The organism is Streptomyces sp. NPDC042371 (assembly GCF_056437465.1).
This window is the reverse complement of the sequence record NZ_JBWKAP010000003.1, coordinates 287305-344975: the sequence shown is the minus strand read 5'-3', so window position 1 is coordinate 344975 and position 57671 is coordinate 287305. Positions and strand designations below refer to the sequence as shown.

Sequence of the window (57671 nt, the reverse complement as noted above, 5' to 3'; positions counted from 1 at the left end):
CCGTCGACAAGGACACCCCCAGCGCGTCCCGCACCAAGCGGGCGCTGCCCTTCAAGCACGAGAAGGAGACGGCGCGCCCGCACTACTACGGCGTGACGTTCGAGAACGGCCTCAAGGCCGAGATGGCGCCGACCGACCACGCGGCGATGATGAAGTTCACCTATCCCGGTGACGACGCGAGCGTCATCTTCGACAACGTCTCGGACAAGGGCGGCCTGACCCTCGACAAGGAGAACGGCATCGTCTCCGGCTTCTCGGACGTCAAGTCCGGTCTGTCGGCCGGTGCCACGCGCCTCTTCGTCTACGGCACCTTCGACACCCCCACCACCGCGGGCGGCAAGCTGGACGGCGGCGGTGGCGGCGACGTGACGGGCTACCTGCGCTTCAAGCCCGGCAAGGACCGCACCGTCAACCTCCGCCTCGCCACGTCCCTCATCAGCCTGGACCAGGCGAAGGCGAACCTCGCCGACGAGATACCGGCGGGCACCTCCTTCGACCGCGTCAAGAACCGCGCCCAGCAGCAGTGGGACGACATCCTCGGCAAGGTCGAGGTGGAGGGCGCGAGCGAGGGCCAGCGCACGAGTCTCTACTCCAGCCTGTACCGCCTCTACCTGTACCCCAACTCCGGCTTCGAGAAGGTCGGGGCGAAGGGCGGCAAGGCGACGTACAAGTACGCCTCCCCGTTCTCGCCGCAGACCGGGCCCGACACCCCGACCCACACCGGCGCGAAGATCGTCGAGGGCAAGCCGTACGTCAACAACGGCTTCTGGGACACGTACCGCACGACGTGGCCCGCCTACTCGCTGCTCACTCCGAAGAAGGCGGGTGAGCTGGTCGACGGCTTCGTGCAGCACTACAAGGACGGCGGCTGGACCTCGCGCTGGTCGTCGCCCGGTGCCGCGGACCTGATGACGGGCACGTCGTCCGACGTGGCGTTCGCCGACGCGTACACCAAGGGCGTGAAGTTCGACGCGGAGGCCGCGTACGACGCCGCCCTGAAGAACGCGTCCGTGGTCCCGCCGACCTCGGGCGTCGGCCGCAAGGGCATGAAGACGTCGCCGTTCCTCGGCTACACGCCCAGCGAGACGCACGAGGGCCTGTCGTGGGCCCTGGAGGGTTACGTCAATGACTACGGGATCTCCCGGATGGGAGCGGCCCTCTACAAGAAGACGGGTAAGAAGCACTACAAGGAGGAGTCCGAGTACTTCCTCAACCGTGCCCGTGACTACGTGAACCTCTTCGACGGCAAGGCGGCGGGCGCGGGCACCGATCCCGGCTTCTTCCAGGGCAAGGACGGCAAGGGCGTGTGGCGCGTCCCCTCGGAGAAGTTCGACCCTCGCGTGTGGGGCCACGACTACACCGAGACCAACGCCTGGGGTTACGCCTTCACCGCCCCGCAGGACTCGCGCGGTCTGGCGAACCTGTACGGCGGCCGCAAGGGCCTCGGGGAGAAGCTCGACACGTACTTCGCCACTCCGGAGACCGGCTCCGCGGAGTTCGCGGGCTCCTACGGAGGCGTCATCCACGAGATGACGGAGGCGCGTGACGTACGCATGGGGATGTACGGCCACTCCAACCAGGTCGCCCACCACGCCGCGTACATGTACGACGCGGCCGGGCAGCCGTATAAGACGCAGGAGAAGGTCCGCGAGGTCCTCTCCCGTCTCTACACGGGCAGCGAGATCGGCCAGGGCTACCACGGCGACGAGGACAACGGCGAGCAGTCCGGCTGGTACCTCTTCTCCTCGCTGGGCTTCTACCCCCTGGTCATGGGCAGCGGTGAGTACGCCATCGGGTCGCCGCAGTTCACGAAGATGACCCTGCACCTCGACAACGGCCGCGACCTGGTCGTGAAGGCGCCGAAGAACAGCGCGAAGAACGTGTACGTGCAGGGCCTGAAGGTCAACGGCAAGGCGTGGAAGTCGACCGCGCTCCCGCACGACGTCGTCGCCCGCGGCGGGGTCCTGGAGTTCGACATGGGCCCGAAGCCGTCGGCCTGGGGCAGCGGCAAGAACGCCCAGCCCGCGTCGATCACCAAGGACGACAAGGTCCCGTCGCCGAGGACGGACGCCCTCAAGGGTGAGGGTGCGCTCTTCGACAACTCGTCGGCGACCGAGGCCACGTCCGACGCGGCGATCGAGCTGCCGGTCGGCAAGGAGACGAAGGCGGTCCAGTACACGCTGACGTCACCCGCCGACAAGGCGAAGGCGCCGCGCGACTGGGTGCTGCAGGGCTCCTCGGACGGCGAGAAGTGGAAGGACCTGGACAAGCGCTCGGGCGAATCCTTCGCCTGGGACCAGCAGACCCGGGCCTTCACGATCGACCGCCCGGGGACGTACGGCCACTACCGGCTGGTCCCGAAGGGCGGGGCGGCGACGCTCGCGGAGGTGGAGCTGCTCGGCTGATCCCGGACCCGTCCGGCACGTCGCACCACCCCGGCCCGCCGTCCCCGACCTTCGTCGGGAGCGGCGGGCCGGGCCGCTCACCCCCCTGGACCACCACCTCGCCCGCGTCGCCGCGGGCCTGGACGTCTTCGCCACCGAGGGCGAACTCGCACCACACCTCCTTGCCGGGGTCCTGTTCCTCCACCCCCCACTTGTCGGCCAGCGCCGCCACGAGCAGCAGCCCCCGCCCCGACTCGCCGTCCTCCCGTTCTTCGAGGTCGAGCCGCGGCCGCCCGCTGCCGCTGTCGTGCACGGCGACGCGGATCACGTCGCCCGCGTGGTGCACGTACAGCCGGAACCCCCGCCCTGGCGGGGCGCCGTGCAGCAGCGCGTTGGTCGCCAGCTCGCTGACGCAGAGCGTGATGTCGTCCGCGCGCTCCCCGTGGACGCCCCAGTCAGCGAGCGCGGCGGCCGTGAAGGCGCGGGCTGCGGGGACGGACCGGCCTTCTCGCCGGTAGAAACTTTCTCGGTTCACGTGACGACAGTCACACTGCGTGGCCATGATGAAGCAGTGAGTAAACCCGTACGCCTGGTCTGTACGGGTTTCCTGTGTGAAAACACGGCTTCAGGTGGGGAGTTGGACCGCATGAGCAGCCCAAAGCGACGACCACGTAGGAACGCCTCGGCGATGAGGATGGTGGGCGCGCTGCTCGCCCTTCACAGGGCGGCCGCGGGGTACACACAGAGATCGCTGGCCGATCGGTTCGGCCTGAGCGAGGAGCAGATCGCCTCCGTGGAGCAAGGGCGGCGCCCGTTGAAGCTGGATCTGGCGGTGCAGCTGGATGATTTTCTCGGTACGAACGGCACGCTGGAGACGGCGGTCTCCAATATGCCGGAGGTGGACCTCGTTCCACGGTGGGCGGAGGAATATCTGGACTGCGAGCGGGAAGCGATCGCCATCTCCTGGTACGAGAGCCTGCTGGTGCCTGGTCTGCTGCAGACGGAGGCCTATGCGCGGGCGGTATTCCGCAGCCGCGTCCCGGTGTACGACGAGGACGAGATCGAGCGGCTCGTCGCGGCGCGCATCGAGCGCCGCGACCTGCTGCACTGCAAGCAGCCGCCAATGACCAGCTTCATGATCTGGGAGGCCGCGCTGAAGGACGAGTTGGGCGGAAGTCAGGTGCACGCCGAGCAGTTGCACCACCTCCGGGAGTACACGGAACTGCCGGGGCTTGCGGTGCAAGTTCTACCGTTGGGCCGGTCTACCCACGCAGGCCTCGAAGGCCCGTTCATCTTGCTCGAAACACCCGAGCACCAGCGGCTGGCCTACTCCGAAACCCAGCGCGGCAGTCACCTGATCGCTGATCCGGACGAGGTGGCGATCCTGACCCAGAAGTATGCGATGCTGCGAACACAGGCCCTCAACGCGGAGGACACCAGGGACCTGTTGGACCGTCTGCTAGGAGAACAATGAGCGGCAGCACCGCGCTTGAGTGGTTCAAGTCCAGTTACAGCGGCAGCGAAGGCGGCCAGTGCCTCGAAGTCGCCTACACCTGGCGCAAGTCCAGCTACAGCAGTGGCGAAGGCGGCGCCTGCCTAGAAATCGCCGCCCACCCCACCGCCATCCACATCCGCGACTCCAAGAACCCGGACCGCCCCCACTTCACCGTCGCCCCGGACGCCTGGACCGCCTTCCTGTCCCTCCCCCAGGCCCGCGCCTAGCGTCACGTGCGGTACTACCTCTACGTCTCCGGCGCCAAGCTGGACATGCTGTACGAGCAGATCCCGCCCAAGCTCCTGAAGCGGATCGCCGTCGAGGCGAAGGTCGACCTCAAGGTGCTCAGCGTCGCCGTTCAGTCGCCGCGTGCCGACACGACCACGTACGACCGGCTGGACATCGTCGAGGCGTACCTGGAGCGGGAGTTCGACGTCAGTTGGATGACGGAGCCCAGACCCTGGTTCCGGGGTGATCTGGAGCTGCGGATCGCCGGGTACGGGTCCCCCGCCGGGCCCACGTTCATGACGGGGCGCGACGGCGACACCGTCGTCGCGCTGATCGGATCGGCGCACCATCTGCTCGGGCAGCGGACCGCTCCGGACACGATCCGAGCCTCCCACTCGATGCTGCCGTCCTTGTTCCGGCTGCTGCGGGACGCGCCGGAGGACTGGCCCCGTCACCACCGTGCGGCGAGGTCGGACGTCCCGCCCCACGAGGAGGAGGCGGCGCACCAAGTCCTCGAATTCGCGGAGTCGTTGACGGTCCCGCCGGTCTACGGCGAGTTCCTCGCGCGGCGGCTGCTGCACGCCACCGTCACCGGGCGGGACGGACGGCAGGTCGAGATCGTCGTGGGCACGCCGTTGTACGTGGCGATGGCCGACGAGGACGCGCGCCGGGAGGCCTGACGTGGAGCCGGACATCGTGGGGATGCGGCTGAAGGGCGATGTCGCGGGCCTGCGCGAGGTCATGCGGTCCGGCCCGTCGCCGTACACCGTGTGGGCCGTCGACCTGCTGCGGGACATCGGCGGACGGGCGGCCGCCGACGCCCTCTTCGACTGCGTGGACCGGCCGGACGACTACCCGCGCTGGCTGCACCTGCACGCCCTGTCCGCCCTCGCGGAACTGCGGGACCGCCGCGCCCTGCCGGTGATCCTCGGGCAGGTGCGGCGCGGTGCGCCGGGCGAGGGGGCGCGGGCGGTCCGGATGTACGAGGACCTGGGCGCCATCGGCGGACCCGAGGCGGTCCGCGAACTCGTCCACCGGCTGGGCGATCCGAAGCCGCCACGCGTGGTCGTCGAAGTGGTGGCCCGGCTGCGCCCGCCGGAGGCCGTTCCCGTACTGATGGCCGCGCTCTGGGCGCTGCTGCCCGGTGACGAGCTGCACACCGTGGAGGCCCTGGGGGCGATGCGCGACCCTCGTACCGGACCGGCCCTGCTGTTCCTGGTGCGTTCGCAAGGCACTTCGCCACGGCTGCGCAAGGCGGCGGTCCTGGCGCTCGCCGAGATCCCCGAGGATTCCTGGCCGCCACCGGCCGGGCTGTCCCCCGAAGTCATGCTGCGGCGCGCGCTGCGCGATCCGGACGCGGCGACCGCGCGCCCCGCGGCCGCGCTCCTGGCCAGGACGGAGAACGGCCGGGACGAACTGCGGGCCCACCTCATGGACACCACGCCGGGGCGCGCGGCCGCCTACCGCGCCCCGGACTGCTCCGCCGTCACGGTCTGCGCGCTCATCCAGGAGCGGCCCGAACTCTTCGGCCCGGCGCGGGACTACCGGGACCTGCCGACCCTGATCGAGCTGCTCGGCGAGGAGTCGGTACCGGCGGTGCGCAGGGCGGCGGCCGCCGCGCTCGGCGCCCTCGGGGGCGAGGAGGCGGCCGACGCGCTCCTCGCCGCACTCGGCGACGCACGCATCGGCGACGCGGTCGCGCGTGCCCTGTCCGCCCTGCCCACACCGCCGCCCGTACGGGAGTTGCTCGCGGCGCTGGCCGACGGGTCGCCCGGGGCCCGGTACCGGCGGCGGAGCGCGGCCGTGTCGCTGGGGCTGCTTGAGTGCGCCGACGCGGCAACGCTGCTCCTCGACGCGCTCGCCGCGCCCGACGCGGAGGACACCAGGGACGTACGGTCGGCCGCCGCCGACGCGCTCGGCGCCCTGCGGCACGGACCCGCCGCCGGGCGCCTCGCCGCTCTCGTGGGCGACGGCGAGGAGCCCGGCACGCTCCGCGCCCGCGCCGTCCACGCGCTCGGACTGATCGGCGCGGGCGAGTCGTTGCCGGTGCTGCTGGCCGCCGCCCGGGATCCGCTGGAGCCGGTGCGAGTGCAGGCGGCGCAGGCGTTGGGACTGTTCCCTGTCGCCGAGGCCGCCGACGCGCTCGGGGAGCTCGCGGCGGGCGACGCGAGCCGTGATGTGGCGCGGGGCGCGGTGCGGGCCCTGGGCCGGATCGGCGCTCCGGGAGCGCACGTTCTGGCCTCGCTTGCGGAGCCGCCGCGGTTCCGGCGGCGCATCGGGGACGAACTGGTCGCGGCGCTCGCCGGGTGCCCGGGAGCCGTGGCGGTGGCGGCGTTGGCCGGTCTTGCGGTCTCACCGGAGACCGCAGACGTCCATCGGCCCGCGGCCGAGGCGCTGGCCGACCGCCGCTCCCCCGACTGCGTCGCGCCCCTGGCGGCGGTGCTCGCCACCGCACGCCCGGCCCACCGGCACGGCCCCGCGCTGCGCGGTCTCGCGGCGCTGGGCACGGCGGAGGCCGACGCCCACGTCGTCGCGTACTGCCGGACGCACGGCCTCGCGGGCGAGGAGCAGCGTGCGGCGCTGCGCGTCGTCGCGGACCGCCGGACCGCTCGTCCGGTCTGACCGGCTGACCCGCTGGCCAAAAAGCGCTCCGTCTCCGGGCCCACCCCTAAGGGGTACGTCTGCACCCTGGGGAGCAGGCGCCCCTTGACCGAACGGTGGATGACGGCGGTCACACCCGCCGTGATGGTGGTGGGGTCAACGAGACCTCACCCGACGGGGGACAGCACATGGAAGGCACGACCGAGCCAGGACAGCCACGTACCGGAACCGCACCCGGACCCGCTCCCAGCCGCAGACGCGTGCTCGCCGCCACGGCGTCCGGGGGCGCGGCACTGGCCGCCGGGGCGGCAGGTACGGCCGAGGCAGCCCCGAACCGGCCCACCGCGACCACCACGGCGCGTGCCGGGGCACCCACCGCCCCCATCGGCCCCGACGACCCCCGCTACCTCTCCCTCACCCAGCGCGGCTGCAACGGCCGCTTCATCGGCAGGCCCGACTACTTCCGCGTCGTGCACTCCACCGCCGAGGTCGTCGACGCCGTCCAGCACGCCGTGCGCCAGGGCAAGCGCATCGCCGTACGCAGCGGCGGCCACTGCTTCGAGGACTTCGTCGACCACCCGGACATCAAGGCCGTCATCGACATGTCGCCGATGCGCGAGATCTCGTACGACGCCGAGCGACGGGCCTTCTGTGTGGAGCCCGGCGCGATGCTCGCCGAGGTGTACCGCGAGCTGTTCATCGGCTGGGGCGTGACCATCCCCGCGGGGGCGACCGCCGAGGTCGGCATCGGCGGCCACGTCGTCGGCGGCGGGTACGGCGTGATGTCGCGGCGCGACGGCGTCTCCGTCGACCATCTGCACGCGCTCGAAGTCGTCGTCGTGGACAAGGACGGCACCGCCCGCGCGGTCATCGCGGGACGCGACCCCGACGACCCGCACCACGACCTGTGGTGGGCGCACACCGGCGGGGGCGGCGGCAACTTCGGCATCGTGACGCGCTACTGGTTCCGTACTCCTGGAGCCCACGGCGACGACCCGACGAAGCTGCTGCCGAAGGCCCCCGCCTCCTTCCTCGCCTTCCGGGCCGGATGGACCTGGAAGGATCTCGACGCGCGGGACTTCAAGACCCTGATGCGCAACCACGGACAGTGGTGCGAGCGCAACAGCGACCCCGACTCGCCGTACGCGCACCTGTTCAGCGTGCTGATGGTCAACACCACGCAGGCGGCGGGCTCCGGTGCCGTCCTCGCCGGGGTGATCGACGCGGCCGTGCCCGGCGCGCAGCGGCTCGTCGACGACTACATCGCCGCCGTCGGCCGGGGCGTGGGCGCCGCGCCCGCGATCCGCAGGCCGCCGCTGTCGTGGCTGAACGCGCTGACCTCCATCACGGACACCAGGTCCTCGCCGTTCAAGGTCAAGAGCGCGTACCTGCGGAAGACCTTCACGGACCGGCAGCTCGACGTCCTGCACGAGCACCTGCGGCCGTCCGACGACCCGGCCCAGCGCATCAGCGGCACGCTGTGGCTCGTCGCGTACGGCGGCGCGGCCCGCAAGGTCGCCCCCGCCGCCACCGCCGTCGCCCAGCGCGACTCGATCCTGAAGGCCGTCTACATGGCGGGCTGGGACGCGGAGACGCAGGACGGCGAGCGCCAGACCGACTGGGTGCGCTCGCTCTACCGCGGGGTGTACGCCGACAGCGGCGGCGTCCCGGTGCCGGGCGCGGTCAGCGACGGGGCGTTCATCAACTACCCGGACGCGGACCTCGCCGACCCGGAGCAGAACACGTCGGGCGTGCCCTGGTACACGCTCTACTACAAGGACAACTACCCGCGCCTGCAACGGGTGAAGGCGAAGTACGACCCGCGCGACGAGTTCCGGCACCGGCTGGCGATCCGTCCGGCGCGGTAGGCGGGTGTGGTGCGCCCGGCAGCGCACAGGGACCGCCGGGCGCACCTTCGATCGCTGCCGACCGATATCGACCGGTCAGGCGGTGTGCAGCCGCAGGTTGTACCGCTGAAGGATCTCGTTCACCGGCTGGAACCACGTCTCGCCACCGCTGCCGCAGTTGCCCCAGCCGCCGGACGTGACGCCCTGGGCCTGGTCGCCGCTGATGAACGAGCCGCCCGAGTCACCGCCCTCGGCGCAGACGCTGGTCTTGGTCAACTGGTGGACGATGGCGCCACCCGAGTAGTTGACGGTCTCGTTCTTGGCGAGAAGATTCCCGCAGTGCCACTTCGTGGTGGAACCGGAGCGGCAGATCGACGTGCCGACGGGCATCTCCGCGGAGCCCTTGACCAGCCGGTCGGGGATGGTGCCCCAGCCGAGCACGACGGGCACGGTCCACCAGCCGCTGCCGACGGACACCCACGCGTAGTCGTTGTCGGGGAACGAAGACCCCTGGAACGAACCGATGTTGGAGTTGTCCCAGCCGCGCACACCCGCGCCCGCCTTGCCGCAGTGCCCGGCCGTGACGAAGCCGCCGTGCACGGAGAAGCCTATGGAGCAGCGGACGTTGCCGGTGTAGTACGGGTCGCCGCCGACGGTTCCGGCGGCGAAGGTGCTCGGACCCTCGGGGACGGTGCCCACGCGGACGGGGGCGGTGGCGCGGACGCGCTTCAGGAAGGCTGTGACATCGTTGTCCGCACGGTGGCCTTCGACGACGTCGACGACGACGCGATTAGCCTTGGCATCGACCCGCCAACTGGCCACCCCATCAGGCGCCTTGACCTTCTTGGCCAACTTGTCGACGCGCTCCTTCGCCGCGTCCAGCCTGGCGGCACTGTGCTCGACGAACCGGACGTCGGCGCCGGTCTCCCGCACCTCGGCGGCGGCCCCGCGCCCGGCCAGGGCAACGGTGAGCCGCCCGCTCCCGGCATCGAACCAGGCCCCGCCGAACGCCGCACCGGCCGCCTTCCGCGCGGCGCGCTCGACCTTGAGCGACTGCTTCTCGTCGGCGAGCCGCTCGCGCGCGGCGGCGGGCGACAGCCCGAAGTCGCGCTCCATCGCCCGGAGAAGCCCGTCCGAGGCGGGCGCCTCGTCGGCGCCGGACGAGGTCGTACCGGGATCGGCGGCCGCGGCGGGAACGAGGGCGGTCCCGGCACAGGCGGCCGCCAGCAGGAAGGCGGACAGGCCGAGGCGTGCACTGGTCTTGCGTCTCACAGGGTGTCCTCTCGTCGTTCCAACGGTTCGTGCCAACGGGGGTGCGCTGGACCTGAGTTGAATGGGTGAGAGCGCTCTCTGTGCGTGGTGCGGCTGAGCGTAGAGAGCCTGCGCGGACAAGTCCAGACCTGCCACGGGCGGTCCGTGGCACGGCGAGCGGCTCGACAGCACGGCCCCGTCATGCCTAAGATCCACGGCGACATCGCGTGTCGGTCACCGGCTGGGTGAGGCATGGAGGTGTCGGGAGATGCCTTATGGAGGCATTCCTTGTCAGTTCAGTTGAATCACACGATCGTCCATGCCCGGGACAACCGGGAGTCCGCCGAGTTCTTCGCGGAGCTGTTGGGCCTCGAAATCGCCGCAGAATGGGGCCCGTTCATCGCGGTCGCCCTCAGCAACTCGGTCACCCTCGACTTCGCCGCCGTTCCCGCCGAGTCGATCACCCCGCAGCATTACGCCTTCCTTGTCTCCGAGGCGGAGTTCGAAGCTGCGTACGAAAAGATCCGGACACTCGGCATCGAGCACTGGGCCGACCCGCACCAGAAGCAGCCGGGCGAGTTCAACCGCAACGACGGCGGCCGTGGCGTGTACTTCCTGGATCCCGCGGGGCACGCCATGGAGCTCATCACCGTGCCGTACGGCGGGTGGCCGCAGAAGTAGGGCGGGAAAGGCAGAACGGGAAGTAGCACGGCTCCTGTGCGGCGGGTATCCCTGGATCCGGGGATACCCGTCCCGCATTCCTCCTGGGAACTTCGTGGTCCGAGGTGCGGGACGCGCCCTGAGCGCCCCGCACAGGGAGAGGAGAACCACGACATGACGCGATGGACCAGCGGCCGCCTGTGGCGCCCGGCGCTCGCCGTGGCCATGGGCCTGGCGGCAGCCATGGGCACGGGGGCGCAGGCATCGGGAGCGACGCGGGGCGGGGAGTCCGAGGCCGCCGCCTCCGGCTATCTGAACCTGCACCAGTGCGCCTACTACGCGAGCGGCCTCGACGACCACTTCAACACCTTCGTGACACCGAGCGGCGACGGCCGCTACTCCACCGGCACCAAGCACTCCGCCACCGCCGACACCACGGCGGCGTGCGGCGCGGGCAACGGCAATCACGTACCGGTCCCGCTGCTGCACGGCGTCAAGGCGCTGAACCTGGGCACCGGGCGCTACCTCAACCTCCAGCAGTGCGACTACTACCGGAGCGCGAGCACCGACCGCTTCACCACCCTGGTGACACCGAGCGGCGACGGACGCTACTCCACCGGCACGAAGGTCTCGAACACCAAGGAGACCTCTCCCACCTGCGGTCCCGGCAACGGCAGCCACGTGCCCAACCCGGGCCTCTCGGGCTCCCTGCCCCTGGACCTGACCGCGGGCCGCTACCTCAACCTGCACCAGTGCGTGTACTACTCGGAGCGGCTCAAGAGCCACATGACGAGCGTGGTGCCCGCCCCGGACAACCGGTACACGACGGGCACGAAGATCTCCGACACCCAGGAGACGACTCCGACCTGCGGCGCGGGGAACGGCGACTACGTACTCATCCCGCTGCTGTCGGCCGTGCAGAACATTCCGCTGAGCTGATCACTCACACCCGGGGGAGGCGGGCCGTCGCGTGTTCGTCACGCGGCGGCCTGCCGGGCGGCGGTGACGAGGTCGGCGTCAGGGAAGCGGCCGCGCGGGGTGCGCGCGGTCAGCTCGGCGTCCATGATGGAGCAGCTCCCCGCGATGTCGTCGCTCGTGCAGTTCAACGCGTGGCGGAGATAGCCCCGGGCCGCCTCCAACTCCGCGATCGTCCGTTCGAGGCGCACGAGTTGGGCGTCGATGGCCTCCCGCCAATCGTCCCGCGCGGCCTTGCCCGAGGTGACGACGGCGGCCTGGTCCAACGGCATCCGGCCGACCACGCAGCACAGATAAGCGAGGCCGAGACGGCGCAGGTCGGCGTCGCCGTAGAGCCGCTTGCCGCCGTGGCGGGCGGGCGGATTGAGCACGCCCTGCTGCTCCCACCACCGCACCGTGGACGGCGCCAGGCCGTAGAGAGCCGCCGCTTCACCGATGAGGACCTCACTTCGCCGCGTCATGAACACAGTTGACATCAAGTCGACTTGAGGAGGCAAGGTCTTACTTAGGTAAACCTAAGTAGCCGTGTTCTCGCGGCGGAGGCAGAGGGGATTTGTCGTGGCAGCAGTCGAGTACGTGGAGACCGTCGTCGTCGGCGCCGGGCAGCAGGGGTGCGGCGCGGCCGGGGCCCTGAAGGAGCTCGGGCGCGAGGCGCTCGTCCTTGAGCGGGGAGAGATCGGGCAGGCCTGGGCGCACGAGCGGTGGGACAGCCTGCTGGTCGGGAGCGGCAACCGGTCGGTCCGCTTCCCCGGCAAGGAGTACGACGGCGACGACCCCGACGGGTTCATGTCGGGGCCCGAACTGGCCGGGCGCCTGCGCCGCTATGTACAGGAGCGGGGGCTGCGGGTGCGCGAGCACACGTCCGTCCGGGAGGTCGAGTGCCTGCCGGACGCCTCGGACCACGACGAGGTGAGGTTCAGGACGCACCTGTCCGCCGGAGGCACCGTCGAGTCCCGCAACCTGGTCATGGCGGTGGGCGGCTACGCCGCGCCCCGCACTCCCGCCCTCGCCGCCGATGTCGCCCCGTCCGTCCACCAGTTGCACTCCCGCGACTACCGCAATCCCGCGGCCCTGCCGGACGGCGCGGTCCTCGTGGTCGGCGCGGGCATCAGCGGCCAGCAGATCGCGCACGAGCTGGCGGGCGCGGGGCGGCGCACCTTCCTCGCGGTCGGGCGGCACCGCGCCTGGCCGCGCCAGTACCGCGGCCGCGGCCTCCTCGAATGGCTGTCGGCGCTCTCCCTGTACGACGACTTCGGGACCGTGGGCGGCGACGGCGACGGCTGCGTACTGCCCGGCCTGCCGGTGACCGCCGTGCGGGACAAGCGCGAGGACCTCAACGTCGGCACCCTGGCCGCGCAGGGCGTCACCCTGGTCGGCTCCGTGCGGGCGGCCGACGGCGGCACGCTCCTCCTCAAGGACAACGTCGTCGCCGTCGCCGAGGAGTCCGCCCGCTCCTTCCGGCACGCCGTCGACATGATCGACACCCGCATCCGGCGACGGGGCTTCGTGGCGCCGGAGCAGAAGCCCGCCCCCGAGGTCCCCATGGAGCACGTCGCGGACTTCGGTGAGCAGCTCGACCTGGCGCACCACGGCATCACGACGATCGTCTGGTGCACCGGATTCGGCCCCGACTACCGCATCCTGCCGCGCCACGTGCTCGACGCGAACGGGGCGCCGCTCCACGAGAACGGCCGCCTCGGCCCGCTCCCCGGCCTGTACTACGCCGGGCTCCCGGACGGGAACTACGTGGTCCCGGTGGGGATCTCGGCGAACGTGGAGAACGGCCGGGCCCTCGCCCGTCTGATCCACGTCGACCACGTCATGCGCTCGGACCCGTCGGCGTCACTGATCACGACGAACTGAGAACGCGGCGAGGGCCGCACCCCCGGGACATGCCCGGGGGTGCGGCCCTCAACTGCCGTACCAGACCGCTTACTTGCGGATCAGGTTGCGCAGCACGTACTGCATGATGCCGCCGTTGCGGTAGTAGTCCGCCTCGCCGGGGGTGTCGATGCGGACGACCGCGTCGAACTCCACACCGGTGTCGGTGGTGACCTTCACCGTGCGGGGGGTCGTGCCGTTGTTCAGCTCGGTGACGCCCTCGAAGGAGAAGGTCTCCTCGCCGGTCAGGCCGAGGGAGTCGGCGTTCTGGCCCTCCGGGTACTGGAGCGGCAGGACGCCCATGCCGATGAGGTTCGAGCGGTGGATGCGCTCGTACGACTCGGTGATGACGGCCTTGACGCCGAGGAGCGCGGTGCCCTTGGCGGCCCAGTCGCGGGACGAGCCGGAGCCGTACTCCTTGCCGCCCAGGATGACGAGCGGGGTGCCCTGCTCGATGTAGTTGCGCGAGGCGTCGTAGATGAACGACACCGGTCCTTCGGCCTGCGTGAAGTCGCGGGTGAAGCCGCCCTCGGTGCCCGGCGCGAGCTGGTTGCGCAGGCGGATGTTCGCGAACGTGCCGCGAATCATGACCTCGTGGTTGCCGCGGCGCGAGCCGTACGAGTTGAAGTCGCGGCGCTGCACGCCGTGCTCCGTCAGGTACTTGCCGGCCGGGGTGTCGGCCTTGATCGCACCGGCGGGCGAGATGTGGTCGGTGGTGACCGAGTCGCCCAGCTTGGCGAGGACGCGGGCGCCCGTGATGTCCTCGACGGGGGACGGCTCGTGCGCCATGCCCTCGAAGTAAGGGGGCTTGCGGACGTAGGTCGACTCGGCGTCCCACTCGAAGGTGTTGCCGGTCGGGATCGACAGCGCCTGCCACTGGGCGTCGCCCGCGAAGACGTCGGAGTAGGACTTGTTGAACATGTCCTCGCCGATGGAGTTGGCGACGACGTCGTTGACCTCGGCCTCGGTGGGCCAGATGTCCTTGAGGAAGACCGGGTTGCCGTCCTGGTCGGCGCCCAGGGCCTCGGTCGTGATGTCGACCTTCATCGAGCCCGCGATGGCGTACGCGACGACCAGCGGCGGGGACGCGAGGTAGTTCATCTTGACGTCGGGGTTGATGCGGCCCTCGAAGTTCCGGTTACCGGAGAGGACGGACGTCACGGCCAGGTCGTGGTCGTTGACGGCCTTCGAGACCTCCTCGGGCAGCGGGCCCGAGTTGCCGATGCAGGTGGTGCAGCCGTAGCCGACGAGGTTGAAGCCGACCTTGTCGAGGTAGGGGGTGAGCCCCGCCTTGTCGAAGTAGTCGGTGACGACCTTGGAGCCCGGGGCGAGAGTGGTCTTGACCCACGGCTTGCGGGTCAGGCCCTTCTCGACGGCCTTCTTCGCGACGAGCGCGGCGGCGACCATCACGTACGGGTTCGACGTGTTGGTGCAGGAGGTGATGGCCGCGACCGTCACCGCACCGTGGTCGATCTCGTAGGTCGAGCCGTCGGGGGCCGTGACCGTGGTCGGGTTCGACGGGACACCGTTGGTGGTGGCCGGGGCGTCGGAGGCCGGGAAGGACTCCTCGCCCGCCTCGTCGGCGGTGGCGACGTAGTTGCGCACGTCGAGCGCGAACTGCTGCGAGGCGTTGGCGAGGACGATGCGGTCCTGCGGACGCTTCGGACCGGCGATCGACGGAACGACCGTGGAGAGGTCGAGCTCCAGCTTCTCGGAGAAGTCGGGCTCGGCGGCCGGGTCGAGCCAGAGGCCCTGCTCCTTGGCGTACGCCTCGACGAGCGCGACCTGCTGCTCGGAGCGGCCGGTCAGCTTCAGGTAGTTCAGCGTCTCGCCGTCGATCGGGAAGATCGCGGCGGTGGAGCCGAACTCCGGCGACATGTTGCCGATGGTGGCGCGGTTCGCGAGGGAGGTGGCGGCGACGCCCTCACCGTAGAACTCGACGAACTTGCCGACGACGCCGTGCTTGCGCAGCATCTCGGTGATGGTGAGCACGAGGTCCGTGGCGGTGGTGCCCGGCTTCAGCTCACCGGTCAGCTTGAAGCCGACGACGCGCGGGATGAGCATGGAGACCGGCTGGCCCAGCATCGCGGCCTCGGCCTCGATGCCGCCGACGCCCCAGCCCAGGACGCCCAGGCCGTTGACCATCGTGGTGTGCGAGTCGGTGCCGACGAGGGTGTCGGGGTAGGCCTGGCCGCCTCGGACCATGACCGTGCGCGCCAGGTGCTCGATGTTGACCTGGTGGACGATGCCGGTGCCCGGGGGGACGACCTTGAAGTCGTCGAAGGCGGTCTGGCCCCAGCGCAGGAACTGGTAGCGCTCCTTGTTGCGGCCGTACTCCAGCTCGACGTTCTGGCCGAAGGCGTCGGACGTACCGAACTTGTCGGCGATGACGGAGTGGTCGATGACCAGCTCGGCCGGGGAGAGCGGGTTGACCTTGTCCGCGTCGCCGCCGAGCTCCTTGACGGCCTCACGCATGGTGGCGAGGTCGACGACACAGGGCACGCCGGTGAAGTCCTGCATGATCACGCGAGCCGGCGTGAACTGGATCTCCTGCGAGGGCTGGGCCTGCGAGTCCCAGGCGCCGATCGCACGGATGTGGTCGGCGGTGATGTTCGCGCCGTCCTCGGTACGGAGCAGGTTCTCCAGCAGCACCTTCAGGCTGTAGGGAAGGCGTGCGGAGCCCTCGACCTTGTCCAGCTTGAAGATCTCGTACGACTCGTCGCCCACGCGCAGCGTGCTGCGGGCGTCGAAGCTGTTCGCCGACACGACAGTCTCCTTCAGATTTTTTCGCGCGTTCCGTACATCCTGCCGCCACGATTCCTCGTCGGTCCGCTAAGGTAAGGCTTAGTTAGGTAACCCTTACCGAGTGGCGGCTTCTGGTGCGCCTCGGCAGATATCTCGATGTCGAGATAACTCTAGTACATGACCCGCGCGTACGACGAGGCGCGCCCTCGGTGTCCGCTGTCTCTTGGCCAGTGCTGGGCGGAGAGATCATCATGTGGGAATGCCTGACAACCGATCCTCTGCGACAGCGACCGTGGTGCGGCTCTCCGAGTACACGAGGGCGGACCAGGAGGAGATCCTCGGCAACGGCGACGATCCTTTCGGTGTCGCCTCGACCGGTCTGACCTGGCGGCCGAAGGAGGAACACTTCGGCATCAGACACGAAGACCGGCTCGTGGCCCACACCGGCCTGCTGCGACTGCCTGTCGCGATCGGCGGCACCGAGACAGAGGTGGTGGGCGTCGGCGGGGTCGCCGTCGCACCCGGCATGCAAGGCCAGGGCCTGGCTCGGCTCGTCGTCACGGCGGCCCTGGAGCACGCCCGCACAATGGGCCCCCAGTACGCACTCCTGTTCTGCCGACCTCCCCTTGTGCCGCTCTACCAGCGCCTGGGATGGCACCCGCTCGACATGGACGTACTCGTCGAACAACCTGAAGCCCGCCTGGTGACCATGCCCCTGCGGACCATGGTGACGCCCCTGCACGAGGACGCCCGCTGGCCCTCGGGGCAGGTGCGACTGCTCTCGCTCCCCATGTGACGGGGGGCGGTGGCGCCGCTCACCGTCCGGCACGCTCCGCGGCGAGCGCCACCGTCACGTATCGCATGGTGAAGCTGCCGCCCTGTGCGTCGACGGCCGCGCCGACGGCTTCGAGGATCCGGGCGACCGCTTCCCGCGGGAGGCGGGTGAGGATGCCCTGGGTCGGCAGCTGGTCCAGCCACGCGTCGCGCGTGTAGGTCGTCTTCCAGTCGAAATCCCACTCCTCGGGCGCGGCGAACGCGCCCGCCGCGCGGATTCCTTCGGCCGCCTTCGCGAGCAGCGGCCCGTGGCCGTCCCTGGCCTGCTCCGGCGTGACGCGGACCGTGACCGGCGAGTCGGGGGCCACCTGCTCATAGGCGTCGGCGAAGGCCTCCCCGATCGCGGGCGGCGGCTCGGGCACGTTCCAGAAGGTGACGAGGCGGCCGCCGGGGCGCAGCACCCGCGCCGCCTTGGCAGCTCCCGCGACCGGGTCGACCCAGTGCCAGGCCTGCCCTGCGACCACCACGTCGAACTCCCGGCCCGCCGGGTCCCACTCCTCGAACGTCGCGACCTCCGCCGTGACCCCGAGCCGCCGGGCCCGGTCCGCCATCCGCCCGTCCGGCTCGACCCCGAGCACGGAACACCCCGCCTTCAGGAACTGCCTGGCCACGATGCCGGTGCCGCAGCCGACATCGAGGACGTCGGCCCCCGGGGCGGCCTCGACGACGCGTTCGACGAGGGCGTCGGGATAGCGGGGCCTGGCCCGGTCGTAGCGCTCGGCGTCCACGCCGAAGGATTCGGCCATCCGGCGGTGCATGTGCGGCTCGTGCTCAGGGATAGTGGGCATGCGCCCACTTTGAGTGGGCGCGCGCCCACTCGTCAACGGGGCGGACGGTAACGGCAAGGGAAAGGCGGGACCCACGTGCCTACAGGGGTGGCCATCCGCGATGTGCGCGAGCAGTTGTTCGCCGCCGCCGAACGCATCCTGATCCGGGCCGGGCCGAACGCGCTGACCAGCCGCGCGGTCACCACGGAGGCGGGCTGCGCCAAGGGGGTCCTGCACCGGCACTTCGCCGACTTCGACGTGTTCCTGGCCGAACTGGTGCGCGACCGCATCGCCGGGGTCGAGGCGCGGGGCGCGGCGCTGCGGGGAGGCGCGGGGACGGGCAGCGTCGTCGGGAACGTAACCACCGCGCTGACGGACCTGTTCGGGCCGGTCGCGCTGGGCGTCCTCGGCCTGGTCACCGCCCGGGACGGCCTGCGGGCGCAGCTGCGCGGGACCACCCCTGTCGGCATCCCCCTCCTGACAGAGGCCGGTGCCGTCGTCGCCGCGTATCTGACGGCGGAGCGCGACCTCGGGCGCCTCGCCGCGGACTCCGACGTGGACACGCTGGCGTTCACCCTGATCGGCACCGGCCATCTGCTCTTCGCAGGCCGGGAGGTGACCGGGGAGGCCGGTGAGGCGGCCGTCAGGAAGGTCGTGGCCTCAGTGGTCGGCGGGGCCCTGCGGGAGCAGTGACAGGTCCAGCTCGCGCAGTCGGCTCTCGTCCGCGATCACCTCGTACGACGCCACCCGGTCGCCCTCGACCGTGATGACGAGCGCGAGGAGCAGGCGGCCGCGGGGTGCGACGAGCAGGCCCGGTGCGCCGTTGATGAGTGCGGGCTCCGCGACGCGGGCGTTGCGCCGCAGGAGCACCGTCTCCTCCGCCACGGCCCGTGCGCCGCGGATCTCCGCCGCCCGGACGCCGGAAAGCGCGCCGAGATCGGCCCTGCGCACGACGTCGGGGGCCAGGACGGCGAGCAGCGCTTCGAGGTCGCCGTTGCGGGACGCGGTGAGGAAGGCTTCGACGACGTGCCGGTGGTGGGCGAGCCCGGGGGCGGTGGGGGCGGGTGGCCCCTGGACCTTGTGGCGGGCGCGGCTCGCCAGCTTCTTCGTGGCCACCGGGGTGCGCTCCACGATGGGGGCGATGTCCGCGAACGGCACGGCGAACAGGTCGTGCAGCACGAACGCGACGCGCTCGGCGGGGCCCAGCCTGTCGAGGACCACGAGCAGCGCGCGGCCCACCGATTCGGCGAGCAGCGCCTCCTCCTCGGGGTCGGCGGCGCGGGTGCCCGCATCGCCGGTGCCGTCGGGCAGCCGGTCGCCCACCGCCTCCTCGTGGCGGAACGCGGCGGACCGCAGCATGTCCAGGCAGAGGCGGGAGACGACCGTGCGCAGCCAGCCCGCGAGGTTCTCGATGCCGTCGTCGCCGGTCCTGCTGAGCCGCAGCCAGGTCTCCTGGACCGCGTCGTCGGCGTCGGCCAGCGAGCCGAGCATGCGGTGGGCCACCGCGCGCAGGTGTCCCCGGTGCGCCTCGAAGCGTGAGGCGAGCAGTTCCCGCCCGGCCTCGGCCTCTTGCCCGTCCACCGGTCACCTCTTCCCTTCGCGCCCCGTCACCTGGGTGTCGTACGCGGTTCGTGCCCTGCGCGGCCGAGCCGCCGTGACCTTATCCCGACACCCAAGCCCTCTCCGGGCGCCCAGGAGATCCACCATGCCCACGCACCTGTCCACGCCCCTGCCCGCCCCCCTGCCGACCGTCCTCTCCCAGCCCTTGTTGCAAGGGCTCGACCTGGGCGGTCTGCGTCTGCCCAACCGTGTGGTGATGGCGCCGACCACCCGGGCCCGCGCCACCAACAGCGCCCTTGCGCCGACCGAGTTGCACGCCGTGCACTACGGCCAGCGGGCGGGCGCCGGTCTGATCGTCACCGAGGGCACCTGGGTGAGCGAGCGCGCGATCGGGTTCATCGACGTCCCCGGTGTCTACAGCGAGGAGCAGGTCGCGGGGTGGCGCCGGGTCACCGACGTCGTGCACGCGCTCGGCGGCCGGATCGTGCAGCAGTTGTGGCACACCGGCGCCGCCTCGCACCCCGACCACCTGGGCGGCGAGACGCCGTTCGGGCCCTCCGCGGTCAATCCACGGGAGAGGTCGTTCACGGAGCAGGGGTTCAAGGAGACCGTCACGCCGCGCGAGATGACGCTCGCGGACGTGGAGAGGACCGTCGAGGAGTTCCGTACCGCTTCGTACAACGCACGCCGTGCGGGCTTCGACGGCGTCGAGATCGGTGCTCTCGGCGTGTTCCTCCTGGCCCAGTTCCTCAATCCGAGGCTCAACCGCCGCACCGACGCCTACGGCGGTGACCGGGCGAGGCGGCGACGGCTGCTGCTCGACGTCGTCGGCGCGGCCTCGGACGCCTGGCCGGGGCGGGGTGTGGGGGTGCGGCTCTCGCCCTACTGGGACGGCGGGTTCTTCACCCCCGACGCGTCGACGCTCGCCGACTTCGACGAGCTGGTGACCGCGCTGAACGACCGTCCCGTGCACTATCTGCACCTGCGCGGCCCGGACCTCGCGGCCGGTGACGCCCCGGACCTCGGGGTGTTCGCCCGCTACCGTCGGCGCTTCGCGGGACCGGTGATCGTGAACAACGGCTTCGGCCAGGACTCCGCCAACGCCGCCGTGGCCGCGGACGTCGCCGACGCCGTGTCGTTCGCCACGCACTTCGTCGCCAACCCGGACCTGGTCAGCCGGTTCGCGCTGGGCCGGGAGCTGGCCGCCGGGGACCCCGCCACGTACTACCGGGGCGGCGCCGAGGGCTACGTCGACCAGCCCGCCGCGGGCTGACCGCCGGACGAGGCACGGACCACCAGGCCCGCCGGTACGACGACCGGTCCTGGGGCCGCCGCGCCGCCGCCCTCGATCAGGTCGACGAGGACGGCCACGGCGGCCCGTGCGGCCCGCTCGGGGGCGAGGGTCACCGTCGTCACGGGCGGTTCGGTCGCCGCGTAGGCGGGGTCCTCGCTCGCGCAGACCACGCGCAGGTCGGCGGGGACGCGCAGGCCGTGCCGGGCCGCGGCGGCCAGGAGCTGGCGGCCGCCGGGGTCGTACGCGGCGTAGACGGCGTCGACGCGGGCCTCGCCCCCCAGCAGGGCGTCGAACGCGTGTCCCTGGTCGTCGTCCGGGTCGAAGGGCACGACCAGCGGGGCCGCGCCGCGCTCCCCGCACCACTGCTCGTACGCCGCCGTCACCGCGCGGGCGTAGTGCTCGTCGCCGTTGCCGGACTGCAGGGCGATGTGGCGGGCACCGGCGGCCGCGAGGTGGTCGAGCACCTCGCGGGTGGCCCTCTCGTGGTCGTTGTCGACCCAGTGGTCGCCGGGGCGCGGGTCGCCGGGGACGCCGTCGAAGACGAGCGGGATGCCGCGGGCGCGCAGGGCGCGGACCATCGGGTCGCCGCGCGGGCTGTCCATGATCAGCATGCCGTCGACGGCGAGGCTGTGCCAGGAGTCGTCGGCGGCGCGGTCGGCGGGGAGGGTGATGAGGGCGTAGCCGCGGGCGTGGGCGGCGGAGGTGGCCGCGGTGACGGCGCGGGAGAAGTAGGCGATCTCCGTGTAGTTCCAGGCGGCGGGGAACGTGGTGACCGCGACGCCGAGCGTGCGGGTGCGGGGCGGCCCCGGCGTGCCGTAGCCGAGGCGGGTCGCCGTCTCGCGGACCCGGCGGCGGGTGGCTTCGCCGACCCTGCCGGTGCCGTTGAGGGCGTGCGAGACCGTCGCCGTCGAGACCTCCGCGGCGCGGGCTATGTCGGCGAGAGTCGGCCCTGGCACGCGGCACATCGTACGGAATCCGTCGCCGGGGGCGGGTTCTGGTTAACGGATTACTCGTCGATGGTTCCACCCACTCGTTCCGTTGCCGCTACGCGTTGGAGTGTGGTCGTGTCCGAACCCGTCGTGCCCGAACCCGTCGTGTCTCAGCCTGTCGTGTCCCCGTCGGTCGGGTCTCAGCCTGTGGTGTCCCCGTCCGTCGGGTCTCGGCCTGTCGCCTCTCTGCCCTCTCCTCCCCCGCCTCCCCCACTCTCCCGGCGCGGTCTCCTCGCCGCGGCGGGAGCCGCGGGGGCCGCGGGCGCCGTGGGGATCGTCGCCTCGGCCGGGCCCGCCGCCGCCGCGGCGAGGAGACCACGCCGGTCCGCCGCCCTCGTCGTGCACAACGCCCGTGTCTTCACCGGCACTTCGAGCCGTGCCCGGCACGAGGCCGTGGCCGTCGGGCGGGACGGGCGGATCCTCGCCGTCGGCACGGACGCCGCCGTGAAGCGCTTCGTGGGACGGGACACCGACGTCGTGGACGCGCGGGGCGGCACCGTCATGAGCGGTATCCACGACGGGCACGCCCACCCGATGGACGCCGCGAGCCGTTCGCTGCGGCCCTCGCTCGCGGGGGCCGAGCAGACCGTCGAGGAGCTGCAGAAGACGCTGACCGGGTTTCTCAAAGACTCCGCCGACCAGGAGCCCGACGGGTGGCTCGTCGTGGAGGACTGGAACCCGGTCGGGCTGCTGCCGCGCGGCACCGCCCCGCACCACTCGATGCTCGACTCCCTGCCGACCCGCCGCCCGATCGCCCTGCGCGGCGGCGACGGCCACAACCTGTGGGCCAACCAGCGCGCCCTGGGCATCGCGAAGATCACCGCGTCGACCCCCGACCCGGTCGGCGGCAAGATCGTCAAGGGTGCGGACGGCAAGCCGACCGGTGTGCTCAAGGACGACGCCCAGCCGCTCGTCTCCCGGCACATCCCCGAGCCCGACGAGACCCAACTGGCGGATGCCGCCGCGAAGACCCTCGCCGAGGCCGCCGCGTCCGGCATCACCACCTTCATGGAAGCCGTCGTCGGGCGCGGCGAGCTGGAGCTCTATCGGCGCCTCGCCGAGTCGGACCGCCTCCCGCAGCGCATCGTGCCCGCGCTGCGCGTCGAGACCGACCTGACGAAGGATCCGGCCGCCGCGCTCGCGTACGCGAACGAACTGCGCGCGGACTTCAAGGGCGTACGCGGACTGCGCTTCGGGACCATCAAGGTCTTCCTCGACGGCGTCATCGAGTACCCCGCGCAGACCGCCGCGCTCCTCAAGCCCTACCTCGACAAGGACGGCAAGCCCACCGACCACCGCGGCGACCTCTATGTGTCGTCGGCGGACTACGGACGGCTGAGCGCCGCCTTCAACGCCGAGGGCTGGCAGATGCACGCGCACGCCATCGGCGACCGCGCCGTGCGCACGTCCCTGGACGGGTACGCGTACGCCCTGCGGAAGACCGGCCGCCGTGATCTCCGCAACACCACGGCCCACCTCCAACTGGTGGATCCGGCCGACCTCCCCCGGTTCGCCGCGCTCGGCGTCGTCGCCTGCATGCAGCTCCAGTGGGCCGCCCGCAACACCTGGACCATGGACGCCCTGCTGCCCTACATCGGCGCCGGGCGCCACCGATGGCTGTACCCGGCGCGCAGTCTCCAGAAGCGGCGCGCGGCGCTCGCGGGTGGCTCGGACTGGCCGGTCGACCCTCTGCAGGTCTGGAACCAGATCCGCACCGCGATCGACCGCGAGGGCATGGAGGGAGGCGGCGACCTGTACCGCGCGGAGGAAGGCCTCAGCCGTACGTCTTCCCTGCTCATGCACACCCTGGGCACCGCGCGTCAACTCCGCTCGGAGCACCTCACCGGCACCGTCGAGAGGGGAAAAGCAGCCGATCTCGTGCTGCTCGACCGCGATGTGACGCGGTGTCCGGTGGCCGATATCAGCTCTTCCGAGGTGCGCCTGACGCTCGTCGGGGGCACAGTGGTGCACGACGCGGAGTCGTCGGCAGGACGCGCGGCCGCCGCCCGAGTGACGCGGGCGGCGGCGGGGCCCCGGCCCACGGCGTACGCGTCGGTGCACGGTGGTCGGCATGCCTCGTGCGGCTGCGGCTGAGCCTCCGGGCACCGAACTCGCGCGCGAGGAAAGGCCCCCCGGACGGCCGATCCCCATCTGGCCTACCCCAGCGCGTACGCCATCTCATATCTGAGATAACCTGCGACGCATGGCAGACGACTACCTCGTACGCATCGGCAAGCTCATCCGTGACGCCCGGCAGCACCGGGGCTGGACACAGACGCAGCTCGCCGAGGCGCTCAGCACCAGCCAGAGCGCCGTGAACCGCATCGAGCGCGGCAACCAGAACATCAGCCTTGAGATGATCGCCCGGATCGGCGAGGCTCTCGACAGTGAAATCGTCTCGCTCGGGTACGCGGGCCCCATGCATCTGCGAGTTGTCGGCGGCCGTCGGCTCTCCGGCGCCATCGACGTCAAGACGAGCAAGAACGCGTGCGTGGCGCTGCTCTGTGCGTCCCTCCTGAACAAGGGCCGCACGGTGCTGCGCCGCGTCGCCCGCATCGAGGAGGTCTACCGCCTCCTTGAGGTGCTCAACTCCATCGGGGTGCGCACCCGTTGGATCAACGACGGCGTCGACCTGGAGATCGTGCCGCCCGCCAAGCTGGACATGGACGCCATCGACGCGGATGCGGCCCGCCGCACCCGCTCGATCATCATGTTCCTCGGCCCGCTCCTGCACCGCTTGGACCACTTCAAGCTGCCGTACGCGGGCGGCTGTGACCTGGGCACCCGCACGATCGAGCCACACATGATCGCGCTGCGCCGGTTCGGCCTGGACATCGCGGCGACCGAGGGGCTGTACCACGCCACGGTGGCACGCGACATCGCCCCCGACCGCCCCATCGTCCTCACCGAGCGCGGGGACACCGTCACCGAGAACGCGCTGCTGGCCGCGGCGCGCAGCGCGGGCACGACGGTCATCCGCAACGCCTCGTCGAACTACATGGTCCAGGACCTGTGCTTCTTCCTGGAGGCGCTCGGCGTCGAGGTCGAGGGCATCGGCACGACCACCCTGACCGTGCACGGCGTCCCCACCATCGACGTCGACGTCGACTACTCCCCCTCCGAGGACCCGGTCGAGGCGATGAGCCTGCTGGCCGCCGCCGTCGTCACGGAGTCGGAGCTGACGGTGCGCCGGGTGCCGATCGAGTTCCTGGAGATCGAGCTCGCGGTCCTGGAGGAGATGGGGCTCGACCACGACCGCACCGCGGAGTACCCCGCGGACAACGGCCGTACGCGCCTGATCGACCTCACCGTGCGCCCCTCCAAGCTGGAGGCGCCGATCGACAAGATCCACCCGATGCCGTTCCCGGGCCTGAACATCGACAACGTCCCGTTCTTCGCGGCCATCGCGGCGGCGGCACAGGGCAAGACACTGATCCACGACTGGGTCTACGACAACCGGGCGATCTACCTCACGGACCTCAACCGCCTCGGCGGCCGTCTGCAGCTCCTCGACCCGCACCGGGTGCTCGTCGAGGGCCCGACCCGCTGGCGCGCCGCCGAGATGATGTGCCCGCCCGCGCTGCGCCCCGCCGTGGTCGTGCTGCTCGCGATGATGGCGGCCGAGGGCACGTCCGTACTCCGGAACGTGTACGTGATCAACCGCGGATACGAGGAGCTGGCGGAGCGCCTGAACTCGGTGGGCGCGCAGATCGAGACGTTCCGGGACATCTGAGGGTGACGGCGCGCCGTCGGACCCGGGCGGTTCAGTGCCCGGTCGGGTCCGACGGCGCGGCGGTGACGAGTTCGGTCAGCACTCCGTGGCAGTCCTTGGGGTGCAGGAAGGTGATCCGCGACCCCATGGACCCGATCCGGGGCTCGTCGTAGAGCACCCGGACGCCCTTGCCGCGGATGGCCTCGGCGTCGGCGTCCACATCCGCGGTGCCGAACGCGATGTGGTGGACGCCCTCGCCGTTCTTGGCCAGCCACTTGCCCACGACGGAGTCCTCGCGGGTCGACTCCAGGAGCTGGAGGTGGCTTGCGCCGCCGTCCGACGTCTCATTGATCTTCAACATCGCCTCGCGGAGGCCCTGTTCCTCGTTGGCCTCGATGTGGAGGACCTCGAAACCGTACGTCTCACGGTAGAACTCGATGGTCTTGTCGAGGTCGAAGCAGGCGATCCCGATGTGATCAATTCGCGTCAGCATGGCTCAAGTTCACCGCACCCACGGACGATCTTGCAAGCCGTCACTTGCCCAGCTTCTTGGCCGTGGCGGCGCGGCGGGCGAACATCTTCTCCTTGGAGTCCTCCATCTCGCGCAGCGCGGACTTCCGCTCCCGCTTGCTGAGACGGTCCAGGTAGAGGTGGCCGTGCAGGTGGTCCGTCTCGTGCTGCAGGCACCGGGCGAAGTAGCCCCTGCCCTCGATCACCAGGGGGTTGCCGTCCTTGTCACGGCCGCGCACGACGGCGCGGTCGAGGCGGGGCACCATGCGGTAGGGGCCCGGCACGGACAGGCATCCCTCGGTCTCCTCGACCAGCACGCGATCGTCGGTCTCGATCTCGTCCAGGACCGGGTTGGCGATGTGCCCGACGTGGCGCACCCCCCAGTCGTCCATGATGTCCCACACGAACAACTGCAGGTCCACGTCGATCTGGTTGGCCGCGAGGCCCGCGCCCTCCGCCACCTGGTTCGTGGCGAACATGTCGTCGATCAGCTGCGAGAGCTCGGGCGTGCCGAACTCCGTGACCTCCCGGCACCGCCTGCTCAGGATCTCCTCCCCCACGACGGTGATGCGGTGCACCGCACCCCGTTCGACCTCCGGGGCGAACTGCGGGTAGGAATCGACCGGTTCCCCCTGCACCCGCACCCGGCGATCCTGCGAGATGTCACCGTTCCGAACAGCCATGGAGTTTCAACGCCTTCCGCACATGCACGCGCCGACCAGGGAGTTGATCCCCGGCCGGCGGTTGCCCAGCTTGACCGAATGCTTTCCAAAGTAGCAGCCTTTGCAAAGTGAGCGACAAAGACCGTCAAGCAGCCTCCAGGGAGCACCCGTTGAGCCGTGCCCGACAGTCACTTCCGGACCATCCCGTGCGCGTCGCCCTGCTGGACCTGCTGGCCGAGGTCGGCACCGTCACGTCCACCCAGGCCGCCGCCCGCCTCGGCCACAGCTCCGGGCTCTGCTCCTTCCACCTGCGCCAACTCGCCCGGCACGGCCTCATCGAGGAGGTTCCGCAGCAGGGCGGGCGGGCGCGGCCGTGGCGGCTCCGGTGGGAGTCGTCGGGACAGGAGGGCCAGCAGGACCGGCAGGACCGGCAGGACCGGGAGGCGCCGGAGCAGTTCGACGACCTCGCACGCGGGTTGGAGGACGAGAGCTACCAGCACTGGCTGAGCCACCGGGACCGGGCACCCGCCGAGTGGCGGCACGACGAGTCCTTCAGCGCCGTGGTCCACCTCACCCCCGCGGAGATGGCCGAACTCGCCGCCTCCGTACGCCATCTGCTGGCCGGATACCGCGACCGGGACCACCGGGCCGTCGCGGGGACCATGCCCGTGGCGGCGGTGGCCCGGCTGTTCCCGCTCCTGAACGACGATCCCGGACAGCGCTGACTGTCCGGGAGTCGGGTGGGGTGGCGGTGTCAGTCCCGTTCGTCGTCCGTGCCGAGGGCCGCGATGACCTCCGCGGCGCCCTCCCCGCGGCTTGCCGTGGTCGTCACGACGGGGATGTCGACGGTGCCCAGCGCGACCATGGCCCGGAGTTCGCGGACCATCCCGTGGACGCCGTCCTGATCCGCCTTGTTCACGACGTAGAGATCGGCGACCTCCAGGACACCGGCCTTGGCCATCTGGATGCCGTCACCCGCGCCGGGCGCGAGGACGACGACGGTCCGGTCCGCGACCGACGCGATCTCGACCTCCGACTGCCCGGCCCCGACCGTCTCGATCAGGATGACGTCGAACCCGACCGCGGACAGGACCGAGATCATGGGCCGGGCAGTGGCCGAGAGCCCGCCGAGATGGCCCCTGCTGGACACCGACCGAATGAACACCCCGGGATCGTCCGAATGCTCCTGCATGCGGATGCGGTCGCCGAGCAGCGCGCCCCCGGTCACCGGCGACGACGGGTCGAAGCAGAGCACCGCCACCCGCTTCCCCCGCCGCCGGTACTCGGCGACGAGGCAGGACACGAACGTCGACTTGCCGACGCCCGGCGGCCCGGTCAGGCCGATGACCGGGCAGCTCTTGCGGGCAGCCCCCGGAGCGCCGAGGTCGGCCTCCGTGATGCCGTGGTTCTCCGCGCGCCCCATGAGCCGGGCCAGCGCCCGGACACTGCCCTGCCGGGCGGATTCCAGCGTCGCCTGCAGCGGCCCGCCGGTCACTCGGTCACCTCCAGCGGACGCAGGTTGGCGTGCGCCCACTCGATGATCTCGGGGAGGGAGTCGCGGGAGGTGAAGATCCGGCGTACACCCAGCTCGGTGAGGAGCCGTGCGTCCTCCGGCGGGATGATGCCGCCGCAGAAGACCGGCACGTCCGCCGCGTCGTTCTCGGTGAGCAACTTCAGGATCCGCGGCACCAGTTCCATGTGGGCGCCCGACAGCAGGGACAGGCCGACGGCGTCGGCGCCCTCCTCCAGCACGGTCCGCACGATCTGCTCGGGCGTCTGGCGCAACCCGGTGTAGATGACCTCCATACCGGCGTCGCGCAGGGCCCGTGCCACCACCTTGGCGCCTCGGTCGTGGCCGTCGAGCCCCGGCTTGGCGACCACCACTCGGACACGGTGCATCTGTCCCCCGGCCTTTCCTGTGTCTGAGATCGGAGCCGACTGCGTCATGCCGTCATCAGCGGGCTGATCCGGTCCTCGCCGATCTGCGCGCGCAGCGCGGGGTCGGTGACGCCGAGGCCGCTGTTCGGCGCCAGGCAGAGCACACCGACCTTGCCGAGGTGTTCGTTGAGCTGGATCATGCGGGCGGCCTCGCCCGTCTCGTGGAACGGGTACACCTCGGACAGCATCGGCATCACCCGGCCGCGCTGGATGAGGCGGTTCGCCTGGTACTGCTCGTACAGGTTCGCCCCGTGGCTGCCGACGATCTTCTTCAGCCGCATCCAGAGGTAGCGGTTGTCGAAGGTGTGCTGGTAGCCCGTGCTCGAACCGCAGGTCACGATGGTGCCGCCGCGCCTGGCGATGAACACCGAGAGGCCGAAGGTCTCCCGGCCGACGTGCTCGAAGACGATGTTCGGGTCCTCGCCGATCTCACGCCTGATGATCTTGCCGAGTCGTTTGCCGGTCGCCACGGTGACGTCGGGATCGGCGGAGATCTCGCCGATCTCGCGCCGGTCGATGACCAGTTCGCAGCCGAGCTTGCGGGCGACCTCGGCCTTCTGGTCCGAGCTGACGATGCCGATCGGTATGCCGCCGCCGTTGCGGACGAACTGCACGGCGTAGCCGCCGAGACCGCCCGCCGCGCCCCAGATGAGGACCACGTCGCCCTGGCGCATGTTGGCGCCGCGCTCACTGACGAGCATCCGGTAGGCCGTGCCCGCGCACAGCGGGTTGCTGGCCGCCTCCTCCCAGGTGAGGTGGGCCGCCTTGGGCAGCAGCTGGCTGGCCCGGACGACCGCGTAGTCGGCGAGGCCGCCGAAGTTCGTCTCGAACCCCCAGGCCCGCTGCTCGTCGCCCATCATGCCGTCGTGCTGGGTGAGCGGTTCCTGGTCGTCGACGTGGGCCGTCGCCACGGCGACGTGGTCGCCGATCTTCCAGTTGCGGACGCCGCTACCGACGCGCACGATCACTCCGGCGGCGTCCGAGCCCAGTACGTGGTAGGGCTGGTCGTGCCGGGCGGCCCAGCCGCCCTGCTTGCCGTAGTGGCGCAGGAAGTTGAAGGTGGGCAGCGGCTCGAAGGTCGCGGACCAGATCGTGTTGTAGTTCATCGCCGCCGCCATGACGGCGACCAGCACCTCGTCGGGGGCGAGTTCCGGCAACGGAACCTTGCCGAGGTGGATGGATTTGCGGACGTCCTTGTCCTCCACACCGGAGAAGATGCCGATGTCCTCGGTGCGCAGGTAGGCCGCGTTGTAGTCGGCGGGGACCGGAAGGCCTTCCAGTACGTCGGGCGAGGCGCCCGCGATCACAGCTGCCGAAAGCTCGTCCATGGTCATCCTTCTTCACTGTCAGCGTCGGTGCTGAGGTCGGTGCTGGTGTCGGTGCTGGGGTCAGGGTCGGAAACGGTGATTCTGATGCGGCCCGGCAGGTCGCTGCCGTGCAGCCAGGTGCGCAGATGGGCGCGGACGTCGCGCGCGCTCGGGGCGTCCTTGCCGGGCCCGGTCACGGTGAGCACCGCGGTCTCCGTCCGGGCCTTCTCCATCCGCACCTCCGCTTCCCGGACCCAGGGGTGGGTGCGGGCGACGCGGGCGACGGCGGAGGCGTCGATCAGGCTGCGGGTGCGGATCCACCGGCCGTCCTGCGGCCCGAGGAGCCGCACGAGGCCGTCGGCGGCGACGTACCCGCAGTCGCCTGTGGAGACCTCGCTGCCGTCGGGCAGTCGGGCCCGGAGCGTCCCCGCGATGGAGCGCGGCAGCGCCTGTCCCGAGCGGCCGTGCACGGTGAACGCGACGCCGTCCGCGGGCGTCAGGACGGGCGGGTGGGGAGCGTCGTCGTTCCGTACGGTTCCCGCGCGGACGCCGCCGCACAGGTACGGGGTTCCGCCGGTGCTCGGCCCCGGGCGGTCCGCGCGCGCCGGGGCGACCGAGGAGGTCGTGCGGTCGGCGGCGAGGTCGGAGACGGCGGTGCGGAAGTCGGCCAGGAGCTGTTCGGCCTCCGCCGCGCCCATGAGGTCCTGGCGGTAGTCGAGACGCACCCGGGCATGCGGCCAGTCCGCCCGGATCTGCAGGGTCCTGGCCAGGGCCGCGTTGGTGTTCGGCGTGAAGAAGTCCCAGGCGGAGCGCAGGCCCGGGATGTCCAGGTCCAGCCCGGCGGGCGGCCGGGGGAAGGACAGGCCGAGCTCGGTGCTGAGCCGGGCCATCGGCTTGCCGGGCACACCGGCGACCAGGTCGACGAACGGCACGCGGCGGTTGCGCGCCAGTTGTGCCAGCGCCCGGCGCGCGGTCGCCACCGACTGCTCGGTCGAGGCGCCCCGGGAGATCTCCAGGGCCACGGGGACCACGTTGATCTGCAGCCCGGCGACATGGCCGGTGTGCTCGTCGCTCACGTCGGAGGCCAGGGCGAGGAGCGGGTCGGTGTTGTCGTAGACCGCCAGTTGGCGGGTGAGCGCCGCCAGGAGCATGGTGAAGGTGCTCACCTTCAGCGCCTGTGCCTTCGTGCGGAGGGCGGCGACCGCGGCCGGGTCCAGTTCGATCGTCGGCGATGCGGTGACCGTCCGCTGCCCCAGGCGGCCGCCTTCGGGCAGGGACATCGGCGTCGCCCGGTCGACGGCGGTGCGCCAGAACTCGATGGCCTCCTCGGTCACTTCGCGGGGGGCCACCGGGGTGCCGGGGGCGGCCAGCGGCGTCGGGTTGACCGCCCTGCCCGCTCGCAGCTCCGCCAGGCAGGAGGAGAAGTCGCGGGCCACGATGAACTTGCTGCGCCCGTCGAACCCGGCGTGGTGGGCCTCGAACACGACCGAGCAGCGGTCGGGACCGTGCCTGAGGAGCCGGAAGCGGATGGGCGCCTCGGTGGCCAGGTCCCAGTGGCGGTGCTGTTCGGGCCGCTCGCGCCAGGCCCGGACGGCCGCGCGCTCTGCGCCTTCCTCGCACGGCAGGTCGCCGTGTCCGAAGGAGCAGGCCTCCTGGGCGGACAGCACGCACTGGCGCAACTGCCCGTCGACCAGGCGCAGGACCGACCGCAGCGGCTCGTGCCGGTGCAGCACGGCCTGTGCGGCGGTCTCCAGTTGCTGTGCGTCGACCGCGCCGTGGAAGGTCGCCACGAAGTAGCCGCCGCCGCTGATCGACGGGTCGATCGTGGCCTCCGCCCACAGCGCGTACTGTCCGGCGTCCGCGGGCCTGTCGTGCAGGATCGTGGTCATGTGCGGCCGCCCCGCTCGCGCCGCCGCCTGCTGCGGTCCTCGTTGATCAGCGTGACGATCGCCTCGCGGTCGATCTTCCCGCTAGGCGTCCTCGGCAGTTCGGGCAGTTCCGTCACGGAGACCGGGACCGAGACCTCCGGCAGGACCTTGCGCAGCCGCTCCAGAGCGGCGGCCTCGACAGGACCTGTGCACCCCTCACGGAGGACGACGGCGGCACGCAGGCTGGCGTGACCCGACTTGGTCGCCACCATGGCCGTCGCGGCGGCCGCGATGTCGGGGTCCGTGAGCAGTTGCGCGTCGACTTCCAGGAGGTCGACGCGGATGCCGCGGATCTTGATCTGGCTGTCCACGCGGGACAGGAAGCGCACGCCGTCGTCGGTGAGTTCGACCAGGTCGCCGGTGCGGAAGGCCCGGGTGTGCCCGGCCGGTGAGGGCGCGATGGCGACGTATCGCTCGGCCGTCAGCTCCGGGCGGCCCAGGTAGCCCTCCGACAGCGGGTGCCCCGTCACGAGGAGTTCGCCGATGTGCGGGGTCTCCGGGGACTCCGGGTCGATGAGCAGTTCGCAGCCCGGCAGGGGGACGCCGATCGGCGGCAGATGGGGCCACGCGTACGGGTCGGGACCCAGGATGTGCGAGGTCACCATGGCGGACTCGCTCTGCCCGTAGTGGTTCACCAGTCGGCAGCCGGGCATTCCGGCGAACATCGCCCGGATGTCCTCCGAGCAGACGACCTGCTCACCCGCGGTGTTCACCTCGACCAGGTGCAGCTGGGCCAGGGTGTCGGGCCGCGCCGTCACCGCCAGCATCTGCAGGGCGACGAACGGCAGGAAGAGCCGCTCGACCCGGTGCTCGGCCAGCCAGCGCAGCAGCCGCGTCGGCTCGCGGCGCAGCTCCTCCGGCATGACCGCCAGCGTGCCGCCGCCGCACAGCGTGCCCAGGATCTCCTGGAACGAGACGTCGAAGTTCAGCGGGGCGAACTGCGCCGTGCACAGGTCGGGGCGCGGCGAGTGGGACGCCTGCCACTCGGCCATCGCGTCGATGCAGCGGTGGCTCAGGGCCACGCCCTTGGGCCAGCCGGTCGACCCGGAGGTGTAGATGACGTACGCGGCCAGCTCGGGATCGCAGTCGACCGGGCGCAGCTCCAGGGACGCGGGTACGCCGGGCGGCGTGCCGATGTCCACCAGCGGGCCGTCGTAGCGCACGCGTGTGTGCTCGGTGGTGATGACGGCGCGCGGCGCACAGTCGTCGATCATGAACTGCAGGCGTTCGACGGGGTATTCGGGGTCCAGCGGGACGTACGTGGCGCCGCGCAGCATCACTCCGAAGAGCGCGGCGACGGCGCCCGCGCCGCGCGGCCGGGACACCGCGACGCGGTCGCCCACGCCCACCCCGGCCGCGGCCAGGTCGGCCGAGACCGCCTGCGCCCAGGCTGCCAGCTCCGCATAGGTGTAGGTGCGGTCGGCGTCGACCACCGCCGTACGGTCCGGGTGGTCGGCGACGCGGCGGACGAATGCGGTCAGGAAGCAGTCCGGCGTCGCCGGGCCGCCCCAGAGCGACTTGAGTTCCTGTGTGGTCATGCGACCGTCCCCCGCTGTGCCTTGGCGGACAGCTCCTCGTCGACGGCGTCCACGAACTCTTCGATGGTGGGGTTGTTGAATATCAGGTGCAGTTCCGCCTCCAGGCCGTACTCGCGCTCGACGAGGGCGAGGATCTTCGCGGCCACGAGGGACTCGCCGCCCAGGTCGAAGAAGTTGTCCTCGGGCGTGAGGCCCTCTTCGCCGGTGGCCTTCTCCCAGAAGGCGATGACGGTGTCGGTCAGCTGCTGCTTGTTCATGTTGCTTCGCTATCCACTCGGGTGTTCGGAAACTTGTGCCGCGTGCCGGTCAGGCGTGCGGCGGCGGCGCGTCGAGTCCGGCCGCGACGGCCTGCTGCATCTGTCCGATGCTGGCCCGCGCCCGCGCCGCCGCGATCATCGACTCCATGACGTTGCGGCCCGCCGCGACGTCCTCGGTCAGGGCGCGCAGCTCCGCGTCGCAGTTCCTGCGTTCGAAGGGGGTGCGGCGCCCGGGGACGACACCGGACCGCAGTTGCCGTTCGGTGAGCCAGTCCTCTTCCTCGGACTCCTCGGCATCGACGACGCCGACCGTGGGGCCGCCCCCGGTGTAGGCCATGTCGTCGATGCGCGACTCCAGCCAGCCGCTGCGCAGACAGCTCAGCAGGCCGCCGCGGGCCGCGATGTCGTCGAGCCAGCCGGTGGCCTCCGCCTCTATCTCGTCGGCGATCCGGGCTATCACGTCGGAGCCGCCGAGCGGGTCGACGTACTGCGCCAGGTCGGTCTCCTTCAGGAGGATCTGCTGGACCCGCAGCGCGACGCGCGCCGACAGCTGCCCCGGGGTCTGCGCGGCCTCGTCGAAGCCGCACACGTGCAGGGACTGGACCCCGCCGAGGACGGCCGCCATGGCCTGGACGGTGGTGCGCGCGATGTTGTTGAGCGGCTCGCTGGCGGCCAGCGCCGAGCCGAAGGTGTTGACCTGGACGCGCATGCGGGTCGACTTCTCGTTGGCGGCGCCGAAGAGCTCGACCATGCGGGTGGCGTACATCCTGCGCAGCACCCGGAACTTCGCCGCCTCGGCGAGGACCTCCATGTGGGTGCCGAAGATGAAGCTGAGCCGCGGTGCGACCTCGTCGACGGTGAAGCCGCGCGCCAGCATGCCCTGGAGGTACGCCTCCGCGTCGGCGATGCCGAGCGCCACCTCCATCGACCGGCTCGCACCGGCTTCGCGGGCGTGCCCGCCGGAGATCGACACGGGGTTGACCTTGGGCAGGTGGCGTACGCAGTACTCGATGACGTCCAGCGAGAAGCGGAAGCTGTCGTCCAGGTCGAACACGAACGCCTTGCGGGCCGCGTGTTCCTTGAGCATCTCGTTCTGCAGCGTGCCGCGCAGCAGCGCGGGGTCGACGCCCGACTCCTCGGCGACGACGACCCACAGGGCGAGGATCATCGGTGCGGTCGCGTTGATGGTGAACGAGACCGACACCTGGTCCAGCGGAATCCCGTCGAACACGGCGGCCAGGTCGTCGACGGTGGCCACCGAGACGCCCGCGCGGCCGACCTCGCCGACGGCCGTCGGGTCGTCCGGGTCGAGACCCAGCTGCGTGGGCAGGTCGAAGGCGAGGGAGAGCCCCGTCTCACCGCGGTCGAGGAGGTAGTGGAAACGCTTGTTGGTGTCCATTCCGTCGCCGAGACCGGCCAACTGCCTGATCGTCCACGGCCGGGACGTATATCCCTTGGGATGAATTCCGGCCTCATAGGGAAACTCACCGGGTTTGGTCATCGTCGCCGCCTTCCAGTTCTGCGTGCAGCCGGTCGCCATAGGTGTCCAACACGTCGGTACTCAATATGTCGTTGTGTTCGCATTCCACCGCGATCTCGGTGACCGGACCGGTGACATGGGGTGTCCAGTCGCGTGAATAGCCGGGGTCGAGTTCCTTGCCCATGGCCTGGAACACCACGGCGGCGCCGCTGAACACGTCAGGTGTGTGGCCGTGCCAGAGTTCCGAGTTGAATCGGAGGTTGTGCACGACGTGGCTGATCATCCAGGCCGGTGGAATGGCCGCGCCAAGGGAGGAATGGCTTTCGATCCATTCCACCAGCTGTTCCTGGGTGGTCAGTTCGGGCGGCGCGGGCAGGTCGACGTTCTTGGAGACGAAGTACCGCAGTACGTCGATCTCGTCGAATTCCTCGTCCGGTGAGCGGGGCGTGCCGGATTCCACGAGGGCCGCGTCCAGCAGCACGAGCCGCCGCACCTGCGCTCCCCTGCGCTCAAGGACCGCGGCCATCTGGTGCGCGACGACACCGCCGAAGGACCAGCCGAGCAGGTCGTAAGGGCCTTCGGGCTGTTCGGACTGCACGAGGTCGGCGTAGTGCTCGGCCATCTCGCGTACCGTGCCGGGCCGTTGGCCGTCGTCGAGGGTCTGCTGGATGCCGATGATCGGGCGCCGCACGGCGCCGCCAAGGGCACGGTAGGCCCAGCTGACGCCGCCGCCGGGGTGGATGCAGAACAGCGGGCGTCCCGTGCCCTGGCGCAACCTCACCACCTGGGGCATCTCGTCGGACGCGGACCAGCTGTAGAGCTGCCTGCTGAGGCCCCGCACGGTCGGCGCCTCCATCAGGGCGCGCACACCGATCTCGGTGTCGAACGCCTCCCGTACGGCGGCGACGACCCGCATCGCGGACAGCGAGCTGCCGCCCAGGTCGAAGAAGGAGTCGTCGACCCCGACCCGCGGCACCTCAAGGACCCGGGCGAAGACCCCCGCGAGGATCTCCTCCACCGGTGACGACGGCGCCCGGAAGACACCGCCGGTGAACTCCGGCTCCGGCAGGGCCCGCTTGTCCAGCTTGCCGTTGACGGTCAAGGGCAGCGCGTCGATGACCATGACCGCGGCCGGGACCATGTACTCGGGCAGCCGCACGGCGAGCTCGCCGCGTACGGAGCCGCCGTCGACCCGCACGGCCGGGTCGGCGGGCACGACGTAGCCCACGAGCTGCTTGCCGGATTCGGTGGAGCGCACGGTCACCACCGCACGCTCCACCCCGGCCACGTCCGCGAGGGCGGCCTCGACCTCGCCCAGCTCGACCCGGAAGCCGCGGATCTTCACCTGGTCGTCCGAGCGCCCGACGAACTCCAGCTCACCGTCCGGGTTCCAGCGCACCAGGTCACCGGTGCGGTACATCCGCGAACCCGCCGGACCGAACGGGCACGCCACGAACCGCGACGCCGTCAGACCGGCACGGCCGACATAGCCCCGGCCGACGCTGCGGCCCGCCACGTACAGCTCGCCGACCACGCCGACGGGTATCCGCCGCAGACCCGCGTCCAGGACGAACAGCGCGTCGCCCGGCACCGGTGTACCGATGGGGGCCGCTCCCGCGCCGGGCTTCATGGGCCCGCTCATGGAGGCGTAGAACGTCTCGGTCTCCCCGTACCCGTTGATCATGGACCGGCCGGGGGCCCAGCGCTCGACCAGCGAGGCGGAGCACGCCTCGCCGCCCACGAAGACGGTGTGCACCTCGTCCAGACCCTCGGGCGAGAGCATTTCGAGCGCCGACGGGGTCTGGTTGACCGTGGTGACCCGCTCGGCGACGAGCAGCCGGTGGAAGTCGTCGGCGGAGTGCACGGCGTGCTCGGGGACGACGACCAGGCGGCCGCCGTGCAGCAGGGCGCCCCACATCTCCCACACCGACACGTCGAACACATAGGAGTGGAACAGCGACCACACCTGGTCCGGGGTGGGCTTGAAGGACCGCTCCGATGGGGCGTACATCTGCGTGACGTTCGCCTGGGTGATGCCGACGCCCTTGGGGACGCCCGTCGTTCCTGAGGTGTAGGTGATGTACGCGAGCAGGTCGGCGTCAGGCAGCGGGAACGCCTCGGTCGGCTGTGCGGCCGTCGCGGGGTCCTCGACGTCCACGACCGGGACGCCGGACGCCTCGACGCGGTGGGCGAGGCCGACCGTGGTCAGGACCGCGGCGGGCGAGGCGTCGCCGAGGACGAACCGCACGCGCTCGTCGGGGTGTTTGACGTCGATCGGCACGTAGGTGGCGCCCAGCTTCAGCAGCGCCAGGATCGCGGTCACGGTGTGCTCCGAGCGCGGCAGCAGCAGCGCGACGACGTCGCCCGTGCCCACGCCGCGCCCGGCAAGCAGGTGCGCCAGCCTCGTCGACGCTTCGTCCAGCTCCCGGTACGTCCATGACCTGCCGTCGAACACCAGCGCCACGTCGGCGGGCCGCAGCCGCACTTGCTCGGCGAAGAGCCGGGGAATCGAGGGGTCGTCGGCCGGGTGACCCAGCACCGACCGCTGGCCGAGGACGTCGAGGTGCGCCAGCTCCTGCTCGTCCAGGAGGTCGATGGAGAGCACCGGGCGGTCCGCATCGGCGAGCAGCGTCCTGAGCAGCCGCTGCCAGCGGGCCACGAGGCGCTCGACGGTCGCGGCGTCGTAGACGTCGGTGCGGTACTCGACCACGCCGCCGATGCCCGCGGGGCGGCCGGAGCCGTCGAGCCGCTCACGGAGGCTGAAGGTCAGGTCCATGCGGGCGGTCAGGGTGTCCGCGCGCAGCGGGGTGATGTCCAGGCCCGGCAGGGAGAGGTCGGGCAGGGTGACGTTCTGCCAGGCGAACAGGGCCTGGATCAGGGGGTGGTGGGCCTGGGTGCGGACCGGGTTGAGGCGGTCCACGAGCGCGTCGAAGGGCACGTCCTGGTTGGCGAAGGCGTCCAGGCTGCGCTCCCGCACCTGCCCGAGCAGGTCGGCGAAGCTCATCTCGCCCGAGACCTCGGTGCGCAGCACCAGGGTGTTGACGAAGAACCCGACCATGTCGTCGAACTCGGTGCGGCCACGGCCCGCCGTCGGCACGCCGAACGCCACGTCCGAGCTGCCGCTCAGCCGCGACAGCAGCACCGAAAGCGCCGCCGACATCACCATGAACGTCGTCGCGTTGTGCTCCCGCGCCCTGCGCGCGACGAGCTCCTGCAGTTCCGCGGGCCACTCGACGAGGACCTGGCCGCCCCGGTGGTCGGCGACCACGGGGTAGGGCCGGTCGGTCGGCAGCTCAAGCAGGCCCTCGAACCCGGCGAGCTCCTGCTCCCAGAAGGCCGTCTGGCGGCCCAGCCGGGTGTCGGGGTCGGCCTCGTCGCCGAGGAGCCGGTGCTGCCAGAGCGTGAAGTCGGCGTACTGCACCGGCAGCGGCTCCCAGACCGGTGCCGTCTCGGCGCCGCGGGCCCGGTACGCGGTGAGCAGGTCACGGACCAGCGGTGCCAGGGACGAGCCGTCGCCCGCGATGTGGTGCACCACCAGGGCGAGGCGGTGTTCCGTGGCGGAGACCCTGAAGAGCCGGGCGCGGAAGGGGATCTCGGCGGCCAGGTCGAAGGCGTGGCGGGTGACCGTGCCGACCTCGTCGTCCAGCCGCTGCTCGGTCCAGGCCGTGGCGTCGCTGACGGCACAGGCGAAGTGCGCCCGGGACACGTCGAGCACGCGCTGCTCGGGCACCCCGTCCACGGCCGGGAACACCGTCCGCAGGCTCTCGTGCCGGGCCACGACATCGGCGACCGCCGCGGCCAGCGCGTCGGCGTCGAGCGAACCGGTCAGCCGGAGCACCAGCGGAATGTTGTAGGTCGCCGACAGCCCCTCCAGCTGGTGGATGAACCACAGACGGCGCTGCGCGAACGACAGCGGCAGCCGCTCCGGGCGCACGACCGGCTCCCAGGCCTGTCCGTCACCCGACGGGTCGCCCACGAGACGGGCCAGGCCCGCCACCGACGAGGCGTCCATCAGCGCGCGCACGCCGATCTCGCAGTCGAAGGATTCCCGTACGGCCGCCACGACCCGCATCGCGGACAGCGAGTTGCCGCCCAGGTCGAAGAAGGAGTCGTCCACGCCGACCTGCGGCAGGTCGAGCACCCGCGCGAAGATGCCGCAGAGGATCTCCTCGACCGGCGATGAGGGGGCCCGGTGCGCGCCGCCGGAGAACTCGGGCTCGGGCAGCGCCCTCCTGTCCAGCTTGCCGTTGACGGTCAGCGGCAGCTCGTCGATGACCACGACGACGGCCGGGACCATGTACTCCGGCAGCCGTGCGGCCACCTCGGCCCGTACCGTCGCGCCGTCCACGCCCGCGCCGGTGTCGGCAGGCACGACATAGCCCACCACCTGCGCACCGGCATCGGTGTCCCGCGCCACCACCGCGGCGTGCGCCACCCCGGCCACGGCGGCCAGCGCGGCCTCGACCTCGCCCAGCTCGACCCGGAAGCCACGGATCTTCACCTGGTCGTCCGAGCGCCCGAGGTACTCCAGCTCACCGTCGGCGTTCCAGCGCACCAGGTCTCCGGTGCGGTACATCCGCGAGCCCGCGGGACCGAACGGGCACGCCACGAACCGCGACGCGGTAAGCCCCGGGCGGCGCACGTAGCCGCGCGCCACACCCCGCCCCGCGATGTACAGCTCACCGACGACGCCCATCGGCACCCGGCGCAGCCCCGCGTCCAGCACGAACAGCGCGGCACCCGGCACCGGGGAGCCGATGGGGGCGCCGTTGCCGGGCCGCATGGGGGCGCTCATCGAGGCGTAGACGGTGCCTTCGGTCGGACCGTAGGCGTTGATCACCTCTCGGCCGGGAGCCCACCGGTCGACCAGTTCGGCCGGGCAGGCCTCGCCGCCCACGAAGACGGTCCGCACCGTGTCGAGCCCCAGGGGCGACATTCGGCCCAGGGCGGAGGGCGTCTGGGTCAGGACGGTGACGCGCTCCTTCACGAGCAGGTCGTGGAAGTCGGTGGCGGAGCGGACGGTGTCGTCGGAGGCGATGACCAGGCGGCCGCCGTGCAGCAGGGCGCCCCACATCTCCCACACCGACACGTCGAACACATAGGAGTGGAACAGGGACCACACCTGGCCGGGGGCCAGCTCGGACGTCCGTGCGGACGTGGTGAACAGCTGCGTCACGTTGGCGTGGGTGACGGCGACGCCCTTGGGGGTGCCGGTGGTTCCGGAGGTGTAGATGAGGTAGGCGATGCGGTCGGCGTCGGGGGCCGGGAAGTCGCCGCCGACCAGTGGGGCGCCGACCGGTCGGCTGTCCTGCGCCGGTTCCGCGACGTCCACCACGGTGACGCCGTGTCCGCGCACCCGCTCCGACAGCGTCGCTGTCGTCACGACCGCCGCCGGTTCCGCGTCCCGCAGGACGAACGCCAGCCGTTCGTCGGGGGTGTTCACGTCGAGGGGCAGATAGGCCGCGCCCAGCTTCAGCACCGCGAGAACGGCCGTCACGGTGTGCTCCGAGCGGGGCAGCAGCAGCGCGACGACATCGTCCGCGCCCACGCCACGCCCGGCCAGCACCCGCGCCAGCCCCGTCGAGGCCTCGTCCAGTTCGCGGTACGTCCACGACCTGCCCTCGAACACCACCGCCACGTCGTCCGGCCGCAGCCGCACCTGCTCGGCGAAGAGGGCGGGCACCGACACCGCGGCGCCCTGCTCTGCCGGGACATCCCTCCGCTCCGACAGGACCGGCCGGTTCCCCAGCACGTCCAGCCGCGCCAGCTCGTCGCCGTCGAGCACGTCGATCGCCGCGAGCGGGCGGTCGGCGTCGGCGGCCATGGCGGTGACCAGCGTCTCCAGCCAGGCCAGGATCCGTGCGGCCGTCCGCTCGTCGAAGACGTCGGTGCGGTACTCCAGGCGGAGCCTCAACTGCCTTCCCGGCCAGGCCTGCAAGGCGATCGGATAGTGCGTGAACTCGCGGCTTGAGGCGATCCGGATGCCGAGCCCGTCGCTGTCGAGCTGTCCGCCGGACGCCTTCAGCGGATAGTTCTCGTACACGAAGATCGCGTCGAAGAGCCGCTGGTGGCCCGCGGCGCGCTGGATGTCGGCCAGCGCCATGAACTGGTGGTCCATGCCGTCGTGATGGGCGTCCCGGAGCGTGCCGATCAGCTCGGCCGCGGTCGTCGAGAGGGTCGTACGGGCGCGTACCGGGACCGTGTTGATGAACATGCCCACGGCCGACTCGCTGCCGGGCAGATCGGCCGGGCGGCCCGAGACCGTGGTGCCGAAGACGATGTCCTGGCCGCCGGTCAGCACGCCGAGCAGGCGCGCCCAGGCGGCCTGCAGCACGATGTTCATCGTCGTGTTCCGCGCGCGGGCCAGGCGCTCCACGGCGCGGGTGACACCGGCCGGGAGGTCGGCCCGCAGCAGCGCCCGCGCGGCGGGTCCCGAGCGGTCGACCGGGTCGACGAGGGTCGGCGTCTCCAGGTCCGCGAGCAGGTGCTGCCAGTGACGTCGCGCGGCGCTCCAGTCCTGCGCGGCCAGCCACTCCACATAGCCGCGGAAGGCGGGGGCGGGCGCCAGGGACTCCTTGCGATAGGCGGCGAAGATCTCGCGGAGGATGATCTGGATCGACCAGCCGTCCACCACGATGTGGTGCACGGAGAGCACCAGCTTGTGCCGGTCCGGTCCCGTCTCGCGGATCAGGATGCGCAGCGGCGCCTCGTCGGCGAGGTTGCTGCAGGCGGCCAACTCGGCGTCGAGGAGGGCTTGTTCGTCGCCATCGCTGTAGTTGCCGTCGACCACGGTCCACGGCACGTCCGGCCGCTTCGGAATGACCTGCACCGGCTCGGTGAGCCGGTCGGAGACGAACCGGGCCACCAGGTTGGGGTGGCGTGCGACGACGGTGCGCACGGCCTCGCGCAGGCGGGGCACGTCCAGCGCGCCGGTGATCTCGATGCCCAGCTGCACGGTGTACAGCTCGGTGGGCTCCGCGCTGTCGGAGCGGCGGTGGAAGAGCAGACCGGTCTGGAGCGGGGTCAGCGGGAGGAGGTCGGCCGGTTCCACGGTCTGCGCGAGCCGGTCGAGCTGCTGCTGGGTGACCGCCGTGGGCAGCACGTCGGAGGGCGTGAGTCCGCCGCCGCCGTTCCGCACGTACGCGGCGATCCCGACGAGGACGTCATGCCAGCGCGCGTGCAGCTCGGTGATGTAGGAGCGGTCGACGCGTGCGCCCGCCCAGCTCCAGGTGGCGTGGAGTTCCGACCCCGCGCCGTTGCCGAGCACGACCGCGTTGATGTCGACCGTGTGCGGAAGGAGCATCGGCCGGGAGCCGAAGCGCCTGGCCTCCGGCGATTCGAGCGGGCCGAGGATCCGCCAGTCGCCGGGGCGGTCACCGGGCTGCGGGGTGCCGCGGCGGCCCAGGTAGTTGAAGCCGACCGCGGGATCCGCGCCGGGCAGGTCCGCGCCGTCGCCGAGGTACTTGAGCAGGCCGTACGTGATCCCGTCCGGGACGGCACGCAACTGCTCCTTGGCGTCCTTGACCCAGGCGCCGAGGGCCGGGGCACCGGCCAGGACCGTCTCCCTGTCCAGCGGCGACGCGGTCAGCGCGACCGGGTACTTCGCGGTGAACCAGCCGACGGTGTCCGTCAGATCGGTCCCTGTGCCGACCTCGTCGCGGCGCCCGTGGCCCTCCACGTCGATGCGGAAGGGGGCGCCGAAGTGCTGGTGCTGCTGGGCCAGTGCCGTGCCGAGCGCGATGAGCAGCAGCTCTTGGACGTTGACGTGCAGGGCCGCGGTCGCCTCGGTCACCAGGACGTCCGTCAGCTCGGCGTCGACCGAGACCGACAGCTGCTCCACGTCCGCCCAGGTGTCGGTGGACCGCTGTGTCGCGGGCAGCAGCGCGGCGGCCCGCTCGATGCGCTGCCAGCTCGGCAGCCGGTCGGTGACCTCCGGTGTGGTGGCGTACTCCGCCAGGGTCGTGGCCCAGCGCCGGAACGAGGTGCCGCTGGTCTCCAGCGCGATGTCCCGGCCCTCGGCGAGGTGCCGCCAGCCCGCCGCGATGTCCCGCTGGATGATCCCCCAGGAGACGGCGTCGACCGCCAAGTGGTGGACGACCAAGAGGAGTTGGCGGGCCGGTGCGGACCAGACGGCGTGCACCATGGCCCCGCGGCGCGGGTCGAGCCCGCGCACCGCGGCGGTGAACGCGTCGTCGGTCAGCTCCTCGACGACGGTGACGCGGTCGGCGGCGTCCACCGAGCCGACGGGCGGGATCGTGAGGTTGCCCGGTTCGCCCGGCGGGACGTCGTCCATGCGCAGCCGGAGCATCGCGTGCCGGTCGAGCAACGCCTGGAGGAGCGCGACCACGTCACCGTGCTCCGCCTCCGACGGCGCCTGGAACAGCATCGTCTGGTTGAACTCGTCCGTCGGCGCCGCCAGGGAGTCGAGCCAACGGATGATCGGCGTCGCCGTGAGGGGTCCCGTGTCGTCGTCCGGCTCAAGGCCCGGCTCGTCCGGTCCCGACTGCTGGAGTACGCGGGCCACGCGCGCCACGGTCTGCTCGACCAGGATGTCGCGGGGCTTGCAGTGCAGTCCGGCTTCCCTGGCCCGGGACACCACCTGCATGGAGGAGATGCTGTCGCCGCCGAGGTCGAAGAACGAGTCGTCGACGCTGACCCGTTCGACGCCGAGCACCTGTGCGTAGATGGCCGCCAGGCTCGCCTCGGCATCGGTGGCCGGGGCCCGGTAGCCCTCCGTGTCCCCGTGGTCGGGCGCGGGCAGGGCCTTCTTGTCCAACTTGCCGTTGCCGGTCATGGGCAGCGCGTCCAGCACCACGACCGCCGCGGGCACCATGTACTCGGGCAGCCATTCGCCCGTCAGGCAGCGCAGCCGGGCACCGTCCAGCGCGGCCGTGCCGTCGACATCGGCATCGGCATCGGCATCGGCATCGGCGACGACGTAGCCGACCAGTTGCCGGTGTCCCGGCCGGTCCTCGCGGACGACGACAGCGGCCTGCCCCACGCCCGGGGCCGCGCGCAGCACCGACTCGATCTCGCCGGTCTCGACGCGGTAGCCACGGATCTTCACCTGGTCGTCGGCGCGCCCGACGTACTCCAGTTCACCTTCGTGGTTCCAGCGGACCAGGTCGCCGGTGCGGTACATCCGCGAGCCCGCGGGGCCGAACGGGTCGGCCACGAACCGCGACGCCGTAAGCCCAGGACGGCGCACATAGCCGCGCGCCACGCCGCGTCCCGCGACGTACAGCTCACCGGCGACGCCCACCGGCACCCGGCGCAGTCCGCCGTCGAGGACGAACAGCGCGGTGCCCGACCCCGCGGCGCCGATCGGGACCACCCCGTCGGCGGCCAGCGGCCTGCTCATCGACGCGTAGACGGTGCACTCCGTCGGGCCGTAGGCGTTGATCATCGCCCGCCCGGGGGCCCAGCGTTCGGTCAGCTCCGCCGGGCACGCCTCGCCGCCGACCAGGAGCACCGCGATCGACTCCAGTCCCTCCGGGGAGAGCCGGGCCAGCGCGGACGGCGTCTGCGTCAGGACCGTCACCTGTTCGGCGACGAGCAGCTCGCGGAAGTCGAAGGGCGAGTACACGACCTCCTCGGGGACCACGACCAGGCGCCCGCCGTGCAGGAGCGCACCGCACATCTCCCACACCGCGAAGTCGAAGGCGTAGGAGTGGAACAGCGTCCAGACGTGGTCGTGCGGCTGCAAGGAGCTGGTGCCCAGGGGGTCGGTGCCCGGGGAGTCGCTGCTCGGGGCGCCGGACGCGGCGAGCCGCTGGAGGTGCGTGACGATCAGGTCCGCGATGCCGCGGTGGGTGACCGCGACACCCTTGGGGGTGCCGGTCGTGCCCGAGGTGTAGATGACGTAGGCGGCCTGGTCGGCGGCGGGGTACGGCAGGGCGGCGGTGGACTGCCGGGCGACGGCCGGGTCCTCGACGTCCACGACCGTCACCCGGTCCGCATCGACCCGGTCCGCGAGCTCGCTGAGAGTGAGGACCGCGACCGGCGCGGCGTCCTCAAGTACGAACGCCACGCGCTCGTCCGGATGGTTCACGTCGATCGGCACATAGGCGGCGCCGAGCTTCAGCACCGCGAGCACCGACGTCACGGTGTGCTCCGAACGCGGCAGCAGCAGCGCCACCGTGTCCCCGGCGCCCACCCCGCGCCCGGCCAGCAGATGCGCGAGCCGCGACGACGCCTCGTCCAGCTCCCGGTACGTCCACGAGCGGCCCTCGAACACCATCGCCACGGCGTCCGGTGCCCGCGACACCTGGCGGGCGAACAGCTCCGGCACCGACACGGCGTCGAACGGCTCCGCCAGGACCGCCCGGTTGCCGAGCACGTCCAGCTGCGCCTGTTCCGCCTCGTCCAGCACGTCGAGCGAGGCCAACGGACGGTCCGGCTCGGCCGCCATGGCGGTCAGCAGCCGCTGCCAGCGTGCCGTCATGCGCTCCACGGTCGCGGCGTCGAAGATGTCCGTGCGGTACTCGACGATCCCGCTGATGCCCCCGGGACGGCCGTTGTCCGTGAACCGTTCACGGAGGCTGAACGCCAGGTCCATCCGGGCGGCCCCGATGTCGACCGAGGCGGTCTCCATGCCGAGTCCCGGCACCGAGATGTCGGGGACGGTGTCGGTCTGCCAGCCGAACAGCACCTGGACCAGCGGGTGATGGGCCTGCGTACGGACCGGGTTGAGCCGTTCCACGAGCGCGTCGAAGGGCACGTCCTGGTGCGCGAACGCGTCGACGCTCCGCTCCCGCACCTGCCCGAGCAGCTCGCCGAAGCTCTGCTCGCCCGAGACCTGCGTGCGCAGCACGAGGGTGTTGACGAAGAACCCGACCATGTCGTCGAGCTCGGTCCGCCCCCGGCCCGCCGTCGGCACGCCGAACGCCACGTCCGCGCTGCCGCTCAGCCGCGACAGCAGCACCGAAAGCGCCGCCGACATCACCATGAACGTGGTGGCGTTGCGTTCCCGCGCGACCCGCTGCACCAGCTCGTGGAAGTCCGCGGGCAGCTCGACGGCGACACGGCCCCCGTGCTGGTCGGCCTCCGCCGGGTAGGGCCGGTCCGTGGGGAGTTCCAGCCTGCTGGGGAGCCCCTCCAGCGCCCGCTCCCAGTACTGCGCCTGTCGGCCGAGCACGCTGCTCGCATCCGCTTCGTCGCCCAGCAGCGCGTGCTGGCGGAGCGTGTGGTCGGCGTACTGGACGGGCAGCGGCGACCAGGAGGGCGGGTGCCCCTCGGCGCGTGCTGCGTACGCGGCCCACAGGTCGCGCAGCAGCGGTGCCAGCGACCATCCGTCGACCGCGATGTGGTGCATGACGAGCACGAGCCGGTGTTCCGTGGGCGACACCGCGAAGAGCGTGGCCCGGAAGGGCACTTCGGTGGCCAGGTCGAAGGTGTGGCGGCCGCATGCGCCGACGGCGTCGGTGAGCCGCGCCTCCGTCCACGTGCCGGCGTCGACGACGCCCCAGCCCGCGTCCGCCTCGGCCGCGTCCAGGACGCGCTGCTCCGGCACGCCGTCCACGGCGGGGAAGACCGTCCGCAGGCTCTCGTGCCGCCCCACGACATCGGCGACCGCCGCGCCCAGCGCCCGGACGTCCAGCTCACCGGTGAGCCGCGACACCAGGGGGATGTTGTACGTCGACGACAGCCCCTCCAACTGGTGGATGAACCACAGTCGGCGCTGCGCGAACGACAGCGGCAACCGCTCCGGACGCGCCATGGGAACCCACGCCGCACCGCCGTCGGCCGGGCTGCCCACCAGCCGGGCGAGCCCCGACACCGAGGGGGCCTCCCACAGCGCCCGGACACCGATCTCGGAGCCGAAGGACTCCCGCAGGGCCGCGATCACCCGCATCGCCGACAGCGAGTTGCCGCCGAGGTCGAAGAACGGGTCGTCCACGCCGACCTGCGGCAGACCGAGCACCCGCCCGAAGATCCCCGCGACGATCTCCTCCACCGGCGACGACGGCGCCCGGTACACGCCGCCGGTGAACTCCGGCTCCGGCAGGGCCCGCTTGTCCAGCTTGCCGTTGACCGTCAGCCGCAGGTCGTCGACGACCATGACCACCGCGGGGACCATGTACTCCGGCAGGTGCCCGGCGACCGCACCGCGCACCACCGCGCCGTCCACGCCCGCCGTGGCGTCGGCGGGCACCACATAGCCCACCAGCTGCTTGCCCGCGTCGGAGGACCGCACCACCACCGCGGCCCGCTCCACGCCCGCGACACCGGCCAGCGCGGCCTCGACCTCGCCGAGCTCCACCCGGAAGCCACGGATCTTCACCTGGTCGTCCGAGCGGCCCACGTACTCCAGCTCGCCCGCGCGGTTCCACCGCACCAGGTCGCCCGTGCGGTACATCCGCGAGCCCGCGGGACCGAACGGGCAGGCCACGAACCGCGACGCCGTGAGACCGCCACGGCCCAAGTAGCCGAGGCCGACACCGGGGCCCGCCACGTACAGCTCGCCGACCACGCCCACCGGCACCCGGCACAGCCCGGCGTCCAGCACGAAGAAGGCCAGGTCGGCGAGGGGCACGCCGACGGGGCTCACATGGCTGTCCAGGTCCGCCGCGACGATGCCGCGGAACGACGCGTGGACGGTCGTCTCCGTCGTGCCGTACATGTTGATCAGGTGCGGCCAGGTCTCGCGCTGCTCCAGCCACGCCCGCAGTTTGGACGGCTCCAGGGCCTCGCCCGCGAAGACCACGGCCTCCACGGCGTCGAGGCGGGCCCCGGGATCCTGCCGTATGTCGGCGGCCTGCAGTGCGTAGAACGCCGACGGCGTCTGGCTCAGGACGGTGACGTGCTCGTCGACGAGCAGCTGATGGAAGTCGGTGGCGGCCTTGACCACGTCCTCGGGGACGACGACGAGGCGCCCGCCGTGCAGCAGCGCACCCCACATCTCCCACACCGACACGTCGAACGCGTACGAGTGGAACAGCGACCAGACCTGGTCGGCGGACGGTACGAACCCCGGAGCCGTCGAGGTGAACAGCCGCGTGACGCTCGCGTGGGTGACCGCGACGCCCTTGGGCACACCGGTGGTGCCGGAGGTGTAGATGATGTAAGCGATCCGGCCCGCGTCGGGGAGGGCCGGGGCCGTGACCGGCTGTGCAGCCAGGCCGGAGTCGTCGACGTCGATCACCGCGATGTCGAACCCGTCGATCCGGTGGGCCAGCGCGGCCGTGGTCACGACGGCGACCGGTGCCGCGTCGCCGAGGATGAACGCCACCCGCTCGTCGGGGTGCTTGACGTCGATCGGCACGTACGTCGCGCCCAGCTTCAGCACGGCCAGGACCGCGATCACGGTCTCGGCGGAGCGCGGGAGCAGGAGGGCGACGGCGTCCCCCGCGCCCACTCCGCGACCGGTCAGCAGGTGCGCCAGGCGCGCCGACGCCTCGTCCAGCTCGCGGTACGTCCACGAGCTGCCCTGGAACACCACTGCCGCGGCGCCCGGTGTCCGCGCCACCTGAGCGGCGAACAGCTCGGGTATCGACGCGCCGCGGGTGGGCTCAGTGAGCGCGGCACGGTTGCCCAGGCGGTCGAGGTGGGCGCGCTCATCGTCGTCGAGTACGTCGATGGAGAGGACCGGCCGGTCCATGTCGGCGACCATCGCGGTGAGGATCCGCTCCAGGCGGTCGACCATCGACTGGACCGTCGCCGCGTCGTACACGTCGGTGCGGTACTCGACCACGCCGCCGATGCCCGCCGGTTCGCCGGACTCGGTGTGCCGCTCGCGCAGGCTGAACGTGAGGTCCATGCGGGCCGCGCGGGACGTGGTGGACACGGTGTCGGCCCGCACGCCCGGCAGTGTCAGCTCCGCGGAGATGTTGTTCTGCCAGCCGAGCATGACCTGGACCAGCGGGTGGTGGGTCTGCGAGCGGGTGGGGTTGATCAGGTCGACCAGGGCGTCGAAGGGAGCGTCCTGATGCGCCGAGGCGTCCAGGATCCGGCCCCGCACCTGCGCCAGCAACTGACGGCCCGTCAACTGCCCGGAGACATCCGCCCGGAGCACCAGCGTGTTGGCGAAGAAGCCCACCAGGTCGGCGAGATCCGCGTCGCGCCTGCCCGTGGTCGGGACGCCGAACGCCACGTCGGGGCTGTTGCTCAGCTCGGACAGCAGCAGCGACAGGGCGGCCGAGACCACCATGAAGCCGGTGGACCGGTTCTCCCGCGCCACCTTCCGCACCTGTTCCTGCAGCGACGCGGGCCACTCGACGGGGATCCGGCTGCCCCGGTGATCGGCGACCGCCGGGTAGGGCCGGTCCGTCGGGAGCTCAAGGCGTCCCTCGAAGCCGTCGAGCGCCTTCTCCCAGTACCGCAGGTGACGGCTGAGCGCGCTGTCGGGATCGGACTCGTCGCCGAGCCTGTCGAGCTGCCGGAGGGTGTGGTCGCTGTAGTGCAGCGGCAGCGGCGCCCAGCCGGGGGCCTCCCCTGCGACGTGCGCGGCGTACGCCACCTCGACGTCCCGCAGGAGCGGTGCGAGCGAAAGACCGTCCGACGCGATGTGATGCATCACGAGCACCAGCACGTGCTCGTCGTCGGCCACCCTGAACAGCCGTGCGCGGAAGGGGATTTCAGCGCTCAGGTCGAACTCGTACCACGCCGTCTTCTCGACCGCGTCGTCCAGGGCGGCCGCCGACCATCCCTCGGCGTCGACGACCTCCCATCCGAACTCCGCCTCCGCCGCGTCCAGGATGCGCTGTTCGGCCACGCCGTCCACGGCGGGGAACACCGTCCGCAGACTCTCGTGCCGCCCCACGACACCGGCGACGGCCGCACCCAGCGCCTGAACATCGAGTCCACCGGTCAGCCGCAGCACCAGGGGAATGTTGTACGTCGACGACAACCCTTCCAGCTGGTGAATGAACCACAACCGACGCTGCGCGAAAGACAACGGGATCAATGCTCAACCTTACTTACGGCGGGCAGCGGACACACTGCACGCGGACTACGGGAACGGCGAACGGGGGCGGCGGCGAGCTACAGAAGGTCCACGAGGTCGGCCGTCATGAATTCGCGCATCCCGATGACGCCCGAGACCAGGGCGAAATAGCGGGACGTGAGTTCGGGCGATCCGGCGACGGCGTGCAGCATGCGGAGCCTCGCCTTGGTCGGATTGAGACGCGCCAGTTCGAGCGTGCTCTTGTACGGACCGTCGAGGGTGTCCGCCATCGTCCTTGCGAAGTCCGACATCGCCCCGTCGACAGCGGCCGTGTCCTCCGCCTGGACACCGGACATGGCATCGGCGATCAGATCGGCCTGGACGAACGCATTGGTGATTCCGCGGGCACTGATCGTGTCGAGGTGGTGGGCCGCGTCCCCCACCAGCGCCCAGCCCGGCCCGTGGGCCTTGCGGAAGTAGTTCCGCTGGTCCCCTGTTCCCCGCCACCGGTCGGCCCGCTCGGTGGACATCATCTGCTCGTACAGCTCCGGCGCGGTCGACTTGACCGCCGACAGATACGCCTCACCGGGGTCGCGGCGCGCCTCCGCGAATTCGGCCTGCGGCAGATAGGCGGCCACGATCGTGAGGTCGTCGTGGGTCGGAATCCGGGCGATCCAGCGCCCCACTCTTTCGTGGAATCCGAACCCCGTGCGCAGGCCGCGCCAGAACGTGTAATACACGCAGCTCGACAGGGGATCCGACCGCAGGACCGGCGCGTCGACCAGGTCGGCGACCTTCGAGCGCATGCCGTCGGCCCCGATGACCAGCCCCGCCGACACCGTTGTCGTCGAATCCCCGGTCCGCAGCCGGACCCCGGCGACCCGGTCGTCACGCCAGACCAACTCCTGCACCTGCGCGCGGTCCATGAACTCCGCGCCCGCCGACACGGCGGCCCGCACGAGCAGGTCGTCGAGGACGTACCGCCGCGGCGCGTACGCGGCGGAGAACCCGTCCTCCGACGGCACCGCCGAGGTCAGGCTGAGACCGTCGATGTCATGGCTGATGGTGTCCAGCGGCGGGCAGCCGGAGGCCACGACGTCGTCGAGCACCCCCCAGCGCGCGAGTCTGGTGACTCCCGGCTGGTGGATGTAGAGCGTCGACATGGTGTCCGAAGGGAACGACGCCTTGTCGACCAGCAGCACGCGTCGACCCTGCCGTGCCAGCAGCAGAGCGGTCGACGCGCCCGCGCAGCGCGCACCCACCACAACAACGTCGAAATCCATTACCGAACCCCGCCCCGGGGGGAACGCAGCTCCAAGGTGCAGCATTTGGCGCTGCCGCCCGCCTTGAGCAGTTCGGAGAGATTCACGCCGATGGGGTTGAACCCGCGCTCGCGGAGCGTGGCCGCGAGATCGGTGGCGGCCTCCGGCAGGATCACGTTGTAGCCGTCGCTGAACGCGTTGAGCCCGAAGACCGCCGCGTCCGCACCGGACGCCAGGATCGCGTCGGGGAACATTTCCCGGAGCACGGCCTGGCTGCCGGGCGAGAAGGCCTCCGGGTAGTACATGATCTGGTCGTCGGAGAGCACCGAAAGGGCGGTGTCGAGGTGGTAGTGGCGCGGGTTGACCAGGGTCAGTCCGGTCACCGGGAGTCCGAAGAACTCCTGCGCCTCTGCGTGCGAGCGCGGGTCCGTGCGGAATCCGGTGCCCGCCAGTAGGCGTCGGCCGACGAGCAGATAGTCGCCCTCGCCCTCATTGATGAACTCCGGCCACAGGCAGTCGTCGAAGCCCTGCTCCTGGAACCACGAGAGATAGGCGGGCCCTTCGGCGGTCCGCTCCGCGTGCCGGAAACGGGCGCCGAGCACCTTGCCGTCCACCACCGTCGCGCCATTGGCGGCGAACACCATGTCGGGCAGCCCGGGTATCGGGTCGATCACGTCGACGGTGTGGCCGAGCGACGTGTAGAGCTCGTACAGCTCCTCCCACTGGGCGAGTGCCAGATCGCTGTCGCAGGGCTTCTCCGGGTTCATCCACGGATTGATGGAGTAGACGACGCCGAAGTGGCTGGGGCGGCACATCAGAAGACGGCGCGGGGTCATGTCAGTTGCGGGCATGGGCAGTTCCTCCGGTGGGGACGGATGGCTCTCGGGTTCGATGCGGCGCGCGGACGGCTTCCGTCGCTTCAGGCGCTCTGACTCGCGGGACCTGCGGTGTCGAACTCGCGCATCAGGGCGGCGAGTTCCCTGCCGCGCCAGGTGCCGTCCGAGGCGAAGCGGTCCGTGACCCGCTTCCGGATGTCGGGGCCCTGCTCCTGGCTGAGCTTGAACATGCCGTCCGCCGTCTCCACCTCGAAGCGGAACGCGCCCACGGCCGGGCCGATCCCCCGGAAGTACTCCAGCGAGCCGTCCATCTCCCAACCGTCGCCGAAGTCCTTCTCGTACGCCTGGACCGTCCGTTGGACGACTTCGAGCGTCTCCTCGAAACCGGTGATCGGCCGCAACTTCCCCTGGAGGTGCACCGAGACGAAGTTCCAGGTGGGTGCCGCGGGCGTCGTCTCGTACACCGCGGGGGTGACGTAGCCGTGCGGGCCGGTGAAGATCAGCTGGGCGTCCGCGCCGTCGGTCAGCGAGTCCCAGTGGGCGTTGGCCCGGTTCATGTGGCCGAGCAGGGTCACGCCCTCCGGCCCGGCGTCCCCCGAGGGCGAGTCAGGGCTGAAGATCATCGGCAGGTGCGTGGCGTACGGCACCCGCGGACCGTTGGTGACCAGCGTGGCGAGGGGGTACTGCTCGACGATGCGGCGAAGCCACGCCCGGTCGTCCGCCTGGTAGATCGATGGGACGTACATGGTTACCTCTTGAGGATGGACTGGGCGATCTCGCCGGACCGGACCGCGGTGTTGGACAGGAGACCGGCCGACAGACCGTGGGAGTGTTCGGTGCTTGCGCCCTGGACGTAGATCCCGCAGCGCACCGCGTCCGACGTGGTCACGCGGTAGTCGCGCTCGACGCCGAGCCGCCCCTGCTCGTCCCGCTTGCACTCGCGCAGCAGGTCCTGGAGCAGCGGTGTCGGGTCGCTCGGGCGGTAGCCGGTGGCGAAGACGATCAGGTCCGCCTCGATGGTCTTCGCCGCGCCGGACGCGGTCGACTCGACCACGACGCTCACGCCGTCCGCGTGTTCGACGGCGGAGGTGACGCGCGAGGTGTTGAGCATCCGCAGCCGCGGCTTGCCGAGGACCCTCTCCTGGTAGCTCCTGCGGTACAGGTCCTGCGACACATCGAGATCGACCACCGAGTAGTTGGTGTTCGCGTGGTAGTCGAGGAGGCGCTGCTTCTCGTCGGCCGGAGAGTCGTAGAACTGGTCGACGGCCTCCGGGTCGAAGATGCCGTTCGCATAGGGGCTGTCGTCGGCGACGCTGTAGCCGTAACGCGAGAGCACGGTGTGCACTTGGGCATCGGAGAAAGTGCGGTGCATATAGTCGGCGGCCTCGGCGGCGCTCTGTCCCGAGCCGACGACGACGACGTTCCGAGGGGCTTCGGTGATGGTGCCGACCCGGTGCATCAATTGGGAGCTGTGCCAGATGCGCCCGGATTCCTCTATGCCTGCCGGGAGTCGAGGCGTCAGCCCCATGCCGATGACGACATTACGCGTACGCTGGACGGTCTCGTGACCATCGGACGCATCGCGGGCCACCACGTCGACGTATTCCACCGCACCGTTCTCGACCACCGGCCGGACGGCGGTGATCTCGGAACCGTAGGACACGTGCGACTGGAATTGATGAGCCGCCCATTCCAGGTAGTCGTGGAACTCGACACGCAGCGGGTACAGGGTCTTGCTGTTGATGAACTCGGCGACCCTGCCCTTCTCCTGGAGGTAGGAGACGAACGTGTACCGGCTCATCGCATTGCGCATGGTCGCCAGGTCCTTGAGGAAAGAGACCTGCATCGTCGCGTCTTCCATCAGCATGCCACGGTGCCAGCCGAACCGAGGCTGCCGCTCGTAGAACTTCATGCTGACTTCCGGCGTCCCCACGTCCGCCTTGGCGATGTCCTCCAGAGCGATCGCCAGCGCGAGGTTGGAGGGACCGAAGCCGATTCCGACTACGTCCGCTATGTTCGCGTCGGCTTCTGATTGTGCCGTCATGGATCGAACTGCCTTCCCATTCACTACTTGCCGCTGTTCCCGGACGCTTCGATGAGTGAACTGGGGCGCAGGTCCGTCCAGTTCGTGTCCACGTACTCCAGGCACGCCGCCCGGTCGGCCGCACCGAAGGCCTTGGACCAGCCGGCCGGGATGTCGGCGAAGGCAGGCCAGAGGGAGTGCTGTCCCTCCTCGTTGGTGAGCACGAAGTAACTGCCGTCTTCGTTGTCGAACGGGTTGCTCATGTTTTCCTCGACTTCCCGGAAAATTGCATGACGACTTGGCCGCAGGTGCGGCTGTGACGGCCTGCCGAGGCCGTGGCGGTCGGATTACGGCATGGCGTGGAAGATGGGCCGCCGCAAAAGCCCGTCACAGAAGGGTGCGTGGGCCATGGATAACTCGAAGGGGTACCGCGGAGAGCTGTCATCCGACGGGGTGCCCGTACGTTCGGGCACGGAGAGATTGCGGGAGGTACGTCGCCCCACAGGGCGGTGACTCCGCGAGACTAAGCTGCTCATCCCGACGCACCGGGAGCGCGGGAACCGCACGCCGACGCGTCAGAAGGAATCCGTCTGCAAGGTCTCAAGTCCCCACCCCCCGATAGGTGCACACTGTGTGCCGCTTTGGCCGCTCATAAGAAGCCGGAATGACCCTCGGGCATGGTCTGCCCGCAAAGCAAGATCTTTCGTGAACCTACCTGATGCGAGCGAAGTAAGCCAACCTTGACCTGAAGTCCCGCTTCCCATACTGGTCGGTATCGCATATGTGGGCCTGATGTACTGAAGACCACCGTCAGCCGAGCTTTGAACTCCCTTTTACGCTGGGTTTGTTGACACACAAAGACGCCCCTGTCGCCGAATGGGTCCGGCAACAGGGGCGGGCGCCGATCACTGCCCGGCGGCGGCCAGTTCCTTCAGGTCGACCGTCTCGTCCTTGCCCGGCACCTTCGGGCTCACGGGCTTGCCGTAGTCGCCGAACGTCGCGTCGTTCGGGCTGTCGCCGCCCTTGACGGTGGCACGCAGGATGTACGGCTTGCCCTCCGTGGCGACGTACATCGTGTTCGTCTCGCCGCCGGAGCCCTTCTTCGTCAGGGTGATGGCCTCCTTGCCGTCGACGGTCGTCGTCCCGCCCTTCTTCATGCCCTCGCGGCTGGACTTGTCCTCGTCCATGGACGCGACCAGGCCTTGTTTGTCGCACATCCCGGAGGTCGCGGCGTCGTCGGCGGGCATCTTGACCCACTTGTCGACGACCTTGTCCAGCACCTTCTGCGAACCGGGCTTGTTCTTCAGCTCGCTCTTCCAGTACTGCTCGTTGCCGCGCACGTACAACGTGCCGTTCGTGTGACGCAGTTCGGCCTTGGCGCCCGCGGTGCCGACGGTGCCCTCGCAGTTCTTCTCCTGGTCGACCGCGAGGTCCAGCCGCACCGACTTGCCGTCGGACTGCTTCATGTCGCCCTTGAGGCGCATTGATTCGGCGCCCTTGGTGGCCGCCACCGCCTTCGCCGCGATCTGGTCGGCGCTGTCCTCGGCGAACGGCTTGGAGTCGCCGCCGCCGTCGCCGCCGTCGCTGTCGCCGCACCCCGTGAGCAGGGCAGCGCTCAGTCCGACGATGCCGATGACGCCCGCAATCTTGCTCGTACGCACGTGGTCACCCCTCCTGCGGAACGCCGATGCGTCCCGTTCCCCGCGCCCCCTGTGGCCGCGGTCGTGACCAAGTACCCGCCGTTGGACCGTTCAGTCGAGCACGGCCATCCCGTCGAGTTCCACCAGCGCCGGGTCGTCCCACAGACGGACCGCCCCGATCACGGCCATCGCGGGGTAGTCCCGGCCCGCCAACCTCCGCCAGATCCTGCCCAGTTCGGCAGCACAGGCGCGGTAGTCGGCGACGTCCGTGGCGTAGACCGTGACGCGGGCGAGGTCGGCGGGGGTGCCGCCCGCGTGGCGGAGGGCCGTGAGGAGGTTGGTCAGGGCCCGCTCGAACTGCTCGGGCAGGGTCGATCCGGTGACCTTGCCCTCGCTGTCCAGTGCCGTCTGCCCGGCGAGGAAGACGAGGCGGGAGCCGGTCGCGGTGACGGCGTGCGAGAAGCCGGTGGCCGGGGCGAGTTCGGCGGGGTTGACGCGGTGCAGGCTGCTCATGCGGGCGGCTCCTCCTGGTGGGCGTACAGCTCCTTGGCGATGATGGTGCGCTGGACCTCGCTCGCGCCCTCGTAGATGCGGGGCGCGCGCACCTCACGGTAGAGGTGTTCGAGGAGGTGGCCGCGGCGCAGCGCGCGGGCGCCGTGCAGCTGGACCGCCGCGTCGACCACGTACTGGGCGGTCTCCGTGGCGATGAGCTTCGCCATGGCGGCGCGCCGTGCGATGCCGGGGCTCTGCGGTCCCTCACCGTCGTACGCCGCCGCTGCCGCGTACACCATCAGGCGGGCCGCCTCCGTGCGCGTGGCCATCTCGGCGACCTGGTGGCCGACGGACTGCAGGTCCTTCAACGTGCCCCCGAACGCGGTCCGTTCGGCCGTGTGGGCCAGCGTGGCGTCGAGCGCGGACTGCGCCATGCCGACCGCGAAGGCGCCGACGCTCGGCCGGAACCGGTTGAGGGTGGTCATCGCGACCCGGAAGCCGCGGTCGACCTCGCCGAGCACGTCGTCCCCGTCGACCCGCACGCCGTCGAAGGCGAGGGCGCCGATGGGGTGCGGGGAGAGCATGTCGAGGGGGGTGCCGGTGAGGCCCGCGCGGTCGGCGGGGACCAGGAACGCGGTGACGCCGCGGGACCCCGCGCCCGGGGACGTACGGGCGAAGACGCTGTAGAAGTCGGCTTCGGGGGCGTTGGAGATCCAGCACTTCTCGCCGGTGAGGCGCCAGCCGCCGGACCCGTCCCGCTCCGCCGCGAGGCTCAGGGCCGCCGCGTCCGAGCCCGCGCCCGGCTCGGAGAGCGCGAAGGCCGCGACGGCGTGCCCCGCACGGACGGGCGGCAGCCAGCGTTCCCGCTGCGCGGCCGAGCCGTGGGCGTGCACGGGGTGGGCGCCGAGGCCCTGGAGAGCGAGGGCGGTCTCGGCCTCCGTGCAGGCGTACGCGAGGGATTCGCGCATCAGGCAGAGGTCCAGGGCGCCTGCGCCCCGCGCGCGGGCACCTGTCTCCTCCCCACCCGCGCCCCGCGCGCGGGCACCGGCCTGCTCCCCACCCGCCCCCCGTTCCTCGAACAGGCAGTCCAGCAGGCCCAGTTCACCGAGCTCCGCGACCAGTGGCCGGTTCACATGGCCGGGCTCACCCTTCTCCGCCAGGGGGCGCAGCCGCTCGGCGGCGAGCGTCCGCAGCTCCGCACAGCGGGCGGTTTGCTCAGGATTGAGCGAGAATGCCGTCATCCCGGACCCTTCCTTTATCGCGCACCGTTGACTGTCGTCACCATCACGATACGCTCATGGAGCGAGCCCACCACAGCGCCCGACCGGCAGGCAAGGGGGCAGAGCCGCCATGGAACCCACCGGCAATCCAGCCAATCCGGGGCTGACACCATCCGGCCACGTCGACACGTTCGCCCGGGACCACCTCCCGCCGCGCGAACGGTGGCCCGTACTGGTCCACGACCGCCCCGAGCTGCACTACCCCGACCGCCTCAACTGCGGCGCGGAACTTCTCGACCGGTCCGCCGACCGGTTCGGCGCCGAGCGCCCCGCCTTCCACGCACCGTCCGGCGAGACCTGGACGTACGGGCAGCTGCGGAAGCACGTCGACCGGATCGCGCACGTGCTGACCAGCGAGCTGGAGGTGCGGCCCGGCCAGCGCGTCCTGCTGCGCGGGCCCACCACGCCGTG

General features: G+C 71.1%; 39 protein-coding genes and 2 pseudogenes (2 of these 41 only partly in view). 16 read left to right on the top strand and 25 right to left on the bottom strand.

Translation table 11 applies throughout. The features are described 5' to 3' along the window. On the top strand, positions 1 to 2405 hold the 3' portion of the coding sequence (locus AC068B_RS11095) for a GH92 family glycosyl hydrolase (protein ID WP_478670679.1). 1528 nt of this gene lie to the left of the window's left edge; 2405 of the gene's 3933 nt are visible here — the last part of the coding sequence; its start codon lies off the left edge, out of view; the stop codon is at positions 2403 to 2405. A 112-nt stretch (positions 2406 to 2517) separates the two neighbouring features. On the opposite strand, the pseudogene AC068B_RS11090 reads toward AC068B_RS11095, so the two are convergent. Continuing rightward, positions 2518 to 2946: pseudogene (locus tag AC068B_RS11090) on the bottom strand (ATP-binding protein); the annotation flags it as partial. Between the two features lie 126 nt (positions 2947 to 3072). Between AC068B_RS11090 and AC068B_RS11085 the strand changes: the two are divergent. The 5 genes from AC068B_RS11085 (at position 3073) to AC068B_RS11065 (ending at position 8576) form a co-directional block, all read left to right on the top strand. Then, positions 3073 to 3858, top strand: coding sequence for a helix-turn-helix domain-containing protein (locus AC068B_RS11085; RefSeq protein ID WP_478670677.1), 786 nt, complete (start codon positions 3073 to 3075; stop codon positions 3856 to 3858). After that, positions 3855 to 4106 carry a DUF397 domain-containing protein gene (locus AC068B_RS11080; RefSeq protein WP_478670675.1) on the top strand — a complete coding sequence of 84 codons (252 nt, stop codon included), beginning with the start codon at positions 3855 to 3857 and terminating at the stop codon, positions 4104 to 4106. The genes AC068B_RS11085 and AC068B_RS11080 overlap by 4 nt, the downstream gene beginning before the upstream one ends. A gap of 6 nt (positions 4107 to 4112) precedes the next feature. Beyond that, the gene (locus AC068B_RS11075) at positions 4113 to 4787 is read left to right on the top strand and encodes a DUF7019 family protein (RefSeq protein ID WP_478670673.1); all 675 of its coding nucleotides are present in this window, start codon (positions 4113 to 4115) and stop codon (positions 4785 to 4787) included. 1 nt (position 4788) lies between these two features. Then, positions 4789 to 6729 (top strand): HEAT repeat domain-containing protein, encoded by a 1941-nt coding sequence (locus tag AC068B_RS11070; RefSeq protein ID WP_478670672.1) that lies wholly within the window; start codon positions 4789 to 4791, stop codon positions 6727 to 6729. A gap of 167 nt (positions 6730 to 6896) precedes the next feature. After that, positions 6897 to 8576: an FAD-binding oxidoreductase gene (locus AC068B_RS11065; protein WP_478670670.1), complete on the top strand. Its 1680-nt coding sequence runs from the start codon at positions 6897 to 6899 to the stop codon at positions 8574 to 8576. Positions 8577 to 8651: 75 nt separating this feature from the next. Here the strand turns inward: AC068B_RS11065 and AC068B_RS11060 are convergent, their stop codons facing one another. Beyond that, on the bottom strand, positions 8652 to 9827 hold the full coding sequence (locus AC068B_RS11060) for a S1 family peptidase (RefSeq protein ID WP_478670669.1): 1176 nt from the start codon (positions 9825 to 9827) through the stop codon (positions 8652 to 8654). 267 nt (positions 9828 to 10094) lie between these two features. Between AC068B_RS11060 and AC068B_RS11055 the strand changes: the two genes are divergently transcribed. Both AC068B_RS11055 and AC068B_RS11050 read left to right on the top strand, forming a co-directional pair. Further along, entirely contained in the window at positions 10095 to 10487 is a 393-nt protein-coding gene (locus AC068B_RS11055; protein ID WP_478670668.1) for a VOC family protein, read from the top strand. A 153-nt stretch (positions 10488 to 10640) separates the two neighbouring features. Next, entirely contained in the window at positions 10641 to 11405 is a 765-nt protein-coding gene (locus tag AC068B_RS11050; RefSeq protein WP_478670666.1) for a hypothetical protein, read from the top strand. Positions 11406 to 11443: 38 nt separating this feature from the next. Here the strand turns inward: AC068B_RS11050 and AC068B_RS11045 are convergent, their stop codons facing one another. Beyond that, positions 11444 to 11902 carry a MerR family transcriptional regulator gene (locus AC068B_RS11045; protein WP_478670665.1) on the bottom strand — a complete coding sequence of 153 codons (459 nt, stop codon included), beginning with the start codon at positions 11900 to 11902 and terminating at the stop codon, positions 11444 to 11446. Between the two features lie 97 nt (positions 11903 to 11999). Here AC068B_RS11045 and AC068B_RS11040 point away from each other — a divergent pair, with 97 nt between their 5' ends. Beyond that, on the top strand, positions 12000 to 13304 hold the full coding sequence (locus AC068B_RS11040) for a flavin-containing monooxygenase (RefSeq protein ID WP_478670664.1): 1305 nt from the start codon (positions 12000 to 12002) through the stop codon (positions 13302 to 13304). A gap of 69 nt (positions 13305 to 13373) precedes the next feature. Here the strand turns inward: AC068B_RS11040 and acnA are convergent, their stop codons facing one another. Continuing rightward, entirely contained in the window at positions 13374 to 16088 is a 2715-nt protein-coding gene (acnA, locus tag AC068B_RS11035; protein WP_478670661.1) for an aconitate hydratase AcnA, read from the bottom strand. Between the two features lie 238 nt (positions 16089 to 16326). On the opposite strand from acnA, the gene AC068B_RS11030 reads away from it, so the two are divergent. Beyond that, positions 16327 to 16863, top strand: coding sequence for a GNAT family N-acetyltransferase (locus tag AC068B_RS11030; RefSeq protein WP_478670660.1), 537 nt, complete (start codon positions 16327 to 16329; stop codon positions 16861 to 16863). Positions 16864 to 16882: 19 nt separating this feature from the next. On the opposite strand, the gene AC068B_RS11025 is transcribed toward AC068B_RS11030, so the two are convergent. Beyond that, the gene (locus tag AC068B_RS11025) at positions 16883 to 17689 is read right to left on the bottom strand and encodes a class I SAM-dependent methyltransferase (RefSeq protein ID WP_478670659.1); all 807 of its coding nucleotides are present in this window, start codon (positions 17687 to 17689) and stop codon (positions 16883 to 16885) included. A gap of 75 nt (positions 17690 to 17764) precedes the next feature. On the opposite strand from AC068B_RS11025, the gene AC068B_RS11020 reads away from it, so the two are divergent. After that, positions 17765 to 18361 (top strand): TetR/AcrR family transcriptional regulator, encoded by a 597-nt coding sequence (locus AC068B_RS11020; RefSeq protein WP_478670656.1) that lies wholly within the window; start codon positions 17765 to 17767, stop codon positions 18359 to 18361. Here AC068B_RS11020 and AC068B_RS11015 read toward each other — a convergent pair. Further along, a complete protein-coding gene (locus tag AC068B_RS11015; RefSeq protein ID WP_478670655.1) occupies positions 18329 to 19249 on the bottom strand; it encodes a sigma-70 family RNA polymerase sigma factor in 921 nt (306 codons plus the stop codon). The genes AC068B_RS11020 and AC068B_RS11015 overlap by 33 nt on opposite strands. 124 nt (positions 19250 to 19373) lie before the next feature. On the opposite strand from AC068B_RS11015, the gene AC068B_RS11010 reads away from it, so the two are divergent. Next, positions 19374 to 20501: an oxidoreductase gene (locus AC068B_RS11010; RefSeq protein ID WP_478670654.1), complete on the top strand. Its 1128-nt coding sequence runs from the start codon at positions 19374 to 19376 to the stop codon at positions 20499 to 20501. Here AC068B_RS11010 and AC068B_RS11005 read toward each other — a convergent pair. Next, a complete protein-coding gene (locus AC068B_RS11005; RefSeq protein ID WP_478670651.1) occupies positions 20474 to 21487 on the bottom strand; it encodes a LacI family DNA-binding transcriptional regulator in 1014 nt (337 codons plus the stop codon). The genes AC068B_RS11010 and AC068B_RS11005 overlap by 28 nt on opposite strands. A 291-nt stretch (positions 21488 to 21778) precedes the next feature. On the opposite strand from AC068B_RS11005, the gene AC068B_RS11000 reads away from it, so the two are divergent. Together AC068B_RS11000 and AC068B_RS10995 are read left to right on the top strand one after the other, a co-directional pair. Next, positions 21779 to 23605 (top strand): amidohydrolase, encoded by a 1827-nt coding sequence (locus AC068B_RS11000; RefSeq protein WP_478670650.1) that lies wholly within the window; start codon positions 21779 to 21781, stop codon positions 23603 to 23605. 109 nt (positions 23606 to 23714) lie between these two features. Further along, a complete protein-coding gene (locus AC068B_RS10995; RefSeq protein WP_478670649.1) occupies positions 23715 to 25244 on the top strand; it encodes a helix-turn-helix domain-containing protein in 1530 nt (509 codons plus the stop codon). Between the two features lie 31 nt (positions 25245 to 25275). Here AC068B_RS10995 and mce read toward each other — a convergent pair whose 3' ends face one another. Beyond that, positions 25276 to 25716: a methylmalonyl-CoA epimerase gene (gene mce, locus AC068B_RS10990; RefSeq protein ID WP_478670646.1), complete on the bottom strand. Its 441-nt coding sequence runs from the start codon at positions 25714 to 25716 to the stop codon at positions 25276 to 25278. A gap of 40 nt (positions 25717 to 25756) precedes the next feature. Next, positions 25757 to 26416 (bottom strand): peptide deformylase, encoded by a 660-nt coding sequence (gene def, locus AC068B_RS10985; RefSeq protein WP_478670645.1) that lies wholly within the window; start codon positions 26414 to 26416, stop codon positions 25757 to 25759. 107 nt (positions 26417 to 26523) lie between these two features. On the opposite strand from def, the gene AC068B_RS10980 reads away from it, so the two are divergent. Further along, positions 26524 to 27120 carry a helix-turn-helix domain-containing protein gene (locus tag AC068B_RS10980; protein ID WP_478670644.1) on the top strand — a complete coding sequence of 199 codons (597 nt, stop codon included), beginning with the start codon at positions 26524 to 26526 and terminating at the stop codon, positions 27118 to 27120. Between the two features lie 53 nt (positions 27121 to 27173). On the opposite strand, the pseudogene meaB reads toward AC068B_RS10980, so the two are convergent. From meaB to AC068B_RS10900, 16 genes and pseudogenes are all read right to left on the bottom strand, one after another. After that, positions 27174 to 27890 (bottom strand): annotated as a pseudogene (meaB, locus tag AC068B_RS10975) (methylmalonyl Co-A mutase-associated GTPase MeaB); the annotation flags it as partial. Further along, positions 27887 to 28294, bottom strand: a complete 408-nt coding sequence (locus tag AC068B_RS10970; protein ID WP_478670641.1) for a cobalamin B12-binding domain-containing protein — start codon at positions 28292 to 28294, stop codon at positions 27887 to 27889. The pseudogene meaB and the gene AC068B_RS10970, both read right to left, overlap by 4 nt. A gap of 44 nt (positions 28295 to 28338) precedes the next feature. Next, positions 28339 to 29661: a crotonyl-CoA carboxylase/reductase gene (ccrA, locus tag AC068B_RS10965; RefSeq protein ID WP_478670640.1), complete on the bottom strand. Its 1323-nt coding sequence runs from the start codon at positions 29659 to 29661 to the stop codon at positions 28339 to 28341. Positions 29662 to 29663: 2 nt separating this feature from the next. Further along, complete coding sequence (locus AC068B_RS10960; protein ID WP_478670638.1) at positions 29664 to 31529, bottom strand: condensation domain-containing protein; 1866 nt, start codon at positions 31527 to 31529, stop codon at positions 29664 to 29666. Beyond that, positions 31526 to 33106 (bottom strand): AMP-binding protein, encoded by a 1581-nt coding sequence (locus AC068B_RS10955; RefSeq protein WP_478670636.1) that lies wholly within the window; start codon positions 33104 to 33106, stop codon positions 31526 to 31528. Before AC068B_RS10955 ends, AC068B_RS10960 begins: the two co-directional genes overlap by 4 nt. Beyond that, on the bottom strand, positions 33103 to 33363 hold the full coding sequence (locus AC068B_RS10950; protein WP_356249645.1) for an acyl carrier protein: 261 nt from the start codon (positions 33361 to 33363) through the stop codon (positions 33103 to 33105). Before AC068B_RS10950 ends, AC068B_RS10955 begins: the two co-directional genes overlap by 4 nt. A 49-nt stretch (positions 33364 to 33412) precedes the next feature. Beyond that, a complete protein-coding gene (locus tag AC068B_RS10945) occupies positions 33413 to 34864 on the bottom strand; it encodes a methylmalonyl-CoA mutase family protein (RefSeq protein WP_478670635.1) in 1452 nt (483 codons plus the stop codon). Next, entirely contained in the window at positions 34848 to 49748 is a 14901-nt protein-coding gene (locus tag AC068B_RS10940; protein WP_478670633.1) for a non-ribosomal peptide synthetase, read from the bottom strand. The genes AC068B_RS10945 and AC068B_RS10940 overlap by 17 nt, the downstream gene beginning before the upstream one ends. Before the next feature lie 77 nt (positions 49749 to 49825). After that, entirely contained in the window at positions 49826 to 51010 is a 1185-nt protein-coding gene (locus AC068B_RS10935) for an FAD-dependent oxidoreductase (RefSeq protein WP_478670631.1), read from the bottom strand. Then, positions 51010 to 51840: a dimethylargininase gene (gene ddaH, locus AC068B_RS10930; protein ID WP_478670629.1), complete on the bottom strand. Its 831-nt coding sequence runs from the start codon at positions 51838 to 51840 to the stop codon at positions 51010 to 51012. Before ddaH ends, AC068B_RS10935 begins: the two co-directional genes overlap by 1 nt. A gap of 68 nt (positions 51841 to 51908) precedes the next feature. Continuing rightward, positions 51909 to 52571: an FMN-binding negative transcriptional regulator gene (locus AC068B_RS10925; RefSeq protein WP_478670628.1), complete on the bottom strand. Its 663-nt coding sequence runs from the start codon at positions 52569 to 52571 to the stop codon at positions 51909 to 51911. Positions 52572 to 52573: 2 nt separating this feature from the next. Further along, positions 52574 to 53869, bottom strand: a complete 1296-nt coding sequence (locus AC068B_RS10920) for a lysine N(6)-hydroxylase/L-ornithine N(5)-oxygenase family protein (protein WP_478670627.1) — start codon at positions 53867 to 53869, stop codon at positions 52574 to 52576. Between the two features lie 23 nt (positions 53870 to 53892). Further along, positions 53893 to 54111, bottom strand: a complete 219-nt coding sequence (locus AC068B_RS10915; protein WP_356249657.1) for an MbtH family protein — start codon at positions 54109 to 54111, stop codon at positions 53893 to 53895. Positions 54112 to 54753: 642 nt separating this feature from the next. Beyond that, positions 54754 to 55509 (bottom strand): hypothetical protein, encoded by a 756-nt coding sequence (locus AC068B_RS10910; RefSeq protein WP_478670624.1) that lies wholly within the window; start codon positions 55507 to 55509, stop codon positions 54754 to 54756. Positions 55510 to 55599: 90 nt separating this feature from the next. Then, positions 55600 to 56001, bottom strand: a complete 402-nt coding sequence (locus AC068B_RS10905; RefSeq protein ID WP_478670623.1) for a RidA family protein — start codon at positions 55999 to 56001, stop codon at positions 55600 to 55602. Then, positions 55998 to 57221 carry an acyl-CoA dehydrogenase family protein gene (locus tag AC068B_RS10900; protein WP_478670621.1) on the bottom strand — a complete coding sequence of 408 codons (1224 nt, stop codon included), beginning with the start codon at positions 57219 to 57221 and terminating at the stop codon, positions 55998 to 56000. Before AC068B_RS10900 ends, AC068B_RS10905 begins: the two co-directional genes overlap by 4 nt. A gap of 109 nt (positions 57222 to 57330) precedes the next feature. On the opposite strand from AC068B_RS10900, the gene AC068B_RS10895 reads away from it, so the two are divergent. Beyond that, on the top strand, positions 57331 to 57671 hold the 5' portion of the coding sequence (locus tag AC068B_RS10895) for an AMP-binding protein (protein ID WP_478670619.1). Its footprint extends 1303 nt past the window's final position; the window shows 341 of its 1644 coding nt (coding positions 1–341); the start codon lies at positions 57331 to 57333; the stop codon falls past the right edge of the window.

Coding starts and splice junctions, on each gene's coding strand:
- AC068B_RS10935 (WP_478670631.1), bottom strand. CDS start 51,010: ATGGATTTCGACGTTGTTGTGGTGGGTGCGCGCTGCGCGGGCGCGTCG.
- AC068B_RS10945 (WP_478670635.1), bottom strand. CDS start 34,864: ATGACCAAACCCGGTGAGTTTCCCTATGAGGCCGGAATTCATCCCAAG.
- AC068B_RS11065 (WP_478670670.1), top strand. CDS start 6,897: ATGGAAGGCACGACCGAGCCAGGACAGCCACGTACCGGAACCGCACCC.
- mce (WP_478670646.1), bottom strand. CDS start 25,716: ATGCTGACGCGAATTGATCACATCGGGATCGCCTGCTTCGACCTCGAC.
- AC068B_RS10915 (WP_356249657.1), bottom strand. CDS start 54,111: ATGAGCAACCCGTTCGACAACGAAGACGGCAGTTACTTCGTGCTCACC.
- AC068B_RS11005 (WP_478670651.1), bottom strand. CDS start 21,487: ATGTGCCGCGTGCCAGGGCCGACTCTCGCCGACATAGCCCGCGCCGCG.
- AC068B_RS10970 (WP_478670641.1), bottom strand. CDS start 28,294: ATGCACCGTGTCCGAGTGGTGGTCGCCAAGCCGGGGCTCGACGGCCAC.
- ccrA (WP_478670640.1), bottom strand. CDS start 29,661: ATGGACGAGCTTTCGGCAGCTGTGATCGCGGGCGCCTCGCCCGACGTA.
- AC068B_RS10920 (WP_478670627.1), bottom strand. CDS start 53,869: ATGACGGCACAATCAGAAGCCGACGCGAACATAGCGGACGTAGTCGGA.
- AC068B_RS10925 (WP_478670628.1), bottom strand. CDS start 52,571: ATGTACGTCCCATCGATCTACCAGGCGGACGACCGGGCGTGGCTTCGC.
- def (WP_478670645.1), bottom strand. CDS start 26,416: ATGGCTGTTCGGAACGGTGACATCTCGCAGGATCGCCGGGTGCGGGTG.
- AC068B_RS11085 (WP_478670677.1), top strand. CDS start 3,073: ATGAGGATGGTGGGCGCGCTGCTCGCCCTTCACAGGGCGGCCGCGGGG.
- AC068B_RS10995 (WP_478670649.1), top strand. CDS start 23,715: ATGGCAGACGACTACCTCGTACGCATCGGCAAGCTCATCCGTGACGCC.
- AC068B_RS11045 (WP_478670665.1), bottom strand. CDS start 11,902: ATGACGCGGCGAAGTGAGGTCCTCATCGGTGAAGCGGCGGCTCTCTAC.
- AC068B_RS10900 (WP_478670621.1), bottom strand. CDS start 57,221: ATGACGGCATTCTCGCTCAATCCTGAGCAAACCGCCCGCTGTGCGGAG.
- AC068B_RS11025 (WP_478670659.1), bottom strand. CDS start 17,689: ATGCCCACTATCCCTGAGCACGAGCCGCACATGCACCGCCGGATGGCC.
- AC068B_RS11010 (WP_478670654.1), top strand. CDS start 19,374: ATGCCCACGCACCTGTCCACGCCCCTGCCCGCCCCCCTGCCGACCGTC.
- AC068B_RS10960 (WP_478670638.1), bottom strand. CDS start 31,529: ATGACCACGATCCTGCACGACAGGCCCGCGGACGCCGGACAGTACGCG.
- AC068B_RS10955 (WP_478670636.1), bottom strand. CDS start 33,106: ATGACCACACAGGAACTCAAGTCGCTCTGGGGCGGCCCGGCGACGCCG.
- ddaH (WP_478670629.1), bottom strand. CDS start 51,840: ATGCCCGCAACTGACATGACCCCGCGCCGTCTTCTGATGTGCCGCCCC.
- AC068B_RS11030 (WP_478670660.1), top strand. CDS start 16,327: ATGCCTGACAACCGATCCTCTGCGACAGCGACCGTGGTGCGGCTCTCC.
- AC068B_RS11050 (WP_478670666.1), top strand. CDS start 10,641: ATGACGCGATGGACCAGCGGCCGCCTGTGGCGCCCGGCGCTCGCCGTG.
- AC068B_RS11080 (WP_478670675.1), top strand. CDS start 3,855: ATGAGCGGCAGCACCGCGCTTGAGTGGTTCAAGTCCAGTTACAGCGGC.
- AC068B_RS10950 (WP_356249645.1), bottom strand. CDS start 33,363: ATGAACAAGCAGCAGCTGACCGACACCGTCATCGCCTTCTGGGAGAAG.
- AC068B_RS10905 (WP_478670623.1), bottom strand. CDS start 56,001: ATGAGCAGCCTGCACCGCGTCAACCCCGCCGAACTCGCCCCGGCCACC.